At 39.0% G+C, this 48,884-nt stretch carries 50 protein-coding genes and 1 pseudogene; 26 read left to right on the top strand and 25 right to left on the bottom strand.

From position 1 onward, the window contains the following. Positions 1–295 precede the first annotated feature (295 nt). The 11 genes from AB1498_05140 to AB1498_05090 all read right to left on the bottom strand — a co-directional run bounded on the left by AB1498_05140 (position 296) and on the right by AB1498_05090 (position 10,555). Positions 296–916, bottom strand: coding sequence for a V-type ATP synthase subunit D (locus tag AB1498_05140; protein ID MEW6087669.1), 621 nt, complete (start codon positions 914–916; stop codon positions 296–298). Positions 917–1,041: 125 nt separating this feature from the next. Then, positions 1,042–2,418, bottom strand: a complete 1,377-nt coding sequence (locus AB1498_05135) for a V-type ATP synthase subunit B (protein MEW6087668.1) — start codon at positions 2,416–2,418, stop codon at positions 1,042–1,044. A 1-nt stretch (position 2,419) separates the two neighbouring features. Further along, on the bottom strand, positions 2,420–4,192 hold the full coding sequence (locus AB1498_05130) for a V-type ATP synthase subunit A (protein MEW6087667.1): 1,773 nt from the start codon (positions 4,190–4,192) through the stop codon (positions 2,420–2,422). A 37-nt stretch (positions 4,193–4,229) separates the two neighbouring features. Further along, complete coding sequence (locus AB1498_05125) at positions 4,230–4,538, bottom strand: V-type ATP synthase subunit F (protein MEW6087666.1); 309 nt, start codon at positions 4,536–4,538, stop codon at positions 4,230–4,232. Positions 4,539–4,544: 6 nt separating this feature from the next. Then, positions 4,545–5,549, bottom strand: a complete 1,005-nt coding sequence (locus AB1498_05120) for a V-type ATPase subunit (GenBank protein MEW6087665.1) — start codon at positions 5,547–5,549, stop codon at positions 4,545–4,547. Continuing rightward, complete coding sequence (locus AB1498_05115; GenBank protein ID MEW6087664.1) at positions 5,521–6,114, bottom strand: V-type ATP synthase subunit E; 594 nt, start codon at positions 6,112–6,114, stop codon at positions 5,521–5,523. Before AB1498_05115 ends, AB1498_05120 begins: the two co-directional genes overlap by 29 nt. Positions 6,115–6,127: 13 nt before the next feature. Further along, positions 6,128–6,730, bottom strand: a complete 603-nt coding sequence (locus AB1498_05110; GenBank protein MEW6087663.1) for a V-type ATP synthase subunit K — start codon at positions 6,728–6,730, stop codon at positions 6,128–6,130. A 40-nt stretch (positions 6,731–6,770) separates the two neighbouring features. After that, positions 6,771–8,741, bottom strand: coding sequence for a V-type ATP synthase subunit I (locus tag AB1498_05105; GenBank protein ID MEW6087662.1), 1,971 nt, complete (start codon positions 8,739–8,741; stop codon positions 6,771–6,773). 108 nt (positions 8,742–8,849) lie between these two features. Continuing rightward, the gene (locus AB1498_05100) at positions 8,850–9,170 is read right to left on the bottom strand and encodes a hypothetical protein (protein MEW6087661.1); all 321 of its coding nucleotides are present in this window, start codon (positions 9,168–9,170) and stop codon (positions 8,850–8,852) included. Between the two features lie 72 nt (positions 9,171–9,242). Continuing rightward, complete coding sequence (locus AB1498_05095) at positions 9,243–9,596, bottom strand: polymer-forming cytoskeletal protein (protein MEW6087660.1); 354 nt, start codon at positions 9,594–9,596, stop codon at positions 9,243–9,245. Positions 9,597–9,619: 23 nt separating this feature from the next. Beyond that, positions 9,620–10,555: a M23 family metallopeptidase gene (locus AB1498_05090; GenBank protein ID MEW6087659.1), complete on the bottom strand. Its 936-nt coding sequence runs from the start codon at positions 10,553–10,555 to the stop codon at positions 9,620–9,622. A gap of 177 nt (positions 10,556–10,732) precedes the next feature. Here AB1498_05090 and AB1498_05085 point away from each other — a divergent pair, with 177 nt between their 5' ends. The 4 genes from AB1498_05085 to AB1498_05070 all read left to right on the top strand — a co-directional run bounded on the left by AB1498_05085 (position 10,733) and on the right by AB1498_05070 (position 14,265). Next, positions 10,733–10,915, top strand: coding sequence for a 4Fe-4S binding protein (locus tag AB1498_05085; protein MEW6087658.1), 183 nt, complete (start codon positions 10,733–10,735; stop codon positions 10,913–10,915). Positions 10,916–11,160: 245 nt separating this feature from the next. After that, entirely contained in the window at positions 11,161–12,363 is a 1,203-nt protein-coding gene (gene metK / locus AB1498_05080) for a methionine adenosyltransferase (protein ID MEW6087657.1), read from the top strand. Positions 12,364–12,418: 55 nt separating this feature from the next. Next, positions 12,419–13,675 carry an adenosylhomocysteinase gene (gene ahcY / locus AB1498_05075; protein ID MEW6087656.1) on the top strand — a complete coding sequence of 419 codons (1,257 nt, stop codon included), beginning with the start codon at positions 12,419–12,421 and terminating at the stop codon, positions 13,673–13,675. A 71-nt stretch (positions 13,676–13,746) separates the two neighbouring features. Next, the gene (locus AB1498_05070) at positions 13,747–14,265 is read left to right on the top strand and encodes an adenine phosphoribosyltransferase (GenBank protein MEW6087655.1); all 519 of its coding nucleotides are present in this window, start codon (positions 13,747–13,749) and stop codon (positions 14,263–14,265) included. A gap of 9 nt (positions 14,266–14,274) precedes the next feature. On the opposite strand, the gene AB1498_05065 is transcribed toward AB1498_05070, so the two are convergent. Continuing rightward, positions 14,275–15,156, bottom strand: coding sequence for a hypothetical protein (locus tag AB1498_05065; GenBank protein ID MEW6087654.1), 882 nt, complete (start codon positions 15,154–15,156; stop codon positions 14,275–14,277). A 143-nt stretch (positions 15,157–15,299) separates the two neighbouring features. Between AB1498_05065 and AB1498_05060 the strand changes: the two genes are divergently transcribed. Next, the gene (locus AB1498_05060) at positions 15,300–16,940 is read left to right on the top strand and encodes a Na/Pi cotransporter family protein (GenBank protein MEW6087653.1); all 1,641 of its coding nucleotides are present in this window, start codon (positions 15,300–15,302) and stop codon (positions 16,938–16,940) included. 12 nt (positions 16,941–16,952) lie between these two features. Here AB1498_05060 and AB1498_05055 read toward each other — a convergent pair whose 3' ends face one another. Both AB1498_05055 and AB1498_05050 read right to left on the bottom strand, forming a co-directional pair. Next, positions 16,953–17,330: a zinc ribbon domain-containing protein gene (locus AB1498_05055; GenBank protein ID MEW6087652.1), complete on the bottom strand. Its 378-nt coding sequence runs from the start codon at positions 17,328–17,330 to the stop codon at positions 16,953–16,955. 78 nt (positions 17,331–17,408) lie between these two features. Beyond that, positions 17,409–17,624 (bottom strand): AbrB/MazE/SpoVT family DNA-binding domain-containing protein, encoded by a 216-nt coding sequence (locus AB1498_05050; GenBank protein MEW6087651.1) that lies wholly within the window; start codon positions 17,622–17,624, stop codon positions 17,409–17,411. A gap of 224 nt (positions 17,625–17,848) precedes the next feature. Between AB1498_05050 and lexA the strand changes: the two genes are divergently transcribed. The 11 genes and pseudogenes from lexA to AB1498_04995 all read left to right on the top strand — a co-directional run bounded on the left by lexA (position 17,849) and on the right by AB1498_04995 (position 26,093). Further along, positions 17,849–18,469 carry a transcriptional repressor LexA gene (gene lexA, locus AB1498_05045; GenBank protein ID MEW6087650.1) on the top strand — a complete coding sequence of 207 codons (621 nt, stop codon included), beginning with the start codon at positions 17,849–17,851 and terminating at the stop codon, positions 18,467–18,469. Between the two features lie 17 nt (positions 18,470–18,486). Then, positions 18,487–18,720 (top strand): hypothetical protein, encoded by a 234-nt coding sequence (locus AB1498_05040; GenBank protein MEW6087649.1) that lies wholly within the window; start codon positions 18,487–18,489, stop codon positions 18,718–18,720. 32 nt (positions 18,721–18,752) lie between these two features. Next, positions 18,753–19,262 (top strand): annotated as a pseudogene (rhuM, locus tag AB1498_05035) (RhuM family protein). A 205-nt stretch (positions 19,263–19,467) separates the two neighbouring features. Further along, on the top strand, positions 19,468–19,962 hold the full coding sequence (locus tag AB1498_05030) for a cupin domain-containing protein (protein MEW6087648.1): 495 nt from the start codon (positions 19,468–19,470) through the stop codon (positions 19,960–19,962). A 113-nt stretch (positions 19,963–20,075) separates the two neighbouring features. Continuing rightward, positions 20,076–22,595: a tetratricopeptide repeat protein gene (locus AB1498_05025; protein MEW6087647.1), complete on the top strand. Its 2,520-nt coding sequence runs from the start codon at positions 20,076–20,078 to the stop codon at positions 22,593–22,595. Positions 22,596–22,686: 91 nt separating this feature from the next. Continuing rightward, positions 22,687–22,950, top strand: a complete 264-nt coding sequence (locus AB1498_05020) for a CopG family transcriptional regulator (protein MEW6087646.1) — start codon at positions 22,687–22,689, stop codon at positions 22,948–22,950. Further along, positions 22,938–23,357, top strand: coding sequence for a PIN domain-containing protein (locus AB1498_05015; protein MEW6087645.1), 420 nt, complete (start codon positions 22,938–22,940; stop codon positions 23,355–23,357). The genes AB1498_05020 and AB1498_05015 overlap by 13 nt, the downstream gene beginning before the upstream one ends. 472 nt (positions 23,358–23,829) lie before the next feature. Beyond that, positions 23,830–24,030 carry a helix-turn-helix transcriptional regulator gene (locus tag AB1498_05010; protein ID MEW6087644.1) on the top strand — a complete coding sequence of 67 codons (201 nt, stop codon included), beginning with the start codon at positions 23,830–23,832 and terminating at the stop codon, positions 24,028–24,030. Beyond that, on the top strand, positions 24,017–24,340 hold the full coding sequence (locus AB1498_05005) for a HipA N-terminal domain-containing protein (GenBank protein MEW6087643.1): 324 nt from the start codon (positions 24,017–24,019) through the stop codon (positions 24,338–24,340). Before AB1498_05010 ends, AB1498_05005 begins: the two co-directional genes overlap by 14 nt. Continuing rightward, positions 24,337–25,242 carry a HipA domain-containing protein gene (locus AB1498_05000; GenBank protein ID MEW6087642.1) on the top strand — a complete coding sequence of 302 codons (906 nt, stop codon included), beginning with the start codon at positions 24,337–24,339 and terminating at the stop codon, positions 25,240–25,242. Before AB1498_05005 ends, AB1498_05000 begins: the two co-directional genes overlap by 4 nt. Before the next feature lie 362 nt (positions 25,243–25,604). Beyond that, on the top strand, positions 25,605–26,093 hold the full coding sequence (locus AB1498_04995; GenBank protein ID MEW6087641.1) for a transposase: 489 nt from the start codon (positions 25,605–25,607) through the stop codon (positions 26,091–26,093). 39 nt (positions 26,094–26,132) lie between these two features. Here the strand turns inward: AB1498_04995 and AB1498_04990 are convergent, their stop codons facing one another. Continuing rightward, a complete protein-coding gene (locus tag AB1498_04990) occupies positions 26,133–27,497 on the bottom strand; it encodes a radical SAM protein (GenBank protein MEW6087640.1) in 1,365 nt (454 codons plus the stop codon). A 183-nt stretch (positions 27,498–27,680) separates the two neighbouring features. On the opposite strand from AB1498_04990, the gene AB1498_04985 reads away from it, so the two are divergent. From AB1498_04985 to AB1498_04965, 5 genes are all read left to right on the top strand, one after another. Then, entirely contained in the window at positions 27,681–28,211 is a 531-nt protein-coding gene (locus AB1498_04985; GenBank protein MEW6087639.1) for a hypothetical protein, read from the top strand. Between the two features lie 328 nt (positions 28,212–28,539). Then, entirely contained in the window at positions 28,540–28,752 is a 213-nt protein-coding gene (locus tag AB1498_04980) for a type II toxin-antitoxin system HicB family antitoxin (GenBank protein MEW6087638.1), read from the top strand. Next, positions 28,749–28,937 (top strand): type II toxin-antitoxin system HicA family toxin, encoded by a 189-nt coding sequence (locus tag AB1498_04975; protein ID MEW6087637.1) that lies wholly within the window; start codon positions 28,749–28,751, stop codon positions 28,935–28,937. The genes AB1498_04980 and AB1498_04975 overlap by 4 nt, the downstream gene beginning before the upstream one ends. A 495-nt stretch (positions 28,938–29,432) precedes the next feature. Continuing rightward, the gene (locus tag AB1498_04970; GenBank protein MEW6087636.1) at positions 29,433–29,696 is read left to right on the top strand and encodes an AbrB/MazE/SpoVT family DNA-binding domain-containing protein; all 264 of its coding nucleotides are present in this window, start codon (positions 29,433–29,435) and stop codon (positions 29,694–29,696) included. Beyond that, positions 29,693–29,974 (top strand): hypothetical protein, encoded by a 282-nt coding sequence (locus AB1498_04965; GenBank protein ID MEW6087635.1) that lies wholly within the window; start codon positions 29,693–29,695, stop codon positions 29,972–29,974. Before AB1498_04970 ends, AB1498_04965 begins: the two co-directional genes overlap by 4 nt. A gap of 104 nt (positions 29,975–30,078) precedes the next feature. Here AB1498_04965 and AB1498_04960 read toward each other — a convergent pair whose 3' ends face one another. Genes AB1498_04960 through AB1498_04945 form a run of 4 tightly spaced genes read right to left on the bottom strand, consistent with a single transcriptional unit; the run spans position 30,079 to position 36,698 of the window. Further along, positions 30,079–33,264 (bottom strand): efflux RND transporter permease subunit, encoded by a 3,186-nt coding sequence (locus tag AB1498_04960; GenBank protein ID MEW6087634.1) that lies wholly within the window; start codon positions 33,262–33,264, stop codon positions 30,079–30,081. Between the two features lie 53 nt (positions 33,265–33,317). After that, the gene (locus AB1498_04955) at positions 33,318–34,730 is read right to left on the bottom strand and encodes an efflux RND transporter periplasmic adaptor subunit (GenBank protein ID MEW6087633.1); all 1,413 of its coding nucleotides are present in this window, start codon (positions 34,728–34,730) and stop codon (positions 33,318–33,320) included. Between the two features lie 18 nt (positions 34,731–34,748). After that, complete coding sequence (locus AB1498_04950; GenBank protein MEW6087632.1) at positions 34,749–36,032, bottom strand: TolC family protein; 1,284 nt, start codon at positions 36,030–36,032, stop codon at positions 34,749–34,751. A 57-nt stretch (positions 36,033–36,089) separates the two neighbouring features. Beyond that, positions 36,090–36,698, bottom strand: a complete 609-nt coding sequence (locus AB1498_04945; protein MEW6087631.1) for a TetR/AcrR family transcriptional regulator — start codon at positions 36,696–36,698, stop codon at positions 36,090–36,092. A 215-nt stretch (positions 36,699–36,913) separates the two neighbouring features. On the opposite strand from AB1498_04945, the gene AB1498_04940 reads away from it, so the two are divergent. Genes AB1498_04940 through AB1498_04930 form a run of 3 tightly spaced genes read left to right on the top strand, consistent with a single transcriptional unit; the run spans position 36,914 to position 39,830 of the window. Beyond that, entirely contained in the window at positions 36,914–38,749 is a 1,836-nt protein-coding gene (locus tag AB1498_04940) for a tetratricopeptide repeat protein (GenBank protein MEW6087630.1), read from the top strand. Further along, positions 38,746–39,390, top strand: a complete 645-nt coding sequence (locus AB1498_04935) for a class I SAM-dependent methyltransferase (GenBank protein ID MEW6087629.1) — start codon at positions 38,746–38,748, stop codon at positions 39,388–39,390. The genes AB1498_04940 and AB1498_04935 overlap by 4 nt, the downstream gene beginning before the upstream one ends. After that, complete coding sequence (locus AB1498_04930) at positions 39,366–39,830, top strand: hypothetical protein (protein MEW6087628.1); 465 nt, start codon at positions 39,366–39,368, stop codon at positions 39,828–39,830. Before AB1498_04935 ends, AB1498_04930 begins: the two co-directional genes overlap by 25 nt. Here AB1498_04930 and AB1498_04925 read toward each other — a convergent pair. From AB1498_04925 to AB1498_04905, 5 genes are read right to left on the bottom strand one after another with little or no spacing between them, the layout of a single operon-like run. Continuing rightward, entirely contained in the window at positions 39,822–40,340 is a 519-nt protein-coding gene (locus AB1498_04925) for a rubredoxin-like domain-containing protein (protein ID MEW6087627.1), read from the bottom strand. The two genes, AB1498_04930 and AB1498_04925, sit on opposite strands and share 9 nt — an antisense overlap. Before the next feature lie 28 nt (positions 40,341–40,368). Continuing rightward, positions 40,369–40,836: a DUF192 domain-containing protein gene (locus AB1498_04920; protein MEW6087626.1), complete on the bottom strand. Its 468-nt coding sequence runs from the start codon at positions 40,834–40,836 to the stop codon at positions 40,369–40,371. A gap of 13 nt (positions 40,837–40,849) precedes the next feature. Next, the gene (locus tag AB1498_04915; GenBank protein MEW6087625.1) at positions 40,850–42,034 is read right to left on the bottom strand and encodes a DUF1207 domain-containing protein; all 1,185 of its coding nucleotides are present in this window, start codon (positions 42,032–42,034) and stop codon (positions 40,850–40,852) included. A 32-nt stretch (positions 42,035–42,066) separates the two neighbouring features. Next, positions 42,067–43,506 carry a hypothetical protein gene (locus AB1498_04910; protein ID MEW6087624.1) on the bottom strand — a complete coding sequence of 480 codons (1,440 nt, stop codon included), beginning with the start codon at positions 43,504–43,506 and terminating at the stop codon, positions 42,067–42,069. Next, positions 43,507–44,322: an SIMPL domain-containing protein gene (locus tag AB1498_04905; protein MEW6087623.1), complete on the bottom strand. Its 816-nt coding sequence runs from the start codon at positions 44,320–44,322 to the stop codon at positions 43,507–43,509. A gap of 142 nt (positions 44,323–44,464) precedes the next feature. Between AB1498_04905 and AB1498_04900 the strand changes: the two genes are divergently transcribed. Together AB1498_04900 and AB1498_04895 are read left to right on the top strand one after the other, a co-directional pair. Next, positions 44,465–46,348 (top strand): ATP-binding protein, encoded by a 1,884-nt coding sequence (locus AB1498_04900; GenBank protein ID MEW6087622.1) that lies wholly within the window; start codon positions 44,465–44,467, stop codon positions 46,346–46,348. An 8-nt stretch (positions 46,349–46,356) separates the two neighbouring features. Further along, positions 46,357–47,463: a two-component system response regulator gene (locus AB1498_04895; protein ID MEW6087621.1), complete on the top strand. Its 1,107-nt coding sequence runs from the start codon at positions 46,357–46,359 to the stop codon at positions 47,461–47,463. 88 nt (positions 47,464–47,551) lie between these two features. On the opposite strand, the gene AB1498_04890 is transcribed toward AB1498_04895, so the two are convergent. Next, complete coding sequence (locus tag AB1498_04890; protein ID MEW6087620.1) at positions 47,552–48,649, bottom strand: hypothetical protein; 1,098 nt, start codon at positions 48,647–48,649, stop codon at positions 47,552–47,554. Between the last annotated feature and the right edge of the window lie 235 nt (positions 48,650–48,884).

The following is a 48,884-nucleotide window of genomic DNA, read 5'->3' as shown; positions in this document are numbered from 1 at the left end:
AGGCTGGGAATAAAGATCCCTAATCGTCCGGTTTTTATACAAAATGTAGTGCAGAATTTGAGGGGGTAAAACCCGCAACCCCTTGAAAAATAAGAAGCTTGATTTTAAAACTGCGGAACTTAGGCTAGATTAATTTCGCTCATTGGTCTCCAGTATATTGACTAACTTGATTATTACCAATTAATAATTTTAATGAAGTGATTTCTTAAAAATATAAATTAGTATTTTGTAAAAAACTTATAATTTAACTATAAAATTATAGTTAAATATCTAACATATGTCAAATATTTTGAATCTAATGTTTCCTTACAATATCCTTGATTTTCATCAACCGTATCTGGTTGGAAAGCTCCAGCTCGGCAAGCCGCATGGAAATGTATTTGATGGTTTGTTTTAACTCGGGGATTAATATGTATTCGAGGGCGTTTACACGCCTTCTTGTTTGTTCGATTTCGGACGCCAAAAGCTCGGCCCTTTTTTCGATCTCGGATAGATGGAGCACTTTTGGCAGGATATTTTTGTATCCGTCCAGCGCTGTATCTAATTGCTGGGATGTAAAAAGATAACCGTAGGAATAAATATCGCCTTCGATTCTAAAGTCAAGCTTTGGTGTCTGGATATTAAATACCTGTTCCTGGCTGGTTGTTAAATTAAGGGAAACCTGCGGGGCCATGACGGCCTCCTCGAGAAATTCCCTGGACATCACGCCCTGCGCCCAGAAAAACTGCTTATGGACTTTTTCGAGTTCGGATTCGACATCAAGCCTGTATGATTTTATCTCGTCAAGAAGCTCCAGGAATTTACGCATAAGCTCGTCCTGCTTGTCTTTTAAAAGCTTATGCCCGCGAAGCGCTATAACAAAACGCTTTTTCATTTTCATCAGGTTCATCCTGGTAAGGCTGACATCAGCTAACATTTTATTTCCTCATTTGATTAAATCATGGCATCTTTACTGTCTTATTAAATTGGTGTTCGTAAAACGTGAAACGTAAATCGTAATAAGTGTTGGAATTCATCTATTTACTTTTTACGATTTACATTTTACTGATTCTTGTCCATATATTTCTTAATCTGGTCTTCCTTCACCCGTTTCAATTCACTGCGCGGGAGGATTTTCAAAAGCTCCCACCCGATATTCAGGCTTTCCTCGATTGGCCGGTTCGCGTATTCGCCCTGCGCCACAAATTTATTTTCAAACTCGTCGGCAAATTTTGAAAAGAGCTTGTCTGTTTCAGAAAGCGCGGCCTCACCGAGAATGACAGCGAGTTCCTTCGCCTCTTTCCCTCTCGCGTAACCAGCGAACAACTGGTTTGTCAGGTCCGCGTGGTCGTCCCTTGTCCTGCCGCGGCCAATGCCTTTCTGCTTCAAGCGGGAAAGACTCGGCAAAACGTCGATCGGCGGGTAGATATTTTTCTGGTGAAGGCTGCGAGATATTATTATCTGCCCTTCAGTGATATAGCCTGTCAGGTCCGGGACAGGATGGGTCTTATCGTCTTCAGGCATTGTAAGGATCGGTATCTGCGTGATAGAACCTTTCATGCCCTGGACCCGGCCCGCCCGTTCATAAATAGTCGCGAGGTCTGTATATAAATATCCCGGGTAGCCTCTCCTGCCCGGTACTTCTTTCCTCGCGGCTGAAACCTCTCTGAGCGCCTCGCAGTAGTTTGTCATGTCGGTCAGGATCACGAGCACATGCTTGTCTTTTTCAAAAGCCAGGTATTCGGCGGTGGTTAAAACAACGCGCGGCGTGGCGATACGTTCGATGGGCGGGTCGCTGGCCAAATTAATAAAAAGGACGGCGCGGTCTATCGCCCCTGTCTTTTTGAAGTCCTCGATAAAAAAGTCCGCTTCTTCGAATGTGATACCCATGGCCCCGAATACCACGGCGAATTCTTCCTCTTTCCCAAGGACTTTTGCCTGTCTCGCTATCTGGGCCGCGATTCTCGCGTGGGGGAGGCCTGATCCTGAAAATATGGGAAGTTTTTGCCCGCGAACAAGAGTGTTCATCCCGTCAATGGAGGAAATTCCGGTTTGTATGAATTCTTTCGGGAAATCTCTCGCGTAAGGATTTATCGGGCTCCCGTTGATGTTGATTTTTTTCTCGGGCAGGATCCGGGGCCCGTTATCTATGGGCTCGCCGAGCCCGTTAAAAATCCTGCTCATCATGTCAAGCGAAACACCGATCTCAATGCTTTTCCCGGTAAAACGGACGCGGCTCCCTGTAAGGTTGATACCCGAGCTTCCTTCAAAAATCTGGATAAGGGCTTTATCTCCGGAAACTTCCAGTACCTGGCCCCGCCTGACCTCTTTATTTTCAAGCTCAATTTCAACAAGTTCACCGTATTTAACTCCTTCGACACGTTCCACGAGCAAAAGCGGCCCATTAACAGCTGTAACGGAAAGATATTCTTTGAACATATTATTTTTTCTCCGTATGTTGATCAAATAATTTTTCAAAAATTTGATTCATCTCATTCTCTGAATTCACAAGAATTTCCGGTTTTTCTTCCGGTGTAAATTTCGCTTTAACAATTTGTTCCCTGACGGGAAGTTTAAAAATTTCTTTCAGGGGGACCTTTTTTTCCAGACCTTCCAGGGATTTTTGATGGAAGTTAATGATAAGTTTAAGCATATTGTATTGTTTATTAAGGGAGGTGTAAGTGTCCTGCATATCAAAAGCATTCTGGTGCAGAAAGTCCTCCCTGATTGATTTAGCGGTTTCCATCGTAAGCTTATCATGGTCCGATAAAGCGTCTATCCCCACAAGGCGCACAATTTCCTCGAGTTCCGCCTCTTCCTGGAGGATGCGCATTGATTTGGCGCGGAGACCGGGAATATCAGGCGCTACGCGTTTTAGATATTCCTCGATATTTTCAATATAAAGGGAATAACTCCTGAGCCAGTTTATCGCGGGAAAGTGCCTGCGATACGCGATTTTATCTTCCAGCCCCCAGAATACTTTTACGATACGCAGGGTTGCCTGTACTACCGGGTCGGAAAGGTCTCCTCCCGGGGGTGATACCGCACCGACAATAGATATGCTTCCAACCCTTCTTTCCTTGCTCGAGAGGCATACCACCTGTCCCGCGCGTTCGTAGAACCCGGCTATTCGGGACGCGAGGTAAGCAGGGTAACCTTCTTCTCCCGGCATTTCCTCGAGACGCCCGGATATTTCCCGCAGGGCCTCGGCCCAGCGAGAGGTTGAGTCCGCCATTACGGCGACATTATAACCCATGTCCCTGTAATATTCGGCCATTGTAACACCGGTATATATCGATGCCTCGCGCGCCGCGACGGGCATATTTGATGTGTTCGCGATTAAAACAGTCCTTTTCATCAGCGATTCACCGCTTTTCGGGTCTTTTAATTCAGGGAATTCCAGAAGGACGTCAGTAATCTCATTACCGCGTTCACCGCACCCGATATAAATCACAATATCAGTGTCCGCCCATTTCGCGAGCTGTTGCTGGACCACTGTTTTTCCTGTGCCGAAAGGACCTGGGATACATGCTGTCCCGCCTTTGGTAATGGGAAAAAACATGTCTATCACCCTCTGCCCGGAAGACAGTAATTCTTTCGGCGGCAGTTTCTCCTGGTAAGGCCGCATCGCCCTTACCGGCCACTTGCGAAGCATGGTGACCTCTTTTATTCCGTCGCGGGTTTTTATTTTAGCTATCAGATCGGTGACCGTGTATTCGCCTTTTGCGGAAATTTCCATTAAATCACCCTCAACGTCATTCGGCACCATTATATAATGTTTTATCAGGACGGTTTCCTGAACGACTCCTAATTTATCACCCGTTGAAACCTTGTCGCCTTTTTTAGCGAGGGGTTCAAATGACCACTTTTTATTCCTGTCCAGCGCCGGGACGGAAATTCCGCGCGATATAAAATTCCCGGTTTTGGCTTTAATTATGTCAAGTGGTCTCTGGATACCGTCAAAGATCGATTCCAAAAGGCCCGGGCCGAGTTCAAGTGAAAGCGGGCTCCCTGTGTCCTCCACAGGTTCTCCCCGTCCTATCCCGACGGTTTCCTCATAAACCTGTATGGAAGCCTTGTCCTGTTTAAGCTCAATAACTTCACCGACAAGCCCATGTTTGCTTACTTTGACGACATTATACATATTGACGCCGTCCATTTTTTCAGCTACTACAAGCGGCCCCGCGACTTTCAAAATTTCACCCTTTATCATTTTGATACCTCACTTTTTCATTTTGAATTTTTCATTTTTACTTTAAAATATCCGTTCCTGTCGCCTTAATGATATAATTTCTAAGACGGTTTTTACCAAGCCCCCTGCTCCCTCTAAAGCCCGGTATAATTGTCACAATCGGCCACAGCCTGTCGATATTTTTCAGATAATCCGGGATTTGTTCCGCCAAGAGCTCGGTAATATAGATTATTTTATAATCTTCATTAAACATTTTTTCAAGGAGCGGCACCGCCTCTTTCCCGTTTGTCACGGGAAACGCGTCCGCCCCGATGGCCTTGAAACCCAATATTGACGGCTGTTCGCCGATAAAAGCGATTTTAGACATAATATTTTAAGTAATATACCCGTTTATTTTGTCTTCAATGATATTCTCCGCGATATTGTTTTCTTTGCCGATAAATATCATCCTAAGTATTTTAATTTCATTTTCTTTCCGCAATAAATAGCGTATCATAGGTTCAATGCCGTAAACTATATGTTTTGTCTCATTAAACCGTTTCCGGGTAAATTTGTCGCAGTTTTCTTCCAGTTCATCCATGGATTTTAAATCCTCGAGGCATTTAATCCCCGTAAAAAAAAGGTCCGCGTAATAATTATTTTTTATTTCTTTTTTTAAATTATCGGGGCTTATACTATAAATATCCGGGTAAAACCTTTCTTCATAATTCCCGCCGTGAAACAAAAATCCGGATAAACTGTTTTTCTCCTTTCCAAGCATTTTGAAACGAAAAAAAAGCTTGATATTGGCAAGGTCAATCCATGTTTTAACGAGGCTTGTAAGCAAAGGTGTTTTAAATTTTTCTGTTTTTTCCAGAAGAAGGACAAAGTACTCTTCATCAAGCATACAGTCAACATCCTGGAAACGGCCTTCTTTATAAAAATTTTCTTCTATATTCATTACTAATTGATGTAAACCCGGATAGTTGTTTTCCGAAATAAACGGGGCAGTCTCAAAAAAAGGCGTTCCGGTTTTATGCCCTAAAAATTTTTCTTTTAAACGCACCTTCAGGTTATGGAAGGAATACTGGAGAAAAAATATGTCAAATATTTCTTTTTTCGGCGCCAGATCATAAACCAAATTGTAAGTAGCTGCCCAGTCTTTGTTTAAAACATCTTCCCATGACTTTTTTGCTTTAAAACCATATTTATCTTCCAGGAGTTTTAACATTTCTTCAACGCCCGCCGAAGAAATCAATTCCTTATAAGCGCTCTGGTCCATAATAAATTTCTCCAGTATCGCGAGCCTTCCTGAAACATAACCATAATAAGGATTTTCCATGTGAAGGTTCTCTATATCCAGAAAATAATTATTTTTTTGAAAAAAGTATCTGTCCAATCTCCATCTCCAGGTCTTTGCGTAAATTGCCAAAGATTGTTTCAAAAGTATTATTTATTTCTATCCCGCTGTAGCGAAGGGTAAATCCGCCGCGGAAATCCCCGTATTTTTTCCCAAGTTTAAGTGCCGCGTTTTTCCCTGACGTTTTCAGGCGGTTGTTGATTCCCCTGACATAATCATCCGTGAAAATTTTACTGTCTTCTTTTGAAAAAATGATTTCTCCCTCGCCGTCCTGCACTGAACGCGTTATCATATTTTCAATAAGTTTTTGGTAATCCGTTACTTTTATTTCGGACTGGACTTTTTCGAAAACTTCATCTATTAAACATTGTTTTACCCCGAGAAACAAATTCCGTATCTTTATGTCGGTTTCTATTGTGTCTTTCCTGCGGATATCTTCAAGGTTTTTGTGCAGCGCGGCAAAAATCTCATGGCGTTTTAAGGAAATACTTTCATCATTCTCTTTTTGCATCCGTCGGATTATCAAGGTGGTTTCTTCTGTAATTTGATTTGCCTCTTTTTCAAATTCAGATTTAATTTTTGACAGGAGTTCTTCTTTACCCATTTTGTGTTCCTCTTTAAAACCTGATTCCGAACCAGATGCCAAGGATACCGGCCAAAAGGCCGAGGACGGCGTAAGTTTCAACAAGGACCGCCATGATAACACCCTTCATTGACGCCTCGGGTTTCTTGCCGGTCATCACGATGCCGTGGGCGGCGACTTTGCCCTGGTAAATGGCGGATGATAATTCTATAAATGACTGGAACGCGCAGATCCCGAGGATCTGTACCCCCTGGTTTAAAGTCACAGGCTGGATCGCCCCCCCTATAATTCCGATTTTTAAAAGCACAAGAAAGCCGGTGACAAAACCATAAATACCCTGTGTCCCGGGCAATGTCACAAGGATGAGAAGTTTCCCGAACATGTCGGGATTTTCGCTCATAATCCCGGTCGCAGGCGCCGCGGCCAGGGTAATCCCTCTCGCTGAGCCGAAACCGGAGAAAACTATAGCAATTATGGCTCCTATCACAGCAAGCGTAACACCGTCAATACCGCCGCTTTTCTGCATGACTGTTTCCGCCTGCGCGGGTTCAACAGCGGATTCCTGGGCATTTACAAACGATTTTGTAAATGAGACAAGCATCAAGCCGATTAATAAAAAACATAATGATTTTTTCAATTTCAATCCTCCTTCTTTTACGAATCTATTTTTTATTGATTTATTCTATCACAATGTATTTGCCTTCCTGCCGGAAAGGTTTAAACGGTGTTCCCCCGTTATCATAAAATTTCCCGAAAAATTCAACATAATGCAGGCGCGCTGTATGCACAAAAGCACCGAGCATATTTATGATTAAATTGAAAATATGTCCGCCGACGAGGCAGATTATTATCGTGATTGTTTTCGCGAAAGGATTACCCGGCAGGAAAGCCATGATATTAAAAACCATGGCGATAATCGAACCGGCGAGGCTGAGCGCAACAAGCCGGACATATGAAAGTATGTCGCCGATGTAGGCTGAAATACCGTAAAGTTTGTACGCCCCGAGGCCGACCCTCGCGAAAATATTTTTTGTGTCCCTTGCCGAAAAAAGCAAAATTAACAGGGTTGAAATCTTCGCGGCCCATGAAAAAACGGGGTATAAACTATTTGGAATAAGGTTTACCTTGACAACACCCATAAGGATTAATGAGCCGACAAGGAAAATCCATACAATCTGGTCAAATAAGGCGTCAACTATTTTTCCGTTTATGACATTCTGGTATGCCTTAAATCCAAGTCCCGTAAAAACATGGATCACTCCCACGCCAAGCGCGAGCGCGATGAAGGGGATCAGCTGGTTCAAAGGATCGATAATCATGAGTGAATTTTTCAGTGTTTTGAAAAATCCCAGTGAAGGCGGCAATTTGTCGGGCAAATCCCCCATCCATGTCCCTGTAATGGCGCCGATAAAAATCGTAGTTACGCCGACCCAGAAGAACAGGCCGAATATCTTTTTATCGCCCTCGGCCATTTTTAAATTTCTCGAGATATAATATGAAATCAGTGAGAGCGCGATACCGTAAACCACGTCTCCAAGCGCAAAACCAAAAATAATTGAAAAAAACACGGCGATAATCGGTGTGGGGTCTTTTTCATAATAATTCGGCATTCCGTAAAGTTCAACTATCAATTCAAAGGGCCTGAAAACAGGATTGTTTTTTAAAGCGGTAGGGACGTTTTCCCCCGCGGCGGGGTCCCGGAAATCAACGTATATGTCATTCGATATTCCCGCTAAAATGTTTTTTAACCTTCCGGTATCCTCAGATTTTATCCAGCCCTCGATTAAAATTGTTTTTTCTGTTTCCCTGAAATTTTTTTGAACGGTGATTTTATCTTTTTCCCATAAATAATAATCATGAAGGTTGATTAAAGTTTGCCTTTTTTGGGAAAATCCTGCCCTTTCGTCAAGTAAAAGCTTTTCTTTTTGGAAGAGCGCTGTAATTTCGTTATTAATTTTCGCGAGTATTTCTTTCGGTTTTTCTTTTCCTTCCGGTAAAGTTACAGGCGAATAATTAAATTTTTTCAATACGGAAATAAGGGTGCCTTCTTCATCTCTTAGCCCGAGTAAAATAAAATACCTGTCCCTGCCTGTGTCCTTGATCCCGTTTATAATAAATATATTGCTTTTCGCACTGAGATCGCCGAACAGCCACGGGTAAACCTCTATTTCCACTTTACCGAGTATGACAAATGTAAACCGGGTGCCTTTTATCTCATCCAGGGGAAGATTAAAATCAGCCCACGGCTCCAGTTCCTGGATAGTATGATGGTAAATCTCCCTCTTTTTTTTAATTTCTTCAAGTTCTTTATTTATTTCCACACACCGCGAAAATATGTTTTCCCATTCAAACCCCGAAATTGAATTTTCAAAGTCTTCTTTACGCACAAGGTTTTTTGCGGCCATCATATCCAGGACAAAACTTTTCTTTTCTACTGGGAGAACAGGCAGGAAGCTGAGCAAAAACTGGATTTTACTGATTTTTTCATCAGTGTTTTTTATGTCAGGGAGTGAAAGTTCTTTCAAACCGTCAAATTTTTGAATATCTGAAATCTGTACTATTCCAAGTTCATGAAGGTTTTTTATTATTTCTTCCGTGTAGTTCACGGGAGAAAAAATAAAAGACTTTTTCATTTTAACTACAGCCATTGTGTCCCTTTTAATCCGCCAAAGGCGGACAAGGTCTAATCCCCCGCCGCTTGCGGGCGATTTAAAAAAAATGCTTTTTATATACCTCGCGGCTTGCCGCGAAAAGATTCATCCGGAAAATTGTTTATAAACTTTTTCTTTTATGAATTCATACGCGCTTGGGAAATTAAGTTTCGCCTTTTCTATAATCCGATTTCTTTCTTTTTCCGCCTTTTCGAGTTTAATATATAATTCATTTTCAATTTCTTTTTTCTTGGTTGAAAAAACCTCTCCCGCTTCTTTGTTAAAAGAAGCAAGGGAATTATTATATTTTTCCAAAAGATTGTTCCTGGCAATCGTTATCTTTTCTTCACAATCTTTTTTTGTTTTACCGACTAATTCTTTCCCCTCTTTTTCTTTTTGCTTTATCTCGCTGAATGTTTTTTGCATAAATATTCTCTTTTATCCGGACAAAAAAAAAGGAGGCGCGCCCTCCGGTATCTTTAGGCATGAAAATTTTGTTTAATAACCCGATTCTTTCGCTATTTTACAATTTCCTTCAAAAACAACGCCGTCCGCTATACATATCCGGGGGGCAAGGATATCGCCGTACAACTCCCCGCTGGGAAGAACCTCTACTCTTTTTTTGGCAAATACATTTCCTTTTACTTTCCCGCCGATGATAATGCTCCCGACATGGCAATCCCCGATAACTTCGGCTTTTTTACCTATATATACATCACCCGTGGCTTCGACCTTGCCGCTAAGATGGCCGTCTATTCTTATATTTCCGTTTCCTTTTAATTCGCCTTTTAAAATTACACCCTGGCTTAAAACAGTGTCTATTGGGTCAATTTTTTCATCTTCTTTTTTCACCGCTGTTACCTTCTCCTGGATTTTTAAAGATTAAAGATATAATTTATCGGATTTTCAAAGTAACCCTTTTTTTGTATTTCATAATGCAGGTGAGGGCCTGTGCTTAAACCAGTATTGCCTGAGAGGGCGATATCCTGCCCTCTTTTAACAACCTGTCCGGATTTTACGAGCAGTTTGGAATTATGGCCGTAAACAGTTACCAGCCCGTTCCCATGAGATATTTTCACAGTATTGCCCAAACCCGGGATCCATCCGGAATATATCACTTTACCTTTAGCAGTGGCGATAACAGGTGTTTTAGGCCTTAAAGATATATCAAGACCTGAATGAAATTCTCTTTCTCCGCCAAAGGGAGAACGGCGGTATCCGAATTTCCCTGAAATGTGTCCGCTCCTTGCAGGCCAAATCAGCGGCATTGATTCCAGGTAACCTTTTTGGCTTTCAAGAAATTCTGAGAATTCTTCCAGTCTCAACGATTGATAATACAAAGAATCCTCTAAATCTTTTACATCTTCCAAAATTTCTTCGGATTTAGTGTCCAGTTCCCTGCCAAATCCCAGGTCTTTAATACGGCGGCTTAATTCCTTATCATTATATAAAGGGCCGCCCTGCCCGCCCTTTTTCAATTTTGATTCAATACCGGTGATATTTTTAAACTTATCTTCAACGTCTTTTAAACGGGACATAATCCCTTTGATTTTTTTTAAATCCTCTTCCTGCCTGGCCCTTTCCTCTGCAAGCCGTTCTTGCTCCTTAACAAGCTTTTCCTGCAGCGGAGCCACAGAAAATAATTTTAATCTGACATTATTATAGTCTATAAGGAAAAGAGAAAACATCAATGCGATAAAGCCGGCCAGAGCGCATATACGAACAATAACCGGCATCGTAATATGAAAATGGACCGGCTTAGAATCCGTATGAGGAACAATCATTATTGTGAAAGATTTCTTTTTTAACATATGTTTTTTAAATTTGCACACAAAAAATCTATTTTAAAATACCATAAGCTTAACGTATTTGTCAAGGATTTTTTAAAATAAAACAAAAAAACACTTGCGGTGCCGGAATGATTATGTTAGAATTAAATGCATTTTTTCGGCAGTAAAAAAAAGATGAAATTAAGAAAGGAGAAAAATATGTTTCCAAAAGTTGATTTAAACAAATGTGATGGCGACGGAATTTGTGTGGAAAATTGCCCGGCAAATGTGTTTGAACTTAAAGACAAGAAGTCAAAAGTCGTCCATCCTGAAGATTGTACGGAATGCGGTATTTGCGTGGAAAATTGCCCGCAGAAAGCGATTGAACTGGTTGAAAAATAAATACCCGGCTTGTATATCGGGAAAGAAACTACTCAGCGATTTTTACCAAAAACAGCTGAGTAGTTGCACCTGATTAACAAGAGGGATGGGATTGTTATCAGGACTACTTTGGCTACCCAGCTTTTATTTTATCGGTTTTTATTTTTTAAAATTGAACATATATTTTTTCTGATTAAATTTTAGCTTATTTTTTAAGAAAAGCAATAAAAAAATTAATTTAATGTTTATTAAACAAGGAGTTTAACATGGTAGGAAAGAACTATTTATTCACATCGGAATCAGTCACAGAGGGGCATCCTGACAAAGTTTGCGATCAAATTTCAGACGCAGTTTTGGACGAGGTTTACCGCCAGGACCCGCCCAACAAAAATAATTTTCGCACCCGCGTCGCTTGTGAAACATATATTACCGTCGGATTAGTAATTGTCGGCGGTGAAATAACAACAAGCGCTTACGTTGATTTGCCTGTTATTGTAAGAAATTTGATAAAAAGTATTGGTTATACACATGCGAAATATGGTTTTAATTATGAAACATGCGCGATATTAAACGCGATTGGCCGTCAATCACCGGATATTGCCCAGGGAGTCGGAAGAAAAGGGAAAATTATCGGGGCAGGAGACCAGGGATTGATGATTGGTTATGCCAGTGATGAAACAAAAGAACTTATGCCTCTTCCGATAATGCTGTCCCACAAGCTGGCACGAAGGCTGGCAGAAGCCAGGAAGAAGAACATTCTTTCATATTTAGGCCCGGATGGGAAATCACAGGTAACGGTAAAATACGAAGATGGCAAGCCAATTGCGGTGGACAAGATTGTTGTTTCAAGCCAGCATACAGAAGAGGCGCTTGATAAAAAGACGGATAATATGGCGGACTGGGCCAGGGATGAGATAATTGAAGCAGTTATAAAGCCGGTTATTTCTTCTTCACTTTTAAAGAATTTTAACTGGAAAAAAGATTGTTACATTAATCCCACCGGCAGGTTTCTCGTTGGCGGGCCTCAATCCGATACCGGAATGACCGGACGGAAAATTATTGTTGATACTTACGGAGGAATGGCCCCTCACGGAGGCGGCGCGTTTTCCGGAAAAGACGCTACAAAAGTTGACAGGTCAGCAACCTATATGGCGCGTTACATTGCGAAAAATATTGTCGCGAGTAAACTGGCGAATAAATGTATGATACAGCTCGCATATGCAATCGGGGTCCCCGAGCCGGTATCCATTATGGTTGAAACGTTTGGTACTGGTAAAATTTCTGAAGATAAATTTAATAAACTGGTACGCAAACATTTTAAATTGACACCGCGGGAAATTATTGAAACCCTGGAACTTTATCGCCCGGTTTATCTCAAAACTGCCGCATATGGACATTTTGGACGTGAGGGCGAGGGCTTTTTATGGGAAAAAACGGATAAGGCGGAACTCTTAAGGGCTGACGCGTAATAAGAAACAGTTTAAGCCGTTTAAACAGTTTGAACAGTTCAAAATAGGAGATTAAATGAAATATGATGTAAAAGATTTAAAATTGGCGGAAAAAGGGAAATTAAGGATTGAATGGGCTGATGAAAGAATGCCTGTCTTAAAAATTATCCGTGAGCGGTTCAGCAAGGAAAAACCCCTGAAAGGAATTACATTAGGCGCCTGTTTGCATGTTACCACGGAAACGGCTAACCTGGTACGGACCCTTAAAGCCGGCGGCGCGAATGTTTTTTTATGCGCTTCAAATCCGTTAAGCACGCAGGATGATGTCGCCGCTTCTTTGGTCAAAGATGAGGGCATACCTGTTTTTGCGATATGCGGCGAGGACAATAATACTTATTATAAACATATTAACGCCGTGCTCGATGAAAGACCGCAAATCACCATGGATGACGGGGCTGATTTAGTTTCAACAATTCACAGCAAAAAACGGGATTTGATCCCGGACATTATCGGCGGGACGGAAGAAACAACAACAGGTGTTATCCGTTTAAAAAGCATGGAAACAAAAGGCGTTCTGGCGTTTCCAATTGTCGCGGTGAATGAAGCAATGACAAAATACTTTTTTGATAACCGGTATGGAACAGGCCAGAGCACGATTGACGGAATTTTAAGGGCTACGAATATTTTATTGGCGGGTTCCAATTTTGTCGTATGCGGGTATGGCTGGTGCGGCAGGGGTGTCGCGATGAGGGCCCGCGGCATGGGAGCGAATGTGATTGTGACTGAAGTTGACCCTATCAGGGCCCTTGAAGCTGTCATGGACGGATACCGTGTAATGCCTATTGCCCAAGCCGCGAAAATCGGAGATGTCTTTGTCACTTTAACGGGCGATATCAATGTTATCCGCGGAGAGCATTTCAAGGTGATGAAAAACGGCGTCGTTGTGGCGAATTCCGGGCATTTCAATGTCGAGCTGGATATTCCATCTCTCGAAAAACTTAGCAAAAAGAAACGCGTTGTCCTGGACTCCGTTGAAGAATATACCATGGCCGACGGCAGAAAAATCAACCTTCTAGGTGAAGGACGGCTGATTAACCTCGCCGCGGCGGAAGGCCACCCGGCCGTAGTCATGGATATGAGTTTCGCGAACCAGGCGCTTGGCGCTGAATTCATGGTAAAGATGGGAAAGAAGCTTGAGAAAAAAGTCTACAATGTGCCGGCGGAAGTGGACAAAAAAATAGCAACATTGAAATTAAAATCAATGGAGATTAAAATAGACACCCTGACCCCTGAACAGAAGAAATATCTTGCTTCGTGGGAGGAAGGTACCTAAAAAGACCGTTTGAACGGTTTAAACGGTTCAAATTGTTTAAGCCGCCTGAAAGAATTTAAAAGGAGAAAAAAATGAGCCTGAAAAAAATTATCCGCGACGTGCCTGATTTTCCGAAACAGGGAATAATTTTCAAGGATATTACGCCCTTATTAAAAGACCAGAAGGCGTTTCGCTCAGCAATAAATAAAATGGCAAAGCATTATAAGGGAAAACACATTGACGCGATTGTCGCTGTGGAATCCCGCGGATTTATTTTTGCTGGTGCTTTGGCCGCAAAAATGAAAACTGGGTTTATCCCGGTCAGAAAACCGGGAAAACTTCCATATAAAACAATCAGCGAAACGTATCAATTAGAATACGGGACAGACACCCTCCAGATTCACGAAGACGCCGTAAAACCCGGCGATAAAATCCTGATTGTTGACGATTTACTGGCTACCGGAGGAACAGTTTCCGCAGTGGTTAATATGGTCAAGAAACTCGGCGGCGAAATCGCAGGCATTGGATTTCTTATTGAACTCGCGTTTTTAAACGGCCGCAGTAAACTCCCGGGATACGACATATTTTCAGAAATAGTATATAAAAAATAGATAAAAATATCAATCACTATCGTGTATGACCCTTTCAATCAATAAATTAATGATTGATCTTATCTTTTCTTTATCTTTGTCATCTATTTCTTTTTTTTCGCCAAAACCCCATAAACTCCAGGTTTGTGATAAAGCGCCTGTTTCTGATTCCGGCAATGTGGTCCAGTGGATTTCACCGTATTTATCGGTAAATTCCGTAAGCTTTTTTTCTTCGTCCGCCGAGAGAAATCCTTTATATTCCTGATTTAATAATAATTTGAAGTATGTAAATGAATATGTTTTTGAGATATATAGTTTATTGAATTGATGTATATCGTTTTCGCGGAATATTAAAACTGCATCCTTGCTTTCTTCTTCCGTGTCTTTTGGAAGTATCATATAAATATTTTTATTGGCGCTTTTTACCAGGGAGTCAATTAGCAATTGGATTTTTTTTAAATCTTCGCTGTCTATATTTTCTTTTTTTCCAAAACCCCATAAACCCCAGGAAACTGATGTTTTGGAATTTTTGTATGAATAGGCTGTATCGAACTGGATTTCATTATATTTATTAATTAACTCCGAGATCTGTTCTTCCTCGGTGGGAGAAAGGAACCCCTCATACTCTTTATTGTCGTATAATTTATAATAAACGTATGAGCAATCATCGTAAATATAAAGTTCATTAAGCTTATATTTACCGGTTTCACGGAGCATAAAAACAGCTTTAGCTGAATCTTCTTTGTCGATTTGCGCGAAAGATATATTTATGGTTAATCCGGCAGGAAATATTTGAAGCAGGAATAAATTTATTGTCAGGGTTATTTTAAATTTATTCTTTAATCCCTTTTTTAGTTGAGCCGTCGGGGAATTTTTTATCTCCACTAATGTGAATTTGTTGAGACATTTCATGCTTTTGTCCCCCATAATGAAAGGCCGTATTTATATTTATGATATTATAAATATTATTAAGATGTCAAGAAATATAAGGACATTTAAAACTGGATTACAATAATATTCTTGCAAAAAATTTAAATTAATATTATTATCTTGAAATGGACAACTGGACAGTTTTTTACCTGAATTTTTTCGGGGGGTTGGCCCTTTTTATTTATGGAATGCGCCTGGCCGGGGAAAATATCCAAAAGCTTGCCGGTTTTAAACTCAAAGATGTCCTCAAAGATTTAACCGACAGCCGTTTAAAGGCGGCCTTCGTGGGCATGATGGCGACACTCGCAATTCAAAGCAGTAACGCGGCTATCTCCCTTGTCGTGGGATTTCTCGATTCTTCGCTTATAATGCTCTGGCAGGGACTGGCTATTATTCTCGGGGCGCATATCGGGACGGCCCTTATAGTCCAGTTGATAGCTTTTAACCTTTCTGACTATTCTCTTGTTTTTATTTTTATCGGTCTTTTAATTATTCTTCTCCTCAGCAAGAACCGGAGAAACATTTATTTCGGAAAAATCATTCTCAGCGCCGGTTTTATTTTTCTTGGAATGAAGATACTTGGTGACGGGATGAAATCCCTGGAAAATGTCGATGAATTCAAGCGCATTCTCGTCGACGCGGGCCAAAAACCTTTTTTGTCGATTATATTATCGTTCGGCATGACCGTCCTGACGCAATCAAGCGTAGCTTCCATAGGAATGGTAATTATCCTTGCCAATCACGGGCTCCTGGACATTAAAGGCGGTTTGCTTATGGTACTTGGCTCGAATTTGGGGAGCTGTGTGGCTGTGGTTGTCGCAAGCTGGGGAGCGTTCCATGAAGGCAAAAGGGCCGTATGGGCAAACCTCTTGTATAAAATCATTGCCGCGGTATTATTTTTTGTTTTTATGCCTGGTTTTGAGATAATAACTATGAAATTTTCTTCATTATTTTCCCGGGCTTCGGTTGGGCGGGAAATAGCCAACGGTCATTTAATGTTCAATGTAATAAGCGCGCTTATTTTTATCCCGTTTATCGACCGGGAAGTAAAATTCCTGAATAAGTTTGTACCCGAGAAGGAAATTGAAGACCGGATAAGCCGGACAAAATATATTAAAATGTCAGGCCTCGAAATGCCGTCGATAGGCCTGGATAACGCCCGGCGCGAGGCCGCGAGAATGGCTAAATTCGTGGAAGCAATGGTGCACGAAGTAATTACAGGTATCCTTGAGAACAAGCGCGATTTAATCGATAATTTGCGTTCCCGCGATGATGAGATAGATAAATTAAACCGCACAATACACGATTTTCTTGTCCAGATGGCCCAAAACACACTTTCCACAAATGAATCAAAAACGGACACCGGAATTTTATACATTTTAAACGATATCGAAAATATCGGCGATATTGTCGACAAAAACATGATAAGGCTGGGAGAGAAAAAGATAAACGAAAATGTCTCTTTCTCGAATGAAGGAGAAAATGAAATAAGAGATTTTTACTCCATTATAAGAAAAAATTTCGCGCTGCTTATCGAAGCGCTTTTTACCGGGAATTATAAACTCGCGGAAAAGATAATCTCGAGGCGGGAGGAAATCGCGGAATATGAGCGCGAACTGCATCACCGGCATATCAGCCGCCTGCATCACGGGACAAAGGAAACAATCGCTTCATCCGCGATACATCTTGACGTCCTTAATAACCTCGGAAGGATAAACAGCCACCTTGTAAGCGCCTCATGGGCGGCTCTTGAGGAATTGAAATAAAAAACAAATATTTTATAATTGTTTCCACCTTTTTAAAGATGGAATCAATGCTTCCATCTGTTTCTTTGCCTGTTCTTCCGGCATACCGTATTTTACCATGATTCCAATACACCCTTTTGTCATCTGGTCCATTGTGATATCCGGCTTTGTGAATTTCCCGCCCTGGTAACAATAGGTGCAATATTCTCTGTTTTTACTTTTACCGGCGTTCGTTCCGAAGTCGCTTTCAATTTTCATCGGCATGCCGCAGCTCTGGCAGACAGGGATAAGTTTTTCGGGGATGGGCCGGCATTTGCAGTGTTTCGCATGCTCCATGTGCCACTCAAGCCTTTGTTCATCCGTTGCCTTAGCGGGCATTTTATGGTTTTGATGCCACTCTTTGTTTATCATGATTTGTCTCCTGCAGGGGTTCGCCCTCATTATTTTGGACAGACACACGGGGTCTGTCCCCCTGCGAATTGATTTATGTTATTTCGCGAATTTGTCAAACACGTCATTCAGGGCGGATGATTTTATCAGATTAAACCCGTCCTCGTCTTTTCTCAAGACAGCAAGCAGTCTGTCTCCATTTTTGAGATTAAGTTTTTCCCGCAATTCAACGGGTATGGCAATCTGCCCCTTGCTTGAAACCGTAACCCATCCTATTAACTGATTTCCTTTCGATGATTCAATATTTTTAATCATATTTTAATTATAATATGTAAGAAATATTTTGTCAAGAGGAAAAAATAAGAAAAATCTTACTAAGATAATATCGTTTGCTGCATAAATCCTGCAGCTGACTGCAATAGAAGGGACTTATGAAACCGTTTTTAACAACATCTGTAAATAATTCGAGATTTATCGGTAAATTAAATAAGTGTATAAAAATGTTGACAATCATACATATTATATGTATAATGCTATGTATGAAAATACATTTGACGCCAAAACAGCAGAAAGTATTCGAAGCAATAAAGGAATTCCGGAGGATTAATAATCGTATGCCGAGCTATAAAGAGTTAGCAGATACACTAGGGTATGCGTCAGTTAATTCTATCCAGCAATTTATTAAAGTTCTTGCCGAAAGAAAATATATTCATATCGAGAAAAAACAGGGAATAAGAAATACTAATTTTTATGAAAGACAAAAGACAGATTTGATAAATATTCCCTTGCTTGGAAGAGTTGCCTGCGGCACACCTCTTCTTGCCGAAGAAAATATAGAAGGCTATGTTTCTGTGGTTAAAACACTTATTAAAAATAAACCCGGAAATTATTTCTTTCTGCGGGCCAGAGGCGAGTCGATGAATGCCGCGGGGATAGAAGATAACGATTTATTGTTGATTGAAAGCAAATCTTTTGCAAATGCCGGGGAGATAGTGCTTGTGCTTATAGATAATGAAGCGACAGTCAAATATTTTAAGCCGCATAAAGATTTCGTTGCCTTACTGCCAAAATCCAAAAACAATAAATATCAGCCGATTATAGTTTCAAAAGATTTTCGCATTCAGGGCGTGGTTCGGAAGGTTGTGAAGGTGAATGATTAGAAAGTTAGAAGGGAAAAATGTGCATTACGAAATCTCAACTTATAAATAAACCGGAAAACCTGCGTCGCCATATCGTTATACTTGGAGCTGGGGCGAGCGTCGCGGCATTTCCTAATGGTGACGCTAATGGAAAAATACTGCCGACAATGGATAACTTTGTTGAGAGTAACCAACTCCCATTGGACGCTAATTTTGATGAACTATTATTTTGGCTAAAGCCGTTAGTTGAGGCAGAAAGACTTATTTTATAAGGTAATTGTTTTAAAAAAGAGAAAGAATTAAAATGCATAAGAATAAAATTATATCGCAAATTATTTGGTATCAGACAGAGGACAAACAAACAAAACTTCAGGTAACAATGAAAGATGAAACGGTCTGGCTTACGCAGGATCAAATGGCGGATTTGTTTGAAAAAGGCAGAAGTACAATCACAGAACATATAAATAATGTATTTGAAGAAGGGGAACTCGACGAGAAATCAGTATGTCGGGAATTCCGACGAACTGCGTCCGATGGAAAAGAATATAGTGTTAAGCATTATAATCTGGATGTCATTATTTCTATTGGCTATCGTGTAAAATCGTTGCGAGGTACTCAATTCCGTATTTGGGCGACACAACGCCTGAAAGAATATATCATTAAAGGTTTCGCATTGGATAATGAGCGTTTGAAGCAGGGAGGGCAAAAAGCGCGGTACTTTCAGGAATTATTACAGCGAATCCGTGATATCAGGAGCAGTGAACGTAATTTTTACCAGAAAGTGACAGATATTTACGCAACAAGTATTGATTATATGTTTCGGATTTTGACCGTGCAGTGAAAGAGCTTGAGCAGAAATCGTCAGGGACCAATCGGCAGACAATTAAATGAATGTTGATGATAAAATAATTGATTTTATTAAGAAAACAAAAGAGGCTGTTTCATAAGTCGTTTTCGTCATGAAAAAGATTAAAATGATAATATGGTAATGAAGAAAATTATAACAAAATCAATAAAATATGAAACAGGTAAAAATCTTAAAAGCGGATATTAAAAACAGCGAAGAGATAATTAAAAAATATAAACTTCAAAAACATCCCGAGGGCGGGTGGTATAGAGAGATCATCCGCTCTGAAAATCTCATTCAATTTAACGGCAAAAAGAGGAATGCCGTGACATCTATTTATTTTTTATTGACCAAAAATGAAATCAGCAGGTGGCATAAAGTGGATGCGGATGAAATATGGATATTTCTGGACGGGGATAGTTTAGAACTGCACAAGGCTGACTTGAAAAAGAAAAGATATTCAGTTGAAGAACTTAATCCGGAAAACCGGCAGGTGCTTGTTAATACCGGAGTATGGCAGGCGGCAAGGTCAAAAGGAAATTTTTCATTTGCCGCATGTGTTGTCGCCCCCGGTTTTGAATTTGAAGGATTTAAATTGCTCGATAATAATGCCCCTGAATCTGAAAAAATATTAAAATTAAATAAAAAAGTGAAAGATTTTATTTAAACAGATTTTATATAAAATATTGACGTAAGATTAAACAAGCAATATAATCAGAATAAATAAAAATAGACTCTCCTAAGTGATATACTCCCTTCTATTTAAAAAAGGAGGAATTTATGTTCTCCAAGAGAATATATTTTTTCCAGATCGTTCTTATACTTTCATTGTTATTTTTGAATCATTCACAAGGCTTTGCTGAAACAATTCCCGGGACCGTCAAAAGCGAAACACCCGGGGAGAAAAATGAAGAATCAGTAAAAGAGCAAAAAAAAGAAGAGAATATAGGAGACAAAGAGGAATACATCAGGAAAAGGACTGTGGTGGTAAAAGATTATATGATAACCGGGCTATTTGAAAAGGCCATTGATGTTTATAATGAAATATTGAATGTTGATCCCGAAAACAAGGAGGCAATAGAGGGAATTATCGATGCCTATAACCGTTTAGCGGGGTCTTATATGGAAAAGAAAAATTACAGTGACGCGATAAAGGCTTTAAAAAAACTTCTGAATATTAAGCCGGAAAATGCAGAAATATTATTTAAACTGGGTATGGCTTATTTTTCAATGCCCGGAAATTATTGGTATAAAGACGCTGAAGATGTATTTAAAAAAGTGGTTTCCATCGGAAGCAAGGACGGCCTTATTGGAGAAAGCCATTTCTACCTGGCCCAAATTTATTTTGCGCAAAAGAAAAATGAGGATGCAAAAACAGAAATAGAATCAGCCATAAAAAATAACCGGGATAACCCGGAATATCATTCATGGGCGTCAAAGATATACATGTCCCTTGGTTTATTGGATAAATCTGAGCATGAAATCAGACAAGCAATTGAACTTAATCCAGAAAATGAGGAATACCGGAAAATGTTCCAAGAGATTAAAAGGGATTCTCGGGAATTAGCGGCTTCATTTGAAGCCGCAGAAGATGCCATTTATGAAGCGCCTATGAGCGTTAAGGGTTCAAGCTCATCAACAAAGAGGTTGAGAGCATCGCCATTTTACTCAAGTGAAGCGGAAGGCGCGTTTTCTATGTATAAGAAAGACGAGGTACCTGTAGCTCCTGCGGCCATGGAGCCTAAAAAAGAAGAAAAAATTAAAGAGATATATTTATCCGGTTCAGGTTTAAAAGCCGGTTATTCCAACGATAATAAACAATTTAATTATTTTATTGATTATCTTAATAAATTCGCGCATCTCCAGCACTACCCTATCAATATTTCAGAAAGAATAATATTAACAGTCAAGGACATAAACGGTAATTCCCTGCCAAACGCGGAAATAAATATTTTCTCAAATAACAATTTAATTTCAAAAGGCCAGACGTATTCAGACGGTTCATTCATGTTTTTTCCATCCGAACACGCGGGAAATATCTCAAAATACAAGACAGTAATAAACTACGTGCAAACCAAAAAAGAAATTACCATAGAGAGAGCCGGCAAACGCGAGATTGAGGTTAAATTGGATTATCAAAAAAGTGCCAGTGAAAATGTCCCCATTGATATTCTTTTTATATTTGATGTAACAGGAAGCATGAAGGAAGAAATCGACAGGTTGAAATCTTCGATAGAACTCATAAAACTTAATATCGCGTCCATATCTTCAAAGCCGGAAGTGCGTTTCGGGATGGTCCTGTTTAGGGACAGGAGAGATGAATTTGTTACAAAAATTATCCCCCTGACCAAGGATCTAAATATCTTCCAGGAAGAATTAAATAAAGTCAAAACTGCCGGCGGCGGTGACGGGCCGGAGGATTTACAATCGGCGTTAAAAGACTCAATTCAACAGATTGACTGGAATAAAAACGGCATCAGGCTAAGTTTTATTGTAACAGATGCCCCGCCTCACCTGGATTACGGGCAAACATACACTTATGTCAATGCGGCAAAAGACGCGAAGGATAAAGGGATAAAAATTTACAGCGTGGGCACAGGCGGTTTGGACCCAATGGGAGAATACATACTTAGGCAATTATCACAATATACATCCGCTAAATACATATTTTTGACTTACGGTGAAAAAGGCGAAAGTGAGGGTGGGATGCCCGGCAGTGTCAGCCACCATACAGGTTCAAACTATGAAACGGATAAACTTGAAGCGATTATAATAAAAATCGCCAAGGAAGAGTTAAGCAATTTTACAGACCAGCCCGTTGAGGAAGGAGAAGATTATTTTATCGCGAATAAAATTGAAAGCGAAAAAAAAGAAGAAACGCTTAAAAAATTATTTGACATGGCCGCCTCTCAGTTAATTGATTATTCAAGTTACACCATTGATGACAATACCCCGGCGGCTGTTCTATCCATAAGCACGAAAGAAACAGCGCAAAATAAGAATGCCGAATATTTCACGGAACAGCTTATGCTTTCCTTGACCAAAAAAAGGAAATTCAAAATGGTTGAACGAAAAGACCTCCAGAACGCGGTAAAAGAAATGGAATTAAGCATGGCCGGTTTCATGGATGAAAAAAACGCCGTTAAAGTAGGAAATATGATCGGCGCCAAAATGCTTGTTTACGGAGATATGTATATCAAAGACGATAATTTTGAACTTTTCCTGAAATTAATGCGGGTTGAAACCGGGGAAATTCTTTCCGTCACAAAATCAAAAATAAATATGGGGCTTGGATTGTAAAAAAAACAGGCAAGACATATCCCTAATTTTAAAATTTATCTTGACAAAGGCCTTACTGTAGGACATAATGTAGGACAGGAGAATTAAAAACATGCCATCGAGCACAAGACTGGATAAAGAAACAGAAGAATTTTTAAACCGGGCGGCTCAGCGTTCGGCCGTTACAAAATCGGAAATTGTCAGGATAGCCCTTAGAGAATACTGCAAAAAGGTTATTGAAAATAAAGTTACTTCCTGGGAAATTTATTTTTCAGTACATGAACCGGGAGGAAGTAATTACGGCAAACGTGTTTCAGACGGCAAAAAGACATTAAAGAAAAAATCAGAGGCGGGGCGTAAAAAATGGTCATTATAGATACTGGCCCGATTGTTTCTCTCTTTGACGAATCTGAACCTTATCATAATGCCTGCAAAAATACCCTAAAAGAAATCAAATCTTCTCTTATAACTTCATGGGCGGTACTAACAGAATCCTTTTATTTGCTCGATGACTGGCAAAAAGGCAGGAACGAACTTTGGAATTTTATAATAGCCGGAGGGGTTAAAATTCACGATATCACCCCTTCTTATTATGTGCGGATGAAAGAGCTGATGAAAAAATATTCCGACAACCCGATGGATCTGGCTGACGCGACACTTATCGTAACAGCCGAGGCCTATAAAATAAAAACAATTTTCACGCTTGATAGGAAGGATTTTTCCACATATCGTCCAGCGCATTGCACCCATTTCGAAATAATACCGTTCAAAACAAACACTTAATAATAATCGGACATGTTCATTATTATGCCAAACCATATTCATGGGATTGTAATTATTAATGCAGGGTCGCCCAATTCCTCGTCTAACAGTCAAACAATTCAGGGCGTGATAAATCACACCCCTACAATAGGGGAAATTTTGCGTTAATTCAAGGCGAGATGCGCCTGTGCGGTTAACACAAAATTCGTAACGATATAGACGTGCCCGCCTGGCAACGCAATTATTACGAACATATCATTCGCAATGGAACAGAATTCTATAAAATTACGGAATATACAATCAATAACCCGGTTGATTGGAAGAATGATAAAAATTATATTTCGTTAAAAAATATGGGGCAATTCAGATTTTTTTATACCCAATAAGGTATAATGTGTAATATGATTAATTTTTTATAGGTGAAAAAGGGAAATTTTCTTGACATTATACCTTAAGAGGTATAATATATAAATATAACCTAAAGGGTATAATTATGGATATAGGATTAAAAATAAAAGAATTACGAAAAAAATCCGGGTTAACACAGGTCAATTTTGCCATAAGGGCGGGAGTTGGATTGAGATTTGTAAGAGACCTTGAACAAGGGAAAAAGACAATCAGAATGGACAAACTTAATCAATTGCTGGAATATTTCGGGTATCATTTAGAGGCAATCAGAAATGAAAGAAAATAAAAGAAAAGCAAGAATTTATTTTAAACAGCAAATAGCCGGACTATTGGAAGAAACAGAAAGCGGATATAAATTTATTTATAATATCGATTTCATTAAAAACAAAATTCCCATTTCCATATCGTTGCCAGTAAGAAAAGAACCGTTTGAAAGCCGCGAACTATTTCCATTTTTTGAGGGGTTATTGCCTGAAGGCTGGTATCTCGACATCGTAAGCAAATCGTTAAAGATTGACAAAAACGACAAATTTGGTTTACTGCTTGCCACCTGCAAAGACACCATAGGCGCGATAAAAGTTATGGAGAAAAAATGAACTGCCTTATTTGCGGAGAATCATTTAAAGAAAAAGGTAATTATCATAAAAGTTGTCTAAAAAAGGTTTTTGATACAGATGAAACGCCGGAAATAGATTTAAAGCTTTCAGATATTAACATCGAGGCGCAGAAAATGGCAGGTAAACTTTCCATATCCGGTGTACAGCCAAAAGTATCCGTCAGGCTTAATAAGGAAAAAAATAAAATAGAAGCGGCCGCGGAAGGCGGCGAATATATTTTAAAACCGCAGTCCCAAACATTTTATAATTTGCCTGAAAATGAGTGGACCTGTACAATTCTCGCGCGAAAAATGGAAATTGATGTCCCCTCTTTCGCGTTAATAAAACTAAAAGACGAGAGTTTGGCGTATATCGTTAAGCGATTTGACAGGAGCCGCGGAGATAAAATACATGTTGAGGATTTTGGGCAGATATTAGAAAAAAAAGACAAATATAAAGGCTCTTATGAAGAAATAGGGAAAAAGCTGAAAACAATATCGGAAATCCCGGGATTGGATGTTCAATTGTTATTTGAAAGAATACTATTTTATTACATAATTGGCAACGGAGACGCTCACTTGAAAAATTTTTCTATACGCTATGAAGATAACGGACTGATAAGGCTCGCGCCCGCGTATGATATTGTGTCGTCGAAAATTCTGATAAAGGATGAGGAGGATTTCGCGTTGACGCTCAACGGAAAGAAAAACAATATCAAAAAAACCGATTTTTATTCATTCAACGGGTACCTGGGCATTAACAAAAAATATACGGATGAAGTTTTTAAGAAATATATAAATTCTGAAGCATTACTGGGCGGTATTGTAAATATTAATAATGATATTTCATCAAAGCTGGGAAAAATAATAAAAGAAAGAGTAAATAATTTTAACAAGGGGTAAGTTTTACAAAAAGGAATTTAAAATTAATTATCTTTCTGGTGATAAAAAAATGGATAAGCGGGCTACTCTACAATCTTTTCTCGTGAAATGATTGAAGAGAGGCGAAAAAATGTTGAGGAGTTGGAGGAGAAAAACCATACTAAAGATATCTTTAAAAATAAGAAAATATGTTTCCCAAAACTTGAGAAGCTAAATGATCCTTTTGATTGCTATTTTAATTTAGATAAGCCTGCCCCTACAAAATAAATTAATTCCAAATCCATGAAATACAATCCTGATATTCATCATAGGCGATCCATTAGATTAAAAAATTATGATTATTCGAAAGAAGGATAACGATATGCTGTAGGAATAAAGAATGTTTGTTAGGTGGAATTGAAAATAAAAAAATGCAATTAAACGAATGTGGGGAAATTATCGAGAAATGCTGGAAGGAATTGCCGAAACGATTTTCCCAAATACAATTAGAACAATTTATTATAATGCCGAATCACATACATGCAATTATAGTGATCAATGATTTTAATGTAGGGGTAGGGCTTGCCCTACCCTCTGATACAACACCAATGGTTATGTCAGAAACGTCAGAGGGCAAGGCAAGCCTTGCCCCTACAATTACTAACAAATATAAAGCGAATAATGAAAAACGGAAAACAATCGGTGATGTTGTTCGTGTCTTAAAATCAATTTCAGCTATCAAAATTAATAAATATTTAAATCGGTTAGGGGTACCCGTTTGGCAGCGTAATTATTATGAGCATATAATACGAAACGAAGCAGAATTGTATAAAATTGTGGAATACATAATTAACAATCCTATCAATTGGCAGGATGATGAAAATTATGTTTAAAATACAGAGGGCAGGGCAAGCCCTGCCCCTACAATAACATTATTCGTAATCCCTCCACAAATTCTTCAATTGGTTGTTGAAATTGTAATATATCTTGAAGAGTGACGGCCATTCGCGGAGCGGGTATTTTCTCATGAATTCGATCTGTTTTGCTTTTGACCTTGAATTATTGAAAAGTGAAATATACTCCTCATAAAATTCTTTAATGGGCAGTTTTGTCGGAAGCAATGTATGGAACAGGTCGGAATAATCATAGTTTGTTGTGATAAGTTTATCCTTAACCTCATTATAATAATCCGTTCCGGGGAAAGGTGTTAAGACGCAAAAACCGATAAAATTAAAATCGAGTTTGAGGCAGAATTCTTTCAGCTCTCTAAAATCATTTTCGTCAAATTCCTGCCTTATTATGAATGAAGGGAATATTTCGATGCCAAGTTGGTTGAGTATTTTAACGGCTTCAATATTAATCTGGACGGTTGAACCTTTTTTAATAAATTTAAGATCCGAATCCCTGAAAAATTCGAGCCCGACGAAAAGCCGTTTAAGCCCCGCTTCCTTCCATTTTGCCAGTAAATCGGGGTGCCTCACTATGGTGTCGCTTCTTCCGTAAAAGAAAAAATTTTTCTTTATACCGGATTTTATTATGAGATTCGCGACGGTCATCATCCGTTCCACGTCGAGGAGCGATTCATCGTCCGCAAAATAAACGTTTTTCTCTCCAATAGTCGCGAGTTCTTCAAGGATTTTTTCCGGTGTTCTTACCAGATAATTTGTTTCCGCGACCTTCCATAACGCGCAGAATTTACACCTGAAATTACATCCTTTGGAGGTCCGCATTGACGCGAGCGGCTTCAGCCATTCGCTGTAATAATGTTTTCGATATTTTTGGGAATATTTCCTGTTTGGAAATGGAACAGAATCAAGGTCTTTAAATTCATTCTTAGCGTTAATTACCGGTTTCCCATCTTTCATATAAGCGGTCCCGGGGATTCTATCAATCTCTTTTTTCTGTGAGAGCATGGACATTATTTCTTTAAATGGAAGGACGCCTTCCCCCATTACGACAAGGTCAATGTATGGCGTTAAAAAATCTTCCGGCATTACTGTCGCGTGGTGACCACCGACAACTGTAAAAATATCCGGATTGATATTTTTTATTTTTTCACATAAACTTTTAGTTGTATTAACATGGACTGTGTAGGCGGAGATCCTGATAACATCAGGCTTGAAGGTGTTTATATAAGATTCAAGTTTATTTTCAATGCGCATATCAAGGATTTTTACATCATGTTCGTTTTCAATTCCCGCGGCGAGATATTCAAGCGCGAGCGGCTCGAACATATGGAAATCCTCGCCGCCGATCGATTTTTGCCCTTTCCTGGGCTGGATTAAAAGGACTTTCATAATGAAGAAAGTTTAACATATATTCCTGTGGTTATCAAGTGAACCCCGTTAGAAAAACATTGTAGATGTATAGACAAGCTCCAAACCTGCTTATATATTTAATTTTACTTTTATCTTGACAAACTTAAAATAAATTAATATTATATTGAAAAGCACAAAAGAACAAAAGAAAGGAGTTTGATAATGTCTGACAACAAGAATAATCTTTATATTTATGAGGCAATTGAATTAAGAAATGAGTTTGACAAGCATAGTAAAATCTTGGAAAACCTAATTGACGAAAAGAGAGAAAGAAAAGGATTTTTTTCCTCAAGAGAGGAAGATGAGTTGCAACCAAGTAAAGATTTTAATATTGAATCAATTCAGGAAAAGTTAAAGAAATTACAGACTAAGCGGGTGAAATTAAATCGGGAATTACAATTGGCAAATTTAAAATCAAAATTTAATTATGATGGTACAGAGGTAAGTTTATCAGAGGCATTAGAAATTAAGAAAAATTTATTAAAAGATATTGATGTTTTTACCAACAGATTAACGGAATCCGCATACGTTAAAGTTATACATAAGGAAGGAAGGGACATTATTAAAGAGCCAAAACAAAAATTTAATGATGCTTATCAATCATATGAGAATTTATTAAAAAAATTGAGATTTTTAAATCAAGAGATACATAAAATTAATCATACAGAAGTCATCAATTTTAAAGATGAATAGGAGAGACAGGGGAGCAAGTGCGAAACTACTGTGAAGTAGGATAGCCCGAAACCCGATAGCGTAAATTGGGAGTGGAAAAGTCAATTATCCACTTTAAACTAAATTTGGCAGGTGGGCATAGAACCCTACTCTTTTTTACAACTTACTTTTTTTAATTAGACTTTACAACATTATTGGAACGATTTCCAAGTCGTTACAACTTACAAGACGGCTCCGCGTCTCCTTTTTTCTATGTTATATTACTAATTTCAAATATTTTCCATTAAAAGTTTCAAAAATTGTAGTATAATATATACAAATATGATAGAAAAGAATTAAAGATTGGAGAATAGTTATGCAATATACAGCAGTTATTAAAAAAGAAGGTGATTGGTGGATAGGCTGGATCGAAGAAATCCAAGGTGTTAATTGCCAAGAAAAAACCAAAGAAGACTTGTTAAAAAGCCTTAAAATTACTTTAAAAGAAGCTATTGATATGAATAAACAAGAAGCAATTCGCGAAGCAAGCACTAATTATATTGAGGCGTCTATTCTTATATGAAACGGCTTGAATTATTGAAGTATCTTAGGGAAAATGGCTGTGTTTTTATCAGAGAAGGTGGAAGCCATTCGTGGTGGGGAAATCCAAAATTGAATAAACGTTCATCAGTTCCCAGACATAATGAAATAAATGACAATCTTGCAAGAAAAATTTGCAAAGATCTTGGGATACCAAGAATAAAATAGACGTCATATATTAAAATTGTCAAACCATGATTATTCACTCCTCACCCCTTATCAAACTCCTCACCCCTTCAACTAATCCTAATTCAGAGACAATATTTGATTTAAGCTTAAAGATTATTGAATTTTGCGCTAAAAATAAAATAAATTACCATATAAAAGATGGGACACAAATTGAAGCGATGATTTAAATTATCAAGATGTTATACAAAAGCACTTTCATTATTTAGTTTAATGCAGTCTACACCTTAAGAATAATTTTAACAATTTCCGAACGTGAAAAGAGCCTCATTGCCGGGCCCCATACCCCGGTCCCGTATGTTGTATAAATATAGGATGAATTTTTTTTATATAAACCGTTTGGATATTTGTAGAACAATTGGCAAATTAATTCAGGGTTTTATGAGCGCTTCTGGTTACTGTCCCCATTATGTTAGAAAGTATGACTTGACATACTATAGCACTAAGGTTATAATTATCGCCGGAGGTGAACAGGTAATGACTATTACAAAATTGAAAATAAAAAATCAGGTAACTATTCCAAATGAAATAGTGAACAAATTGCATTTAAAATTGAATGAATTGTTCGCGGTGGATGTTGAGGAGAATTATATAAAACTTACGCCTGTAGAAATTGAACCCCGCTACACGCCCGAAGAATTAACTAATATAGATCGTATTGTAGATAGTGAAAAGGCGGAGGCAAAGGTGTTAAAACCGGGGAAAGAGTTTTCGGAATATATAAAAAGGGCAACTAAGTGAAAAAAATTTCAGTTTTACCATCTTTTGACCGCTCAATTAAAAAAATGAACCCGCAGGATAAAAACCAAATCGCGGAAAGTCTTGAGGCGTTTAATACATTTCTTGTTTCTGGAAAAGATCCATTTGGATTTCGATTCAAAAAAATAAATCATAATAAATATGAATTCAGAGTTAATATTAAACTCCGGGTTGTTGTAAAAGAAGAAAATAACACCTTTTATCTTGTATTGGCAGGAAGCCATGAGGATGTAAAAAGATATCTACGAAGTTTTAGATAAAAGGCCTTGAAACTGCCATTATTAACAATCTCCAGGTGTAAATTACTATGATCGGGTGGAGAAACATCCCGGTGAGAATCCCATGATTGGTATTTTACTTTAAGCTACTCACCTCTTATCAAACTCTTCACTCCTTCAAATATCTTAACCTTCCCTGCCTCGAAAATATTATACAGGATCGGAATTACAATAAGCGTTAATCCTGTTGAAAACGTTAATCCGCCGATGACAACGACCGCCAGCGCCTTGTAGAATTCCACGCCCGCGCCGATACCGAGGGCCATCGGAAGCATACCGAGAACGGTTGTCAGGGTGGTCATGAATATGGGCCGCATTCTTGTAACTCCTGCCTGGACCGTCGCTTTCTTGCGCTCCATGCCTTCTTTCCGCAAAACATTTATATAATCAATAAGAAGTATCGCGTTGTTGACCACGATACCGGCGAGCATTATGATACCGACCATCGCCGTAATGCTTAATTTGTCCCTTGAAATTAGAAGGCCGCCGGTAACCCCTATAAACGCCATCGGCATGGTAAACATGATTAAAAACGGGTGCCCGAAAGACTCAAACTGCGCCGCCATTACCATATAAATAAGGACTAAGGATTCTATAAGCGCGAACATGAGATACTTGAACGATTCCATCATCTCTTCGCCCTGGCCGCCATAATGCCATGAGTAACCGGGAGGAAAATTAAACGTGTCGACAAAACCCGTCCGGTTTTTATTACTTAATTTTTGCATTGTATCGCCGAGGGCGAGGCCTTCCTTCAAATTTGCCGTCACAGACACGCTCCTCACCTGGTTTTCACGTTCGATTTTCAACGGGCCCGCGCTTTTTACTACATGCGCCACATTGCCGAGCAGAAGGGTTTTAGTCAAAGGTATAGTGTTTAAAAAGTCGATATTTTGTTTATTCGCGTCTTTTAGCCTCAGGCGTATGTCTATCTCATCATTTTTGTCCCAGTAAGTTGAAGCGACTTCGCCGTCGATACTTGTCTGTAAGGTGTGCGCGATATATTGAGTGTTAAGGCCGAGGTCTGATATTTTGGCCCGGTTCGGTATTACCTGGACTTCAGGCAAAGCTTCTTTAATGGAAATGTCAAAGTCCTTAAGGTCAGGGACCGCCTTTATTTCTGCCAGCAATTTCCCGCCGATTTCTTTGAGCCTGGTTAAATCCTCTCCGATGATTTTAATGCTTATATCACTTTCCTCGCCATGGCGGAAACCTTCCATTCTTTTGAGTTTTATATTCGCGTCCGGAAAATTTTTGGATTTTTCATTCAGGACATTGATTATCTCGGGGATTTGCCTTCCTTTTGTTTCATCCACTTTTATTGTTATGTCCGCTTTTTGAGGTGTGACATTTATCGCCGAAGTGACTACTTCAGGAAGTTCATGGATTATTTCTTCCATTTCTCTCGCTATGTTGTCAGTCGCGTTTAAACTCGCGCCGGGTTTAAGCTCAACATCACCCCTTATAAGTTTCTGCCTTCCCGGCGGGAAAAACTGCATGCCGGGCTTTATCGTAAGGCTTAGGATAAAAAATACCAGTAAAGTTAAAAGCGCGCCCGCCTGCCGGACCCGTTTACCAAGGAGCCAGACCATAAAATCCTTGTAAAGATCAAGAATTTTAGTTCCTATCATAAGCCGGAATTTAAACACAATAAAACACATGATAAAAATAACAAGGGATGTTAACGGGCTGTAACCCATACCCAAATACGCTATAACTATGGAAATTGTCCCGGCGGTCCAGCGGATTATTTTAAAAAATTTTTCTTCGCGTTTTGTTTCCTTAGCGTGTTTTTTGCGTTTAAAAAGGATCGCGGTTGCCATGGGGACAACGGTATATGAAACTATAATCGAAAAAACCAGTGAAAAAGCGATTGAAAATGACAGGTCAAAAAATATCTCCCCGGCGATCCCTTTGACAAACGCGAGAGGCAGGAACACAACGATAGTGGTAATTGTTGAAGAAAGTATCGGCATCGCGACTTCAGCCGTGCCTTCTATCGTGGCATGCACGGGATTCTCTTTGTTTAAATTAATATGCCTGAATGTGTTTTCAAGGACAACAATGGAATTGTCAACCACCATACCGATACCGAGGGCCAATCCCGCGAGGCTTAATATGTTCAAGGTTATTTTGGAAAGATAAAGCGCCCCGATTGTTGAAAACACGGATATGGGGATTGATAATGATATGATTGATGTGCTTCTCCAGTCGATAAGAAACAGGAAAAGAATAAACACGGCAAGAATGGAACCTGAAACGGCGCTTTCATTGACCATTTTCAAAGAATCGCGGATATAATCCGCCTGGTCAAATACAATATCGATTACCATCCCGGCCGGGAGCTGTTTTTTTATGCTTTCAAGCTTTTTCAAAACAAGGTCGCTGATTTCTACAGTGTTTCCGCCGCTTTCCTTAAATATAAGCATTCCGACGCTGTCCTGCTTGTTCAATCTTGAGTAGCTCACGACATCTTTATAACTGCTTAGAACATCCGCGACGTCCTTTAAATAAATCGGATTGTTATCCTTGTTTGAGACAATTAGCTTTTTCAGGTTGTCAATCGATGAGAATTCACCTATTGTCCTGACAAGAAACTCCATCCGCCCTTCTTCAACCTTTCCCGCCCGCATGTTTAGATTTTCTATTTTTATAGCTTGAGATATATCCTGCAGGGTAAGGTTATAAGCGAGAAGTTTTTTTGTTTCAACCTGTATTTGTATTTCTTTTTCCTTGCCTCCCGTAATTTCCACCGAAGCGACCCCTGGAATCTGCTCGATCGCGTTTTTGAACACATCCTCGGCGGTCTTTCTCACCTCGTAGGATTCCTGCGGCCCTGACAAGTTGATCCATATAATTGGCCACGCGTTAGGGTCAAACCTCTGTATTACAGGTTTTTCGCTTTCTGAAGGGAGCAGGTTTTTTATCTTATCAATCTGTTCCCTGACATCCATGGCCGCGATATCCATGTCTTTTCCCCAGTCATACTCGACAATTATTGTCGATTTGCCTTCCGTTGTTACGGATGAGACCTTTTTAAGGTCTTTCATCCTGGAGAAAGCCTCTTCCATGGGACGCGTGATAAGCTTCTCCATTTCCTCGGGGCCTGTCCCGGAATAGTTAGTGGTCACGACAAGCGTGGGCGCGTTGATTTCAGGGAGCATATCGACCGGCATTTGGAACGCCGAAAAAATGCCGAATACAATCGGGATGAGAAGGACCATCGCCATTGTAACCGGGTGATGGACCGAAAATTCAATTAGTTTGCGCATTCGAATTTAACTCCTTAATAAAACGGTTCAAGCTGTTTAAACCGTTTAAACGGCTATTGTATTACTTCTACTTTTATTCCATCCCACAAATCCGAAACACCCTTGACAACAACCTTGTCATTTTTATTAATCCCGGAAAGGACTTCAAATTTTTCATCCGTGACAGTTCCCGCTTGGACATTTTTGAAAATCGCGGTCCCGTTTTCAACCACAAAAACACCTTTTTTTTCTTCCTTTTCAACAAGGCTTTCCCTCGGCAGAATATTGGCATTAAAATTTTCTTTTGTGATTATTTCCACCTGGGCGAACATGCCGGGCCTTATAAGGTTATCTTCATTTGGGGCCAGGATTTCGATCTTTGCGGTCCTGTTTTTACTGTCTATACCGGGAGAAATCAGATTAACCTTTCCGTGAAATACTTTCCCGGGATAAGCGTCAAGTTTTATATTTACAGCCTGTCCGGCCTTTATTTCGGTTATGTTTGCTTCCGCTATGTTTGCTTCAACTTTGATTTTTGAAAAATCCATTATTGAAAATACTACCTGCTCCGGTTTGATATTTTCCCCTATATTCGCGTTTTTTTTCATTATGGTTCCAGAAAAAGGGGCTTTTATTTCCGTGTCATCAACCGCTTTTGAGGCAAGATCGAAAGACGCCTGCGCCTCTTTTGAAAACGCGGACGCGGATTTCAGGTCCTTATACCATGATTTTGAATCATAAAGCTGTTTCGCGAGTTCATAAGCAGCGGTTGCTTTATCAACCTGGGCCTCGGCTTTTTTAATGTCTTCGTCACGCGCGCCTTTTACTAAAATATTATATTGTTCCGATACCGCGTCAAATTTTGACTGCGCTGTTTTAAGTTCAGTCTGTATTTTCTCCCATTCCTGCTGTGATACAAGTTTGTTATCCCAGAGATTTTTTACGCGGTCGTAATTACCCTTAATATTATTTAAGACCGCTTCGGCAGAATCTTTTTCAGATTTAATTTGCTTGATCTCTTCATCCCGGGCGCCTTTGCATATAAGCTCCATTGCGGCTTTCGCGGTTTTGAGGTTCGCTTCGGCATCCTTCAATTGGACAGCTACTGTTTTTTCAGCGGTTTCCTGCGCGTATTGATATCTCGCGGAAGCGCCGATCAGCGAGGCTTCAGCGCGCTCTTTTTCTTTTTTCGCGTGGAAATCGTCAATTTTCAGAAGCACGCTCCCTTTTTCTAATTTATCCCCCTCTTCCGCAAATACTTCTTTTATCTCGCCGCCGATTTTAGCGGTAATATTTGCTTCAGCGATGGGTTTTATATCCCCGGAAGTGGAAAGTGTCCTCTTGATCGGCCCGCGGGTAAAAGATGCTACTTTTACAGGAATGAGTTTTATTTTTTCTTGGGGGGAAACGTTCGCTTTCGCGTTGCCATTTTTGCAGGAAAAAGAAAATAAAGCAAGGCAAAAAATTATCAGTAGATTTTTTTTCATAAAATATTCTCCGTTTTTTTAATCAATTAAAGATATTCCCACTGCCTTTTCCAGTCTCGCAACAGCTATTCTGTAATCATAATCAGATGAAACCTTATTTGTCCGCGCCTCCAGCAAAGCCGTGTATGCCTCGAGAACAGTAGTGTTTGGTACAAGGCCGGCCATATAGCTTTTCCTGATTATCTCAAAATTTTTTTCGGCTATATTCTCAATTTTTTTGTTTACACCGACAAGCTGGCGTGTTTCTTCCAGTTTCATATAAGCCTGTTTTGTTTCCAGAAGGACCGATTGTTCGTTCTGCCATAACTGGTTTTTTACCTGTTCCAGTTTGTATCCCGCTTCTCTTGTTTCTATCCGGGTAAAACCTCCGTTGAAAAGGCTGATGTCCGCCGTTAATCCGATATTCCAGGAATCATTCCCGGGAACAAATTTATCATCGCTCCAGTTATAATTGCCTTTTATCGAAAATGTGGGCCAGTAACCCGCCCTGGCCAGGGAAACATTTTCCTCCGCGAGGAGCAAATCCTCTTTTATTTTTTTCAAGGCTGGCCTTTTGCTTTTTGTTTCATTTTGATAAAAGTCAAGGCCCTCATCAGTATAATTTATTTCTTTTAATTCTTCTTCAATTTCGAGAGGATACCCGGGATCACGGCCTAAAACCAGGTTTAGATTTTCCGCCGCGAGAATTTCATTTTGAGAGGCCGTTAAAAGATTTTTTTCGGCCTTGGCCAGTTCCATCTCCGCCCCTAACACATCTGTTTCAATAACAATGCCGTTTTTAAAAAGCGCCTCCGCGTTTTTTAAATGTTCTTTCATTAAATCAATAGCGCTTTTCTGAAGGCTGACAATTTTTTTCGCCCGGAGTAAACCGTAAAAGGCTTCTGTCACATTAAAAACAAGCAGGTTTTTTTCTTCCGACAATTTATTCTGTTCACTTTTGACCGTTATCTTTGCCCCTTTGAAAAGTATAAAGGTGCGCCTGTTGAATAAAGGCTGGCTGATACTTAAGGAGTTTGAGTAAATTTTTTTCTGGCCGATAGTGACTTTCATTCCCTGGAACTCCGTCTCAGGCAGGAGCCCGTTATTTGTGTATGAAGATTTCGCGCTGATCTCGGGCAGGGCCACAGCCACGGCTTTTTTCAAGTTCAAATCCGCGAGATCCTTATCGATTTTCGCCGCGAGGTAAAGCTTGTTTTCTTCAAGCGCGATATTTATACAGTTATCGAGAGTCAGCTTTCCCTCCCCCGCAAAAGACACATGTAAAAAACAGATTATATAAAATAATAAAGCGGTTTTTTTCATCTAAACTACCTTGTGCTCTGGCAAATATTTCTTTTAACGCTTATACGCGTTCGCGCGTCAATGTTTCCTGCAGCCATTCAAAACAAAATCATACATAAAAGAAATTTCGCTTTCGGCGCTTTTTTGCTTTGAAATATTCATACAGTTTGTTATGTTCAGGCAATGCGTTATTCCTATTATGACAATCGCCAATTGAATGGGATCCATTTTTTTCAGCTTTTTTTGCTTTATTCCTTCACTCACAATTTCCGCGACAAGTTTTATCTGTTCCATATGTTTTTCCAGTATTTTCTGCCTGAATTTAGGCAGAAAATTGTCGACAACCTGGGCTTGATTGCTAAAGAACAATCTGCACAAATCATCGTTTTTCCCGTGGAATTCAACATCGAGTTTTATCATGTTATAAATTTTTCTCAGAGGGTCGACATTCTCATTTTTGATATTTATCAGGTAAGAGAAAAGTTCGTTGTACCCATCCTCAACAAGCGAAAAGAAAAGATACTCCTTGTTTTTAAAATACAAATAAGTTGTTCCTTTGGCAAGGTCCGCGGCTTTAGCAACCATATCGATAGTCGTCAAAAAATACCCGTGCTTGGCGAACACCCTGCGGGCGGTTTTTAAAATTAATTTTTTACGGTTTTCTTTTTTTTCTTCTGTCTGTTTCATGGCAAAATACTACGCATTGTAAATCGCGAACAGGAAAATTATTGATAATTTTATTTACGGACAACAAATCACGGAACACGGTTCACAATTTATGACTGACTGGTCATTCATTATATGATAATGGCTTTGTCAAGAAAAAAATACCAATAACATATTGACATATATCTGAAAAATAATTACAATTCTTGCTGATTAGCAAAATTTTAGAAAATACAATGCCTAAAAATGTAAAACTTACTTATATATTTGGTTTCTTCTTTATCGTTACTGTATTAACCATCTTTTTTTTAAAAATTGCGGGCAAAGAAGAAAAAAACACCTGGGTTATAAACGCCTTCCGGAATGATAATGACAATGTCTCTGAAAATATATTAAAAGAAATAAAAACCTCATTGCAGCCGCCACCGGGAATAATTCTTAAAAAAACATCTGTAGAAATAAACGATAACCGGCAGGCTTTAAAAAAACTAAAAAAGTCAAACGCAGAATTAATGATCTGGGGAAAGATAGAAGACGGGAATATCCGGTTTTACTTAACGATGCAAAGACCGGCATGTAATTATATTGCTATAGACAACAGCATTGCCAGCCTGCTTAATCTCAAAAATATTGAATTTACGGATACTGTTAAAAATTTTAATGAAAATAACGGTTCTTTAATTAAAATTTTCCTGCGGGGATATGTTCAGTATCTAAACAGGGATTATAAAACGGCAATATCAGTATGGGGAGGTAAATTCCCTGATAATCCCATAATATCATTTTTCCTTGGGAATGCCTGTTTACTGCATTCTCAAACAGGGGAACAGGTCAGATATAACCATCTGGAAGCCAGGAAATATTATCAGAACATAATTCCATTAATTGATAAAAACGAAAATTTAATATTTTACCAAAGCATATTAAATAATTTAGGAGTGCATTATTTAAGTTATCCGTTTGACTTAAACAGTGAAAACTTTGTTAATGCGCAAAATTATTTAAAACAGGCAGTCAAAACGTCCCCTGACTGGTCAAATGAAGAATATGGAATTGCTTTAAGCAACCTTGCAATTGTGTATGAAAATTTATATTTTGGTGATAAAAATAAGTTCGACAGGCTGGTTATTAAAAACTTTTCAGAATCAATCAGGGTGTTTCGGGAACACAAAAACAAAGAAATGCAGGCTGTTACATATAACAATCTTGGAGTAAGTTATTTTAAAATAAAAAATGAGATGAAGGAGAATGTTAAAGAGGTCCTTAATAATCTCAATAGAGCAGAACAACTGGTTTCAAAAGACAACCAGGCAGAGGTATTTTATCTTATTATTGCAAATCTCGGCTTAACATATATTTATAAAAACGACATAAAAGAGGCTTTAAAGCATTTTACTATGAGCCTGGAATTTTTTAAAGGAGATATTTATCCAATCCAGTTCGGGTTCATCCAGGAAAACCTGGGAAATATTTTATTAAATATGCGAAGTGTTTCTGATGAAAGCAACCTCATAGAGGCTGTTAAATATTACGAGAATGCCTTAAAGGTCATTAATCAGGATAACCGCCCTGTAAGTTTTGGACGGATTAGCAGCAATCTCGGGCTTATATACAGTTCACTGAAATACAATAAGGGGCCCGACAATTTGAAAAAAGCGGAATATTTTTACAATAACGCCCTCAAAGTTTTTGAAAAAGATTTATATCCCATTCAATATGCCGGCCTGAAAAATAATCTGGCTAATATTTTTGTGGAGTTATCCATGTTAAATGAAACTGGCTCTTTAAAAGACGTGGCAAATCTATTAGAATCAGCTATAAAATATTTTAATGAAGCGTTCGAAATATATAAAAAATTTGGAGGTAAAAGAGAATTAATAATGACAAAAGTAAATCTTGCTAATGCTTATACACACCTCCCCCTGGAGAAAAAAACAAACATAAACAAAGCTATTTCTATATACGAGGATATTTTATTGTCCGCGGATAATAAGGAGTATTATGATATTGTGCAGCACAATATGGAGGCGGCAAAAAAAATACTTCAAGATATGGAAAATAAAACAAAATGAATTTTCATAATAAATACTGGGACACCGCAAAAAAAAATCTTGACACCGCGTATCGCGGACAAAATGTTAAAATTTCAAAAACTGAACTTTTTGAAAAATGGTTTATCAGCCAAAACATTGCTTTTTCCAAAAATTGGAATACCCTTGATATCGGGGCCGGGACAGGCCGGTGGGCGTTATGGATTGCGCCTAAAGTAAAAAAAACTACCTGTATAGATTTTTCAGCCGAAATGCTGAAACATGTCAGGCAGAAATCGATAGAACAAAAAATCAATAATATCTTATTTATCAAATCTGATATAAATGACTGGAAGCCGGAAAAAGAGGAATATTATGATTTTGTCATTATCTCCGGGATACTTGAATTGATAGATGAAGCAGGATGCGGAAACCTGATAAATAAAATCAGCCGCGTATTAAAAAATAATGGCAAACTTTTATTCAGGGACCATATTGCCGGGAAACCTTTTATAAAAAACAACTTTGTTTTTTTCAGGGATAAAAAATTCTATTCGGATTTGTTTTTAATGTCCGGGCTGAAACTTGTAAAAGAGTCCTTTACTATATCTTTTTTATCTGAAATATTTTTTAATAAACCTTTTACAAAAATATTTATATGGAAAAAAACCCGGACATCTTAATTGAACATAACTTATGGGGATTGCTTTCATCAGGGAACATCAATGATAAAACCTTATGTGAGGCCTTTCTCCCGGCCCTTTCAGAAAAAAAATACACTGTTTTTATATCTCAAAAAACCATGGAAATTTCGAATAACTGGCAGGAATCTTCAAAGGAAATTTTAAAAGGCTTAATATTAAAATTAAAACCTATCATTATTGTTCCAAACGAAGAAATTAATAAACTTTCTGAAGAATACAAAAAATATGGCCTGTTTTCTTCTCCGCAGAATCTTTATTATACTGAAGCCGCATCCTGCGCGGTAAATAATATTCCTGTTATCTTAAGCACTGATTATAAAAACCTTGTCCGGCTTGAAATAAAAATGAAAATTAAAGGTATAAACCAGATGTTCGGGTACCAGCCTGTTGAGATAGTCACTCCGATGGAATTATTTTAGTCTTTGCTCCGAAAGATGCAGGTGGTCCGTTTCCACCTCAACCAGTGCTTCAAAAATCTGTTTAATCCGCTGGTTTTTTGACTCCGATCCTGCTTTTTTGTAAAACTCAATGGCCATTGTCTCTCTCTTGTGGGAGTCATTTAAATTATCCGCATTTTTGGAATGGCATACTTCATTCCCTTTAGGCACAATTTGAAGTTTCAATATCTTTTTCCAGATAGCGGCGTGTTCAGCCTCGACTTTACCCAAGGCCTTGAATAATAACCTTCCTTCAGCGTCGTCAGTTTTTTTGGCAGCGCAGAAATAAAATGATGAATTGCTGATCTCGACCTGGAGGGCATGCCCGGCATTACCCATATCTTTTTCATTTAATTCAACATTAAAATTTACCGCTGCCTGTTTTGCCTCTTTGATATATTTTTTATGCGCCCCGCAGAACGGGCAGTTATCCGGCGGGTTATTTCCTATATAAGGGTCGCCGCAGATTTCACACCTCCACAATTTAACCACGATAAATCCTCCTTTTTAAAAATTAATTTCATTTGTTGTTTTTCTTAATTCCACTCACTATATCCCCGGTTTTAACCTTATTTTTTTCAAACCATCCTTTATTTACTTCTAAAACATAGGAAATTTTTTTTAATGGAACCGCGGGTGTTGTATCCATCGGTTTTAAATCGACTATCCCGGTAATTTTGAAATCTTCATCTATAAAAGCCAAAGATAAAGGGATTTTTGTGTCTTTCATCCAGAACGCGTAATAATGAGGCGTTTCAAAAATAAAAAGCATGCCTTTATCCTCATCTAATTTTTCCCTGTGCATCAGGCCTTTTTGCCTTTTTTCCCCGGTATCCGCAATTTCAACAATCAAAATATTTTCATTAATTTGTATCCTTTGTTTTTTAAATTCCGTATCTTCAGAAGATACACGGATAAAAGGCAGGAGTAAAAATAGAAAAAGTATTAACAGGAGTATGTTATGTTTTATAAAAATTTTAGTGTTCATATAAGAATAATAATCAGATAGAAAATGCGAACCCAACCCCGTAATAATTAACTTTATAATCATTGAACTGCCCGTGGGGGGAGTGGCCTTTATAATATTCCAGGAAAACCTGTGAAGATCTCACATCGTCATAGGGGCTGTGAAGCATGCCCCCTGCTTTTATACTGATATCAGGCGACCAGCTCCTGTTTTTCAGTGCGCCGTTAAAGTCCATCCCCGAGATAAAACTGGCTTTTTCCCAGCCCGGCGGCGTGAAACGATATTCCAATCCGCACTGCATATGATTCTTATCTAAAACAGTTTCTGTCTGCAAAATTCTTGTCCCTCCGCCGTAAAGCCGAAGCCGTCTCCTTTCCCATGAAGCAAGAAGTTCCAAAGCTTCAAAACTTAAATTTATCCGTTCCACTTTCGGCCCGGGCTGTGGCAATAATAAAAATTCATCTCCAAGGTGCGATGATTGGTGATAAAGCCTTACCCTGCACGACCATATATCCTTTCGTGCGCTGAAAGGAATCCCGATAATATAGTCGGCATTAATAAGATCTTTTGATTTAGCTTCCAGGTTAAATATAGCTAAAACCGCCCCGCTTATTCCGACCTGTTTACCGTCACCTTCAAATTTTCCCGGCCACCTGATAAGCCCGATATCCTCCCCGAACCCCACCGAAGCTATGCTGTTTTTGGAAAATTCGGTCTTATACCGTTCTACAGAGGCAAAGAATTTTGGCTGTTTCGGGTCGGCCAATGGCGGCGCGAAAAGATCTCCTTTTGGAAAAAATAGTTTGCGTTCGCCTGTATCCGGGACAGTCCATGTTGACCAGGACTGCCACCTGGTTTTGTAGCGCCTGTCAATATAAGGCCATACCTGTAGTTTTGCGATTACGTCCGTTACACCTTTAAACGACCGGATAGTCAACGGGATTAATTTTTTTTCCCTGTCGCTGTTGACAGATCCTTCAAGCATAACGACTCCGTTTTTCACGGACACCCTGAGCCGGTCTGTACCGAGGGTGTATTTATAAAAAAGCCATGCTTCGATATAACCCTGCAGGTGATAATCAAATTCAGATGAAGTGATTTTTTTTACCGTGTTTTTGAACCCTAACCACCCGCCGTAACCAGCCGGTATGGCCGGTTTAAAACCTGCCCCGGCGATTAAAAAAATCAGAATTAAATACCAGATCAAATTTAGGTTCATAATTTTATTCCAGATTTTAATTTACGGTCTCATCAAAACACAACCCCTATCGTAACCCGCGCGGCAAGCAAGTCATTTAAGTAGGTGTATTCGCGGTTTGAATGGCCAAGGTATGAATAGACATTAAAACCGAGGCTGAAATCATTTATGTCCGTGTAAGTTACACCTGTCGTTAAAATGGAAGACTTGTCGTTAAGATTGCCTATAAGATTCAAGGTCAGGGTCAAATCACTTATTATAAATTTTCTGACGCTTGTAAACAGCGCCGCGTAATATCTCGAATGATAGTTTGCCTGGTAAAGATTGTTATCAAGCAAAAAATCTTTTTTCGTCCCGCTCGTTTTTACAACAGGAACACCGGATGAATCGTAGACTGTAACCGGCTGGGCGAAGGTATAGGTTTGAGCGTCACCAAAAAGATTTTCCTTATAACCGGACCGGTTATAATAAAACTCCATATTTACCGATATCCTGTCGCTTATATCCATAAAATCGAACTGCCTGCCGAAATTTATGCTTGCCCTCGGAATCCATTTATTGCCTTCTCTGAATTTTGATAAGATACCGTTTTCTTCCTTAAGCCTTTCAGCAATATCTGCGCGGGAAAAGGCCGCTTCCCCGACAGTGTCGATCCCGGATATTCTCGCTGAAAAATCATACGCGTAAACCGGTTTAAACCCTTTTTTGCCCCACGCTGAAAACGCCATTTCTGTTTTTTTAAGAATAAACTCGTATTTAAACGCCAGGCCGGGTTCATCAATGTCTTTCGCGTCTTTTGTATCGATAAAACTATAAATGTTGTATTTTGTGCCGAAAGGCACATGAATTTTCATGCCATAAGTGCCTTCGCGATAACCTATTTTTTTTATAAACGGTTTCTTTTCAACGTTAATAACATCCGATGGGTTCCATAAATAACACCTGCCCCACTGGATCACCTGTTTGCCCGTCCTGAAGTATGCAGTATTTTTAATATTAAAATCAATAAAGGACTCCCTGAACGAAAGCAAAAAATCATTGTCATTATTATTGCTCCCGCTGGCGTTATTCAGCAATTCCAGGTTGGCGAAGTATTTTGTGCCTTTTTTTAGACGCGCATCAAGGAAGAAATTCGCATAAACCAGAGAGGCCAGGGAATTGTCTTTTGCATCCTTATCACGGCTTAAAGTATATTGGGATGCCGCTGTTACTTCGCCTGAGAAATTAACCGTCTTTTTTTCTTCTTCAATAATTTTTGCATCAACGATTCCCGTTGTCTCAGCGACTATTTCCTGGCTAGAAAACAATGCATTTTCGTCAACCCCGTTAGAAAATGCCTGTGCTTCTCTTGAACCATTCATTGACGATTTACTGAGTATCAGTGACGGATATTTTCTAACGGGGTCAATCGTTTCCTGGGCATAAACGGCGGTATGCGCGATTATTATAAATAAAATTGAATTTATAAATTTTCTTGAACTTAATATATTCATTTATTTATTTGTTTCCTGCGGTGCAGGTGTTTCATTAATTTCCTTTCCTTCTTTCTTTAATAAAAATGTAACATCAACATTTGAATAAACCGTAATCTGCCCCAGTTTAAAAACATCCACCATTTCACATTTTGTGTTTTTAATACCCTGCGGGATATTTTTTGACATTTCCTGGTACTGCCCTGTTCCCCAGTGCCACCAGCTTGAATAATAATACCATGACGGTTCAGTGGCATTTTCAGTAATTTTAACAGCGTCACCGATAGCCAGCCCTAATACAACCGCCATTTTTTCAGCCTTTTCCCTGGCCGTTTTTAAAGCAAGTTCCCTTGCCTGTTCCTGGTATTTTTTAAGCTCTGCCGACTGGAAGCTTATCCCATATATACAATTTACACCCTCGTCAAGCAATTTAAAAATGACATCTTCGGCCTTTTCCGCGTCGTTCAGATTTACAACAAACATATCGCGGGCCACATAGCCGGCTAATTCTTCCCTGTCTTTATCCTTTTTCCATTTTGGTTCTATCGACACGCGGTCAGCCTGGACTTCATTTTCCTGTATTCCAAGGTCTTCTTTCATAACTGCAAACGCTTTCTTTAAAATTTTATTGTTTTTGTTTTTAGCGTCACCAATATCATTATCAAACGTTTCGATTCCGAAATTGATAACAACCCTGTCAGGTTTAACGCTTAATACAGCTTCACCGTTTACCTCGATTTTCGCCCTGCTGTCGGACAACTGGGTTTCCTGCGACCATACGGGTGAATTTATCACCATCACAAGAAATACGGCGGAATAAATAAGAAATTTTTTCATAATTTTTCTCTCCTTTTTTAAAATAGTTTAAACCATATTATATACGATTTGGCACATTAATACATCATTAAATAATCTTATAGTTTTTGCTTCCCGAAATTTATCGACAAAAGAAAAAAATAGTTATAGAATAGTCGTTAATATGTTAACAGATGTTTTTGTTAAAAATTTAGATATAGTATATTTTGTTTACGGATTCTCTTTTGTTTTTATGGGGATTGCGATCCTTGTCCAGCCGCGCAGGGAAAGCATGTTTGAACTGTCGAATATTATATGGTTATTGGCTGTTTTCGGGTTAATTCACGGCTTAAACGAATGGCTTGATATGTTCGCGATAACCAGAGGGATTAAATCGGGTATATTCAACCTGGCGCGCCTGGCGGCTTTATTTGTATCATATGCTTTTCTTTTTGAGTTTGGGCAGCGTTTTGCTTCCCTGAGATACAGAAAATTTTCCAATAAATGGATTACAATCATGTTGTGTTTTGTTTCTGTTTTACTTGGTATTGTGTCAGAAAGTGACAGGAGTATCTGGCTTCGTTATTTCCTGGGCTTACCGGGAGGGATTTTTTCAGCAGCAGCTTTTTTCTGGTATTATAACGATAATAAAAATATATTAAAAAACCTTATTAACAAATGGTATTTTTTAGCGGCGGGTCTATCTATTGGCATTTACGGCATATTGGGCGGGTTTGTTACGCCGAAGGCGGATTTTTTTCCCGCTTCCGTTATAAATGTTACAGGTTTTTTTAATCTATTTCATGTTCCCGTGCAGGTGTTTAGGGCTTTCTGCAGTGCGGTTTTGGCATGGTCGGTTTGGAATATCCTGTTTATTTTTAACTGGGAAATCAGGGACCGGCTGGAGAAAAGCCTGAAAGAAGTTTCTCATGCAAAGGAAACAGCTGAATTCGCCAACCGCGCAAAATCAAATTTTCTTGCCAACATGTCCCATGAACTGCGCACGCCGTTGAACGCAGTCATCGGATTTTCAGAAATTCTGGACGAAGAAAATTTCGGGCGTCTGAATGAAAAACAAAAAGAATTTCTGAAAGATATCCTGGACAGCGGGAAACATCTCCTTTCCTTAATAAATGACGTTCTGGATCTTTCTAAAATTGAAGCAGGTAAAATGGATATCGAGATGAACTATTTTAACTTAAAGGAACTTTTACAGGGCAGTATGAGTCTTATAAAGGAAAAAGCGTTAAAACATAATCTGGAACTTTACCTGGAAGCAGGCAACGATGTGGGTTTTATAACGGCAGATGAACTTAAAATAAAGCAGGTGATTTATAATTTGCTTTCTAATGCCGCTAAATTCACCCCGGACAGCGGGAAAATCGGGATTGAGGCAAAACGGGAAGGAGAAAGCGGTATTACAGTTTCTGTTGTGGATACAGGTATTGGGATAGAAGAGAAGGACAAATATAAATTATTCAACGAATTTGAGCAGATTGACAACAGCCACACCCGCAAATACGGCGGGACCGGACTCGGCCTTGCCTTGAGTAAAAAAATTATTGATATGCATGGCGGGAAAATATGGTTTGAGAGCGCCGGAAAAGACAAAGGTACACGGTTCAGCTTTACATTACCCGAGTATATGCCAAGGCAGGTGCTTCTTGCAAATATAAATAACAGGATCCGGGCATCTAAATATAATAAAAAAGAATTTTCAATGTTTGCACTATGTTTCAATAACTTCGCGGAAATAATGAAAAAAAACAAAAAAGAAGAGATAGAAGGCGTTATATTTAAAATTACGCAGTATCTTAAAGGTATATTGAGGGCCGATGACCAGGTAATAAAAGTGGAGAAAGACGAAATAATCGTTATAATAGCTGAAGTCAATAAACAAAACGCGCCCCAGGTAACCAGGAAACTCCTGGATTCGATGGGGAAGTTTTTTGAAAATCCGGATAAGGCAATCGATATGAAATACGTATGCGGGTCGGCCACTTTTCCTGTTGACGCAAAAACAAGCGGCGAACTTGTTGAAAAATTGGAAAACAGCGTAAGGTGTTAAAAAAAAATATGAAAATAAAACAAAAAATCCTCGTCGTCGATGATGAACCGGTAAATATTAAACTGCTTGAAGCAAACCTTATCCCAAATGGATATGATGTTATTACTGCGTCCGACGGGGAAGAGGCATTGCGTAAAGTTTTGGCTGAAGATATAGATCTTATACTTTTAGATGTCATGATGCCTAAAATGAACGGTTTTGAAGTAACAAAAAAGCTAAAAACTGATGAGAAAACGAGATTGATACCGGTTATCCTGGTTACCGCTTTAAGCGGCCTGCAGGACAGGGTAAAAGGCATTGACGCGGGGTGTGATGATTTTTTGAGTAAACCGGTTGAAAGACCGGAACTTCTTGCAAGAGTGAAGTCGCTTCTCACGGTAAAAGCATACCACGACTGTATGCAGGATTATGAAAAGAAGCTGGAATATGAAGTGGCAAAAAAAACAAAAGAACTTCAATCGGCTTTAGATAAAGTAAATACGGCGCATCTTGAAACTATTTATTGTCTTTCCCGCGCCGCGGAATATAAAGATGAACATACGGGTTCCCACATACAACGGATGAGCAATTACGCCGCGGTGATCGCGGAAAATATAGGGCTGGATAAACAAAGCGTCAAACAAATTCTTTACGCGGCCCCTATGCATGATATCGGAAAGATAGGTATCCCTGACCATATTCTGTTAAAACCCGGCAAACTTACTCCCGGTGAATGGGAAATCATGAAGCAGCATACGATTATCGGCGCGGAAATCCTGGCAAATTCCGAAGCGGATTTTATCAAGCTTGCTGAGGTTATCGCTCTGACACACCATGAAAAATGGGACGGGAGCGGATACCCAAAGGGTTTAAAGGCGGCAGGTATCCCGGCAGCAGGAAGAATCTGCGCCATAGCGGATGTTTTCGACGCGCTGACGTCAAAACGGCCGTATAAAGAAATATTTCCCGTCGAGAAATCTTTTGCGATTATTAAAGACGGAAGAGGGAATTATTTTGACCCGGAAATGACAGACGCTTTTTTAACTTCCCGCGATAAAATTTTGGAAATCAGGAATAAATATAAAGATGACGGGGAAAGCAAACTGCTTAAAATGTCCGGCAAAGGCAACCCTTGATTATTTTACCTCTTTTAATTGCCTGCTTTATTTTACTCCATATTTCGCGTTGAACTCATCTACATATTTTTGAAATTCATTTCTAACTTCAATTGGTTTTAGTTCTCCTTTTTGAGAACGGATGGTATTCGCAGGTGCTCATGAAAACAGTATAGAATCCTCTGTTACGCAAATCCTGAGCAATGTTCAGCGCGTTATTAACATTAATAAAAAGAGTCTCATCCGCATAGGCGCGGTATGGAACCTGGACAGAAGTCAGCATTGAGATTAAACTTGTATAAGAATCCATGGTTGTAGCGTAATAATTTTTATAATAACATGCCCGGTTTTTATTTTGTTGATAAAACCCGTCAGGCAGCGTTAGGAATTCCCTCTCAAAATCCTCTGAAGTCACACCTTCCAATACGATCAATAAAATATGTTTATAGTTTGTAATTTCTTTTTTCGAAAAGGTGAGTGTGTTTTTATCATCAATTATCTTTGACTTTGAATATGGCCTTTTTAATGAAGGAACTTCCCGTTCTTCATTTTTTATGATGCTTTCGATTTTTTTCTGCAGGCTGAACACAAACGGCTGGGGTGAAGGCCTTTTCAAAGAAAATGCGAAGATTATCAGGACAATAATCAAGACGGTAATTTTAATCTTATTTGATATTCTCAAACCCTTAGGAATAAACCCCGTTAGAGAATTCCCTTTATTTTCAGTAGAAACTTTATATAGAACTGAATCAAAGTTATTACCAGTATTCTCTAACGGGGTAAATAAAACTAAGACAGATAATATTAACGCAATAATCGCCGGCAATAAAGCTGTTGCGCCCATATAATCTGAAATCAGGGTCTTCGCGCTCCCCAAATCCGATTCAAAAATATTTACCGGAAATGCCAGATATTCTCGTAGAATTTTTGGATAGCCCGCTAATAGTATTCCAACAATTATAATAAATACCTGCCCTGCTTTATTAACTGTCTGTTTGAATTTTTCCGGAGAAACGGCTGCCGCTAAATAATCAAATGCGGTTATTATTCCGAGAAGGGCAATATCGTGAAGATATGAAACTACATGAGGAATAAACAAACGGGGGTCTCTTGATATAAAAGAAAAATATACGTGCAATAATAACTGATAAAAAACGGACAAGAAAAACAGTTTTTCTATCTTGTCATTTTTGTTGTTCGATGCCATTTTGTTTGATTTTCAGCATTTATTTCATCGATCGATTTTTTATTCACTTCCCTGATTACAGTCACGGTCTTCTTTTTCAAAACTTACTTTATGTTTTCTAATATTTGCGTTAGCCTAAGTTCCGCAGTTTTAAAATCAAGCTTCTTATTTTTCAAGGGGTTGCGGGTTTTACCCCCTCAAATTCTGCACTACATTTTGTATAAAAACCGGACGATTAGGGATCTTTATTCCCAGC

The organism is bacterium (genome assembly GCA_040754625.1).
Classification (GTDB): domain Bacteria; phylum JACRDZ01; class JAQUKH01; order JAQUKH01; family JAQUKH01; genus JAQUKH01.
The sequence above is the reverse complement of the archived record's forward strand: the minus strand, read 5'-3'. Positions and strand labels throughout refer to the sequence as shown.

Excerpts from the sequence above, each read along its gene's own strand:
- AB1498_05140 (MEW6087669.1), bottom strand. The coding sequence starts at position 916 with ATGTTAGCTGATGTCAGCCTTACCAGGATGAACCTGATGAAAATGAAA.
- AB1498_05135 (MEW6087668.1), bottom strand. The coding sequence starts at position 2,418 with ATGTTCAAAGAATATCTTTCCGTTACAGCTGTTAATGGGCCGCTTTTG.
- AB1498_05130 (MEW6087667.1), bottom strand. The coding sequence starts at position 4,192 with ATGATAAAGGGTGAAATTTTGAAAGTCGCGGGGCCGCTTGTAGTAGCT.
- AB1498_05125 (MEW6087666.1), bottom strand. The coding sequence starts at position 4,538 with ATGTCTAAAATCGCTTTTATCGGCGAACAGCCGTCAATATTGGGTTTC.
- AB1498_05115 (MEW6087664.1), bottom strand. The coding sequence starts at position 6,114 with ATGGGTAAAGAAGAACTCCTGTCAAAAATTAAATCTGAATTTGAAAAA.
- AB1498_05105 (MEW6087662.1), bottom strand. The coding sequence starts at position 8,741 with ATGGCTGTAGTTAAAATGAAAAAGTCTTTTATTTTTTCTCCCGTGAAC.
- AB1498_05100 (MEW6087661.1), bottom strand. The coding sequence starts at position 9,170 with ATGCAAAAAACATTCAGCGAGATAAAGCAAAAAGAAAAAGAGGGGAAA.
- AB1498_05090 (MEW6087659.1), bottom strand. The coding sequence starts at position 10,555 with ATGTTAAAAAAGAAATCTTTCACAATAATGATTGTTCCTCATACGGAT.
- AB1498_05085 (MEW6087658.1), top strand. The coding sequence starts at position 10,733 with ATGTTTCCAAAAGTTGATTTAAACAAATGTGATGGCGACGGAATTTGT.
- metK (MEW6087657.1), top strand. The coding sequence starts at position 11,161 with ATGGTAGGAAAGAACTATTTATTCACATCGGAATCAGTCACAGAGGGG.
- ahcY (MEW6087656.1), top strand. The coding sequence starts at position 12,419 with ATGAAATATGATGTAAAAGATTTAAAATTGGCGGAAAAAGGGAAATTA.
- AB1498_05070 (MEW6087655.1), top strand. The coding sequence starts at position 13,747 with ATGAGCCTGAAAAAAATTATCCGCGACGTGCCTGATTTTCCGAAACAG.
- AB1498_05065 (MEW6087654.1), bottom strand. The coding sequence starts at position 15,156 with ATGAAATGTCTCAACAAATTCACATTAGTGGAGATAAAAAATTCCCCG.
- AB1498_05060 (MEW6087653.1), top strand. The coding sequence starts at position 15,300 with ATGGACAACTGGACAGTTTTTTACCTGAATTTTTTCGGGGGGTTGGCC.
- AB1498_05055 (MEW6087652.1), bottom strand. The coding sequence starts at position 17,330 with ATGATAAACAAAGAGTGGCATCAAAACCATAAAATGCCCGCTAAGGCA.
- AB1498_05050 (MEW6087651.1), bottom strand. The coding sequence starts at position 17,624 with ATGATTAAAAATATTGAATCATCGAAAGGAAATCAGTTAATAGGATGG.
- lexA (MEW6087650.1), top strand. The coding sequence starts at position 17,849 with ATGAAAATACATTTGACGCCAAAACAGCAGAAAGTATTCGAAGCAATA.
- AB1498_05040 (MEW6087649.1), top strand. The coding sequence starts at position 18,487 with ATGTGCATTACGAAATCTCAACTTATAAATAAACCGGAAAACCTGCGT.
- AB1498_05030 (MEW6087648.1), top strand. The coding sequence starts at position 19,468 with ATGAAACAGGTAAAAATCTTAAAAGCGGATATTAAAAACAGCGAAGAG.
- AB1498_05025 (MEW6087647.1), top strand. The coding sequence starts at position 20,076 with ATGTTCTCCAAGAGAATATATTTTTTCCAGATCGTTCTTATACTTTCA.
- AB1498_05020 (MEW6087646.1), top strand. The coding sequence starts at position 22,687 with ATGCCATCGAGCACAAGACTGGATAAAGAAACAGAAGAATTTTTAAAC.
- AB1498_05015 (MEW6087645.1), top strand. The coding sequence starts at position 22,938 with ATGGTCATTATAGATACTGGCCCGATTGTTTCTCTCTTTGACGAATCT.
- AB1498_05010 (MEW6087644.1), top strand. The coding sequence starts at position 23,830 with ATGGATATAGGATTAAAAATAAAAGAATTACGAAAAAAATCCGGGTTA.
- AB1498_05005 (MEW6087643.1), top strand. The coding sequence starts at position 24,017 with ATGAAAGAAAATAAAAGAAAAGCAAGAATTTATTTTAAACAGCAAATA.
- AB1498_05000 (MEW6087642.1), top strand. The coding sequence starts at position 24,337 with ATGAACTGCCTTATTTGCGGAGAATCATTTAAAGAAAAAGGTAATTAT.
- AB1498_04990 (MEW6087640.1), bottom strand. The coding sequence starts at position 27,497 with ATGAAAGTCCTTTTAATCCAGCCCAGGAAAGGGCAAAAATCGATCGGC.
- AB1498_04985 (MEW6087639.1), top strand. The coding sequence starts at position 27,681 with ATGTCTGACAACAAGAATAATCTTTATATTTATGAGGCAATTGAATTA.
- AB1498_04975 (MEW6087637.1), top strand. The coding sequence starts at position 28,749 with ATGAAACGGCTTGAATTATTGAAGTATCTTAGGGAAAATGGCTGTGTT.
- AB1498_04970 (MEW6087636.1), top strand. The coding sequence starts at position 29,433 with ATGACTATTACAAAATTGAAAATAAAAAATCAGGTAACTATTCCAAAT.
- AB1498_04960 (MEW6087634.1), bottom strand. The coding sequence starts at position 33,264 with ATGCGCAAACTAATTGAATTTTCGGTCCATCACCCGGTTACAATGGCG.
- AB1498_04955 (MEW6087633.1), bottom strand. The coding sequence starts at position 34,730 with ATGAAAAAAAATCTACTGATAATTTTTTGCCTTGCTTTATTTTCTTTT.
- AB1498_04950 (MEW6087632.1), bottom strand. The coding sequence starts at position 36,032 with ATGAAAAAAACCGCTTTATTATTTTATATAATCTGTTTTTTACATGTG.
- AB1498_04945 (MEW6087631.1), bottom strand. The coding sequence starts at position 36,698 with ATGAAACAGACAGAAGAAAAAAAAGAAAACCGTAAAAAATTAATTTTA.
- AB1498_04940 (MEW6087630.1), top strand. The coding sequence starts at position 36,914 with ATGCCTAAAAATGTAAAACTTACTTATATATTTGGTTTCTTCTTTATC.
- AB1498_04935 (MEW6087629.1), top strand. The coding sequence starts at position 38,746 with ATGAATTTTCATAATAAATACTGGGACACCGCAAAAAAAAATCTTGAC.
- AB1498_04930 (MEW6087628.1), top strand. The coding sequence starts at position 39,366 with ATGGAAAAAAACCCGGACATCTTAATTGAACATAACTTATGGGGATTG.
- AB1498_04920 (MEW6087626.1), bottom strand. The coding sequence starts at position 40,836 with ATGAACACTAAAATTTTTATAAAACATAACATACTCCTGTTAATACTT.
- AB1498_04915 (MEW6087625.1), bottom strand. The coding sequence starts at position 42,034 with ATGAACCTAAATTTGATCTGGTATTTAATTCTGATTTTTTTAATCGCC.
- AB1498_04910 (MEW6087624.1), bottom strand. The coding sequence starts at position 43,506 with ATGAATATATTAAGTTCAAGAAAATTTATAAATTCAATTTTATTTATA.
- AB1498_04905 (MEW6087623.1), bottom strand. The coding sequence starts at position 44,322 with ATGAAAAAATTTCTTATTTATTCCGCCGTATTTCTTGTGATGGTGATA.
- AB1498_04900 (MEW6087622.1), top strand. The coding sequence starts at position 44,465 with ATGTTAACAGATGTTTTTGTTAAAAATTTAGATATAGTATATTTTGTT.
- AB1498_04895 (MEW6087621.1), top strand. The coding sequence starts at position 46,357 with ATGAAAATAAAACAAAAAATCCTCGTCGTCGATGATGAACCGGTAAAT.
- AB1498_04890 (MEW6087620.1), bottom strand. The coding sequence starts at position 48,649 with ATGGCATCGAACAACAAAAATGACAAGATAGAAAAACTGTTTTTCTTG.